Below are 57,671 nucleotides of genomic sequence, written 5' to 3'. Positions count from 1 at the left end.
GTTCAATAACCTGACCGTGAAGGCTTCATACGTGCAGTACAAGGTGGCGGGTTCGTTCAACGATCGCGTCTATTCAGGCGGCGCCAGTTATCGCATCACACCGGCGCTGAACGTCGACGCCGGCGTATGGGTGACGCGCGATGGGAACAACTCGTCGAACAATTCGATACTGGCGTCCACCGGGCTTGAGTATTCGCTGTCGAAAGCCACCGTGGTGTATGGGCAAGCCGGGTTCGTGACCAACCACGGTGCGATGCACACCGGACTGTCCGTCAACAACGCACTGAACGAAGCGACCGGCACAACGGCGGGCGTGAACGTCGGTATCCGGCACATGTTCTAGCCGGTGCAGAACGCATGATCGAGCGTGCCGCGCGGGTGGCACGCCGGATCGATCCAGAATGCGCATCAACTAAGTGACTTCCCTAATAATCTGCAATGCAGAACAATCAAATTGAAAATCCTATTGACGCAAAGTGAACGCTCGTGCCAAATTTCTCTCGCGCCGCTGCACATCACTTTTCCAGTTCGCGCCAATGCATGCGTGTTTTAAACCGTCGACAATCGTCGATGACGGTCGCCGGATTCGAGCAGCGACTGTTGTCCCGTCCGTAGTCAGGCGAGCGGCGATGCGTCCCCTGAGGCGAGGGTGACAATCGCATAGCCCGCCTCCGCTGGAGGGTGTAAAAGCGTGGATATGTTTTTGCAGCAGGTTCTCAACGGGTTGACGCTGGGCGGCATCTACAGCCTCGTCGCACTCGGACTCACGCTGGTCTACGGCATTCTCGCGGTGCCGAATTTCGCCCACGGCGCGTTCTACATGGTCGGCGCGTTCGTCTCGTTCTACCTGATGAGCCGGCTCGGCTGGAACTACTGGCTCGCCATGATCGGCTCTGGCCTCGCCGTCGCGGTACTCGCGATCCTTGCCGAGCGACTGGTGTTCCACCCGTTGCGCAAATCTTCCGAATTGCATCCGATGATCGCCGCGATCGGCCTTCTGCTGTTTCTCGAAGCCGGTGCGCAAGCGATCTGGGGCGCGGACTTTCATCGCATGGCCACGCCCTACGCCGGGATCATCGATCTGGGCGGCGTGACCGCGCCGTTGCAGCGCTTGCTGATCATCGGCGCCGCGTTCACGTTGGTGGTGCTGCTGCAACTCTTCCTCAAATACACGGTGATCGGCTCGAGCATCATCGCGATGGCGCAGGACCGCGACGGCGCCTCGCTAATGGGCATCGACGCCAATAAGGTGACGATGCTGACCTTCGGCATCTCGGGCCTTCTCGCCGCCGTGGCGGCCACGCTGTACGCGCCTATCAACCTCGTCTATCCGGCGATGGGTCAACTGGTGATCCTGAAGGCCTTCGTGATCATCATTCTCGGCGGCATGGGCAGCGTGCCGGGCGCGATCGTAGGCGGGCTGATCATCGGCATGGCGGAGAGCTTCGGCGCCTTCTACATTTCGACCGACTACAAGGACATCATCGCCTTCGTGCTGCTGGTGGTGATTCTGTCGGTTCGTCCTCAGGGGCTGTTCACCAGGGAACTGCGCGCATCGTGAGATCAGTCATGAAATTATTCGAGGGCAAGCTGGGGTGGACGCTGTTGTTCGTGCTCGGTCTCCTGTTCCCGTTTCTGGCCACCAACGACTACATGCTCACCGTGATGTCCACTGCATACATCTTCGCGCTGGCCACTGTCGGGCTGAATCTGATTACCGGTTATACGGGGCAGTTCAATCTCGCACACGGCAGCTTCATGGCGGTGGGTGCATACACGGTGGGCATTCTCACGGTCGATCATCAGGTGCCGTTCTGGCTTGCGTTCATCGCGTCAGGCGTCGTCGTCGCGATACTGGGCGCGTTGGTCGGGCTTGTGTCGCTGCGTCTGCGCGGCCATTACTTTTCTATTTTCACGTTGTGCGTCGGCTACATCATGTTTCTCGTGATCGAGAAATGGGACAGCCTCACGCACGGTGTCTCGGACATCGTCGGCATTCCGGCGCCTGCGGGCTTCGGCATCGTTTCGTTTGAAAATCCGCGGCCACTCTATTACCTGGTGTTCGCGTTTCTGGTGCTCGGTGTGTGGCTGATGCATCGCATTGTCAACTCGCTGCTCGGCCGGACCTTCATGGCGATCCGCAATAGCGACGGTCTCGCGCAGTCGCTCGGCATCAACCTGATGCGCAACAAAGTGCTGGCCTTCGTGCTGTCGGTCGTCTATGCGGGGTTCGCTGGCGGCCTCTATGCGGGTGCCGTGCGCTTTCTCGGACCGGATCTCGCCGGCGTCGAGCACACCTTCGACATGACCATGTACATGCTGGTAGGCGGCATCGGCACCCTCGCCGGCCCGCTGCTCGGCGCGCTCGCCATACCATGGCTCACGCAGTATCTGCAGTTTTTGCAGGAGTACCGCTTCGTCGTGTTCGGCCCGATCCTGATTCTGCTGGTGATCTTTCTGCCGAACGGTATCGTCGGTTTGTATATGGCGAGAAAAAACCGGCGCGCGAAACTTGCAACGCCGAAAAGCGACATGGTCAAGCGTCAGTCGCAGCCCACGCGCGGAGACCGTCATGCTTGAAATCGACTCGCTCAGCAAACGCTTCGGCGGTCTCGTCGCGGTGGACGACGTGAGCACGCATATCGAAGCCGGCAAGATCAACGCCATCATCGGGCCCAACGGTGCGGGTAAAACCACCTTCTTCAATCTGATCAGCGGCACCCATCTGCCGAGCTCAGGGCGCATCCTCTTCAAAGGCCAGGACGTGACAAAGCTGGGCGCCGATCAGATGGCGCGGCTCGGCGTCGCGCGCACATTTCAATCCACCGCGCTGTTCGACCGGGCCAGCGTGCTCGATAACCTGATCGTCGGCCACCGGCTGCGCACACACTCAGGACTGTGGGACGTGCTGACACATTCAGCGCGGCTCAAGCACGAAGAACGCATTTGCCGCGAAAAGGCGCGTGAGGCTTTGGACTTCGTCGGCTTGTCGGCGATCGCGGAACGGATGGCCGGCGATATCTCGCAGGAGGAGCGCAAACGCGCAGCTGTGGCACTCGCGCTTTCTACCGAACCGAGCCTGATGCTGCTCGACGAACCGGCGGGTGGCGTGAATCCCGAAGAGACCGAAGGCCTCGCCGAACTGATCCGCAAGCTGGTGAAACACGGCGTGACCGTGTGTCTCGTGGAACACAAGATGAACATGATCATGAAGCTGGCGGATCGCATCATGGTGTTGAACTACGGCAAGAAAATTGCCGAAGGCACGCCTGCCGAGATTCGCGCGAATCCGGCCGTGATCGACGCTTACCTTGGGAGCGAGCATGCTGAAGTTTGAGAACGTCGCACTCGACTACGGCAGTTTCCGCGCGCTGGACGGCATCAATCTGCACGCGGACGACGGCGAACTGGTGGTACTGCTCGGCGCCAATGGCGCAGGCAAGAGCTCGATCTTCCTCGCGACGAGCGGCCTGCGACGCGCCGCGAGCGGCAGCCTGCGGCTGGGAACGCGCGAACTGCTCGGCATGACGCCTGCGCAAATTGTGCGCAGCGGTGTGATTCAGTGTCCCGAGGGCCGCAAGCTGTTCCCGGGCATGTCCGTGCTGAAAAACCTCACGCTCGGCGCCTATGTGCATCGCGGCGACAAGGCCGGTAATCAACGCAATCTCGACCAGGTGTTCTCGCTGTTCCCGCTTCTTGCCGAACGCAAAGACCATCCGGCTGGCTCGCTGTCCGGCGGGCAGCAGCAGATGGTGGCGATCGGCCGCGCGATGATGGCCCGGCCCAAGGTGCTGCTGCTCGACGAACCGTCGCTCGGTCTCGCGCCGCTGGTGGTCAAGCAGGTGTTCGAGGTGATCCAGCAGATCAATCGCGCGGGCACGACGGTGTTGCTCGCCGAACAGAACGCGTTCGCGGCACTGAAGATCGCGCACCGCGCCTACGTGATCGAGAACGGCCGCATCGTGCTCGAAGGCGATCACGCGAGTCTGATGAACAACGAAGCGATCCGGCGCGCTTACGTCGGCGGCTGAACGAATTTGACGCACGGCCTGACGCATGACCCTATGCGTCGGCCCATTCGAACAATCCCAAAGGAGACACGTATGACGATCAAACGCTTGTGCGGACGCGCTGGCCTGTACACGGCTGTCGCCACGACGGCGCTGCTGGGCGCGGGCGCCGCGATGGCACAGCAGGTGGTGCATATCGGCTACTCCGGGCCGTTGAGCGGCGGCGCGGCAAAGTACGGCCAGGAGGTGCTCGACGGTATGCAGATGGCGGCCGCCGACGTCAATCAGGCCGGCATCGAAGTGGCCGGCAAGAAGATCAAGCTCGAGATCGTGCCGCTCGACGACAAGTACAACCCCGCCGAAACCGCGATCAACGCACGGCGTCTCGCGCAGGAACAGCAGGCGGCCGTGGTGCTCGTACCGCATTCGGGCGGCGGCTTCGCGGTGCAGACCAGCAACGAGCAGCAGAAATTACTATTGCTCTCGTACACCAGCGTGCCGCAGATCAGCGAGCGCGGCAACAAGCTCACAGTGCGCATCCCGCCCGCGTTCACGTCGTATCTGAACTCGTTCATCAAGTACGAAATGGCGACGTACGGCAAGAAGGTCGCGCTCGCCGCCACCGATACCGACTACGGCAAGGTCTGGGTCGCCGCGTTCAAACCCGCGTGGGAAGCGGCCGGCGGCACGATCGTCGCGGACAATTCGATGTCGTATAACCGCGCCACCGATTTCTATAGCGGCGTGAGCCGCGTGCTGGCGGCCAAACCCGATGTAATGTTTATCGGCGGCCCGTCCGAGCCGACCGGTCTGATTGCACAGCAGGCGCGCGAGTTGGGCTTCAAGGGCGGCTTTATCGTGATGGACCAGGCCAAGCTCGACGAAGTGGCCAAGGTCACCGGCGGCTATGCAGCGCTGAACGGCGCGATCGGGGTATTGCCGTTGGCCGACGATGACACGCCGAACGCCAAAGCGTTTGTGGAACGCTTCCGCAAGAGCCACGGCGGGCGGGACCCGAGCCAGGAGGTATCGCTGAACTACACCGCGGTCTACGCGACGGCACTCGCGATGAAGCTGGCCGGCAGCGTCAGCGACGCGACCGCGATCCGCAATCAGTTCGATAAGGCCGTGAAAGCGCTGCCGCCGCAGGCCAATCCGCAAAGCGTGACCGGCGTCGACGACCATGGTGGCTTCGTGATCGGCAATCCGCTGGCGGCGGTGGTTCAGGGTGGACAGTTGAAGTCGGCGGGGTTGAGTTCGCTGGCTGCGGCGAAGTGACGGCGCGATAGGGAAAGGCTTAAAAAGGGCGCCGTGATTTTCACGGCGCCTTGTGCTTTTGAGGCCTTGTGTATTCGAGGCCTTGCGCATTTCAAGTCTTGCGTATTTCAAGTCCACGTATTTGAAGCCTCATGTTTTTGACGCCTCGTGTTTTTGAAGCCGGCGCTTCCGCCGGCTCCCCGATTACCCCTTCAACGCCTCGATAATCTGCACACGCACTTCAGGCCGCTCGGCAAAGGGATCGGTCGGATTTCTCGGCGTGACGATATCCTCGGCGCGCGTTTTCACGGCGCCTAGCGCGTGCGGATGCGAAAAGATATAGAACTGCTCTTCGCGGATCGCATCGAACACCATCCCCGCGACCTCTTGCGCGCTGACCTTCCCCGAACTCACCGCCTTCTCGCTCAGCGCACGCGACACGCGTTGCGATAAGGTCGGCGGCGTGTCGTTGGCCAGTTCGGACGGCCGGTTGCGATGCGCCTTCGCAATCCCCGTCGGCACGAAGTACGGGCACAGCACCGAGCACGCCACCTGTTGCGTGACCAGCGAAAGATCCTGGTACAGCGATTCGGTCAGCGACACCACCGCATGTTTCGACACGTTGTACGGACCCATCATCGGCGGATTGAGCATGCCGGCCATCGATGCCGTGTTGACGATGTGCCCGCGATATCCCGGATCGCGCTTGGCGGCCTCGAGCATCAGCGGTGTGAAAACGCGCACGCCGTGAATCACGCCCCACAGATTGACGCCGAGCAGCCATTGCCAGTCGCGCTCGGTGTTCTCCCACACGAGGCCGCCGCTGCCGCCCACGCCCGCGTTGTTGAACACCAGATGCACGCTGCCGTAGGCGTCGAGCGTGGCGCGCGCCAGTGCGTCGATTTCCTCGCCCTTCGCGACATCGACGCGGCGCGCGATTGCCTGCGCGCCTGCTGCGCTCACCTCGGCGAACGTTTCGTCGAGTGCGTCCTGTTGCACGTCGGCGAGTACGAGGCGCATGCCCAGCTTCGCGCCGAGCCGTGCGAACTCACGGCCGAATCCGGAGCCGGCGCCGGTGATCACCGCGACCTTGCCTTCAAAATTGTCCATGCCTTGTCCCATTGCCCGTTGGTGTATTCAGTCAGGTGTCGTGGCGCGTTGTTTCACCGCGACGTTCACCGCGCGATGTTCACCGCGCTAACGCGCGGCGGGATAGTACTGCTCGCGCAATTCCCGTTTCAGCACCTTGCCGATCGGACTGCGCGGCAAGGTCTCGATGAAAGTCAGCGCGGAGAGCCGCTGCATTTTTCCCAGCCGCGCGTTGACCCACGCAAGCAGCGTGTCGGCATCGATCGGCGCATATGCCCGGCGCACCACGAACGCAACCGGTGTCTCGCCCCATTGCTCCGACTGCGCACCTACCACGGCCACATCCGCGACATCCGGATGCGAGCGCAGTTCAGCCTCGAGGTCGCTCGGATAGACGTTGAAGCCGCCCGAAATGATCATGTCCTTCTTACGATCGAGCAGCGTCAAAAACCCGTCTGCATCGAAGCGGCCCATATCGCCCGTGCGGATGAAGCGCTTGCCGCTCGGGTCGTACCATTCCGCCTCGGCAGTCTTGTCCGGTTGACGGTAGTAGCCGGTCATCATCGCCGGCGAATGGCCCACGATTTCGCCCACCTCGCCTGCTGCCACCTCGTTGCCGAGTTCATCGATCAGACGAATGTCGTGACCTTCCATCGGTTTGCCGACCGTATGCAGCTTGGTGGGAAATTCGTCGGCCTCCAGCTGGCACGAACCGCCGCCTTCGGTCATGCCGTAGTACTCAGTGAGCTTGCCCGGCCAGCGGCGCACCACGTCCGCCTTCACGCTCGCCGCGAACGGCGCGCTGGTGCAGAACTTGGCCTGGAAGCTGGAGAGGTCGTAACGATCGAAATCAGGATGCGCCATCAAGCGCTGATACTGGACCGGCACCAGCATCGTGTGCGTGACACGGTACTGTTGCGCCAGCTCGATATAGCGTGCGGCGTCGAATTTCGGCATCAACACAACTGTGCCGCCGAATGTCAGCGTCGGCATGAAACTCACGAGCGTCGTGTTCGAATACAACGGTGTCGAGATCAGCGTCGTGGCATCAGGGCCATAGCCACGCTGAATGCTGCGCACCGCGTAGGCCCAGCGCATGCCGTGCGACTGCACGATGCCTTTCGGCGTACCTGTGGTGCCTGACGAATAGATGATGTTGAACGGCCACGCCGGATCGATCGTCACGGCTTCGGGCCTGGCTCCCCCGTGCTCGAGCCACACTTCCAGCGCGGTGCTGCCTGCGTGCACATCGAGCGCGACGGGGATTGCACTGATCTCCGCGGCCACCGGTTCGAGCAGACGCTTGACGTCGGCATCGAGGAACAGCAGCCGCGCGCCCGAGTTGCCGATCATGCTGACAAGACTCGTCGCGCTCGACGACGGCGCGAGCGGCGCAACCACCGCCCCTGCACGCAGGCCGCCGAGAAACGCCACGGTGTATTCCACCGAGGCGGTCGCGCACAACGCAATCGCATCGCAAGGCTTGATGCCGTCTCGCTGCAATGCCGCGGCAAAGCGATCGACTCGTGCGTTTAGCGCAGCGTAGGTCACAATCTCGCCGTCGCAGATCAACGCCGCGTGCGCGCCGCGTTCTTTAGCGAAGCGGTGGAGCATGTCGGTGATGCAGACGAACGGTTCATCCAGTAACGCTTCGAGCCATGTCATGACGAGGCGCCTCCTGTGCTGCCGTTGCTGCCGTTGCTGCCATTGCTCTCACTGGCTGCGGCCGTGCGTGCCGCATCCTCTTCCTGCAACTTGCGCCACAAAATCTTGCCGCTGCCCGACTTCGGCAGCGACTTCACGAACTCGATAATGCGCGGCGCCTTGTAAGACGCCATCTGCTCGTGCGACCAGTCGATGATCTCCTGCTCGCTGATCGTGCCGGCATGCGCCGCAGCCGGCACCACCAGCGCCTTCACGGTTTCGCCGCGCCTGGCGTCCTTCACGCCGATCACGCACACCTCGTGGATCGCGGGATGCCGGTACATGAGCGCCTCGACTTCCGCGGGCCAGACCTTGTAGCCTGATGCGTTGATCATGCGTTTGAGGCGGTCCGTCATGAAAAAATACCCGTCCTCGTCGATATGACCGAGGTCGCCGGTACGCAGAAAACGCTTGCCGTCGAGTTGGATAAACGCTTCTTCAGTCGCTTTGGGATTGCGCCAGTAACCTTGCATCACTTGCGGCGCGTTCACGATGATTTCACCGGTTTCGCCTTGCGGGAGTTCCTGCAGCGTGACCGAATCGATCACGCGAGAGTCCACGTCGAACACCGGAATACCCAGGCACTGCGGCTTCGGCCGATGAGGCGGATTGATGTGCGTGCCGGCAATCGTCTCAGACATGCCGTAGCCTTCGACGTAATCGAGCCCTGTCAGCGACTTGAGCTTTCTGGCAATGGCGTCCGGCATCGCCGCGCCGCCGCCGCGTGCGCCTGACAGGCTCGACAGATCGTATTCGCCGAGCTTCGGGTTAGACAGAAAATCGACCATCATCGCCGTGATCGACTGCCACGCGGTCACGCGATATTTCTGCATGCATAGCGCCGCCGCTTCCCGATCCCAGCGCGGCAACACGACAATCGTTGCAGCGGAGAAGACCGCGCTGTTCATGCCGCCTTGCATGCCGGTCACGTGAAAGAACGGCAATACCGATAGGTAAACGCCGTCCGACGGCGCCGAAAACCAGACGCAGCCGCCGAGCAGCGTGCTCATCACGCTGCGGTGCGTATGCATGCAACCCTTCGGCTTGCCGGTGGTGCCGGACGTGTACGGCATCACACACAGATCGTCTGGTCCGGTGGTGAGCGGGCCCGGCGCGATACGCCGTTCGAGTACCTCGCGCCAGGGCGTGACGCCGGGAATACCGAAGGTCTTGCGCGGCGCCGCCACGAATTCCGGCACATTGATTGGCGATGGCCGCTTCAGGTAATCGCTATACGTCGCAACGATTGCGTGCTCGATACCCCGCCCCGGCCCCTTGCCGATCAGCGGCTCGACGTTCGCGAACAGGCATTGCGGCGCGAAGATCGTGGTCGCCCCGCTGTCTTCGACGTAATGAGCCAGCTCACCGCTCATGTTCATCGGATTGACCGGCACCACGACAGCGTTCGCACGCAGGATGCCGTAGTAAGCGATGATCCATTGCGGGCTGTTCTGCATGTAAAGCAGCACGCGGTCGCCCGCCTTGACGTGGCATTCCTGCTGAAGAAATCCGGCGATGCGCTCAGCTTCGTCCTTGAACTCACCGAACGTGACCGGCGTGTCGTAGAAGACGATGAACGGTTTGTCGGGAAAGCGCGCCGCCGACACCTCGGCGTTATAGAAAATGTTGGTCTCGGGCAGCGTCAGATGCTTTGGCACTTGCGGCGGCCAATTCGGGTGATGGCGTTCGTTCATAGGCGTCTCCTGCCTTAATGGCTGTGCGCGTTTCACACGAAGGTGCGCGCTTCGTTTACATCCGCCGCGTGACGGACGCGGCTCGCTAATGATTCATCGGAATCAGCAGAATCAGGGGAGCCAAGGGCTTCATGAACGCCCGAGGTAGCGCCCAAGTTCCATCTTCGCGATGGCGTTACGGTGCACTTCGTCGGGCCCATCGGCAAAACGCAGCGTGCGCGAACTTGCATACGCGCGCGCGAGGCCGAAGTCGTCGCTGACCGCGCCGCCGCCATGCACCTGCATGGCCCAGTCGATCACCTGGCACGCCATGCTGGGCGCGGCCACCTTGATCATGGCGATCTCCTGACGCGCGTCCTTGTTGCCGACCGTATCCATTTTGTGCGCTGCATTCAGCACCAGAAAACGCGTCTGGTCGATCATGATGCGTGCATTCGCGATCCGTTCACGCGTGACGCCCTGATCGGCGATCGACCGGCCAAACGCTACACGGTCCAGCGAGCGGCGGCACATCGCCTCAAGCGCGCGTTCAGCACGCCCGATCAGGCGCATGCAGTGATGGATGCGGCCCGGTCCGAGCCGCCCTTGCGCGATCTCGAAGCCGCGCCCCTCGCCCAGCAGCATGTTGCTGGCCGGCACACGTACGTTTTCAAAGGAGATTTCGGCGTGGCCGTGCGGGGCGTCGTCATAGCCGAATACCGGCAGATGACGCAGCACTTTCACACCCGGCGTGTCGATCGGCACCAGAATCATCGACTGCTGCTGATGTCGGTTCGTATGATCCGGATTGGACTTGCCCATGAAGATGAGGATCTTGCAGCGCGGATCGTTCGCACCCGAGGTCCACCATTTACGGCCGTTCAGAATGTAGTCGTCGCCGTCGCGTTCAATGCGCGCTTCGATGTTGGTCGCATCCGACGAGGCCACTTCCGGCTCCGTCATCGCAAAGGCCGAGCGGATCGTACCGTCGAGCAGCGGCAGCAGCCATTGCTGTTGCTGCTCGGGCGTGGCGTAGCGCACCAGCGTTTCCATGTTGCCGGTGTCGGGCGCCGAGCAGTTGAACGGCTCCGCGCCGATATGCGAGCGCCCCATGATTTCGCACAGCGGCGCGTATTCCAGGTTGGTGAGTCCCGCACCGTATTTCGACTCAGGCAGGAACAGGTTCCACAAACCCGCGGCCTTCGCCTTCTCTTTCAATTCCTCGATCACCGGCGCGGGCTGCCACCGGTTGCCGGATTCACGCGCCGCGTCCATCTGTGCTTCGAAAACCGCCTCGGCCGGATACACGTACTCGTCCATGAAAGCGTTCAGGCGTTGCTGCAAACTCTTGACCTTGTCCGAGTGCTGAAAATCCATGCGGTGTCTCCCAAGCAAAGCTGTTTTATACGTGAGCGCAGCGCGCCTCGTCCCTCGCGCTGCGCCTCGAAACCGCTCAGTTAGACGACGGGTCAGACGATGATCGAGCCGCCGTCCACCGCGAAATACTGCCCTGTGATGTGACGCGACGCTTCGCTCGCGAGGAACACGACCGGGCCTTTGAGATCCTCGTCGCCGCCAAGACGCTGCAACGGCGTGCGCGAGACAATGGTGTCTTCGAGTTTGTCGAGCAACCCTGCCGACATCTTCGAGGGAAAAAAGCCTGGGCAGATCGCGTTGACGTTGATGTTGTACTTGCCCCATTCCGCCGCGAGCGCCCGCGTGAAGTTGATCGCCGCGGCCTTGGAGGTGTTGTACGCAATCGTGTTCATGCCGGGCGGCGAACCCTTCAGGCCCGCCACCGACGCGATGTTGATGATCTTGCCCGCACGGCGCGGGATCATGCTGCGCTTGCCAACTTCGCGAGCGACGAAAAACGGTGCGTGGACATTCAGGTTCATCACCTTGTGCCATGCTTCGTCGGGATAGTCCTCGGCGGGTGCGCCCCATGTCGCGCCCGCGTTGTTCACGAGAATGTCGACACAGCCATGCAGGCCGAGCACTTCCTCCACGAGACCGGGAATACCCTCGAAGCGCTGCAGATCGTTGACCACCGTCTGCACCTCGATACCCCGGCTTTGCAGATGCGTTTTCGCTTCGGCGAGTTCGTCGGCCTTGCGCGCGGTGATCGCCACGCGACAACCCATTTCTCCCAGCGCCTCGGCCATTTGCAGGCCTAGCCCGCGAGAGCCTCCAGTGATGAGTGCAACCTTGCCGTCCAGTTGAAACAGGTCTTTCACGGACATTACGACGCTCCTCCAAGTTGTTCTGCAATGCAGACTTTCATTCCAGATTTTCTGACCATCATACGTGCCGAAATTCGGCGTGTAAATAAAAGCACGCTCATTCACTTTCGATATAAACTAGCATCCATCGTGGATGGGCGGATCATTGGGGCTTACCCGCGTACCGCACTTTTCAATCGAGCCGCGTCTATGCGATTTCGTGGGTTTCCGCGCTTTCCGCGTAGTTGTTCTGCATAGCGGCCTACCTTTAGACAGGTCTTCTCCCATGCAAGAAGCGCTGATCATCAACTCGCGTGATCTGGAATTCCAGCTGTTCGAAGTGCTCGAGGCCGAGACGCTCACGCAGCGCGCGCGCCACGCCGACCACAGCCGTGAGACCTTTAACGCGGCGCTCGAAACGGCTCATGCGGTTGCTGCCGAAAAATTCGCGACGCACAACCGCCTCTCGGACGAACACGAACCGCAATTCGACGGTCAACGCGTCACGATTCCCGCCGAGGTGAAGGAAGCGCTCGACGCGTTCCGCTCCGCCGGCTTTCTCGCAGCCGGCAAAGACTACGAATGGGGCGGCATGCAGTTGCCTTCGGTGATTTCCTTTGCGTGCCTGTCGCTCTTCAAGAGTGCCAACATCGCCACCTCGTCTTACGCGATGTTGACCACGGCGAATGCGAACGTGATCGAACGTTTCGGCAGTGCCGAGCAGAAGCGCAAGTATCTGCAGGCGTTATTCGAAGGGCGCGCGTTCGGCACGATGGCGCTGACCGAGCCGCAAGCGGGCTCGAGCCTCTCGGATCTCGTCACCAGTGCAACGCCCAACCAAGACGGCACCTATTCGATCCGCGGCAACAAGATTTTTATTTCGGGCGGCGATCACGAACTGAGCGAGAACATCGTCCACCTCGTATTGGCGCGCATTCCCGGCGGGCCGCCGGGCGTTAAAGGCATCTCGCTCTTCACCGTGCCGAAATTCCACGTGAATGACGACGGCAGCCTCGGCGCGCGCAACGACGTCGCGCTCGCGGGGCTGATTCACAAGATGGGCTGGCGCGGCACCACGTCCACGATGCTGTCGTTCGGCGAGCGCGGCGAATGCATCGGCGAACTGGTTGGCGAACCGCATCAGGGTCTCGCCTACATGTTCCACATGATGAACGAGGCGCGCATCGGCGTCGGCCTCGGCGCGGTCATGCTCGGCTACCGCGGCTACCTGGCGTCGCTCGATTACGCACGCGAACGGCCGCAAGGGCGCCGCCCGGATAACAAGAACCCGCTCGATCCGCAATTGGCGCTGATCGAACATGCCGACGTGCGCCGCATGCTACTCGCACAAAAGGCCTATGTAGAAGGCGCCTACGCGCTGTGCCTGTACGCGGCACGCCTCGTCGACGAACAGCACACCGGCGAGAGCGACACCGCTCGCGCCGAAGCGGGCCTGCTGCTCGATCTGCTGACGCCGGTGGTGAAATCGTGGCCGTCGCAGTGGTGCCTCGAAGCGAATAGCCTGGCGATCCAGATTCACGGCGGTTACGGCTATACGCGTGAATATCCGGTCGAGCAGTTCTACCGCGACAACCGCCTGAACATGATTCACGAAGGCACGCACGGTATTCAGGCGCTGGATTTGCTGGGCCGCAAGGTGGTCATGAAACAGGGCGCGGCGCTCAAGCTGTTGGGGCGTGAAATACAGCGCAGCGTTGAATCGGCTCGAATTCATCCGGCGCTGCAAGCGCATGCCGATTCGCTCAGCAAGGCATGGAGCGAATTGACCGGCACGGTCGAAGCGTTATTGCCCACGCTGGCTAGCGAAAGCGAACGCGCGCTTGCCAACGCGAATGCTTTTCTCGAAGCGTTCGGCCATATCGTGCTTGGATGGACGTGGTTGCGGCAGGCGATCGTTGCCAGCGCTGCGCTACCTGAGGCGAAAAGCGAAGCTGACAGTGATTTCTATCGCGGCAAGCTGCACGCGTGTCAGTGGTTCTTCCGGTGGGAATTGCCGCGCGTCTCACTGATGCTTTCGACACTGCGCGGCCTGGACGATACGACGCTCACGATGGCGCTTCAGTGGTTCTGAACGCCCTCGCTCGCGCAATGCCTCAATGCCTCAATGCCTCAATGCGATAGTGCGATTTCCAGCTGCGTCACCACGTCGATCAGGCGTGGCCGCACTTCCTCCAGAAGGAATTCCTTCGAGAGCTTGAATGAGGGGCCGCCGACATTGATCGCCATGATCGGCAGCTCACCGCCCGGCCGGAAAGCGCGCGCGATGCCGTTCACCTCTTTCTGCCAGTCCCCGAATGAAGTCGTCACGCCGAGCGTGCGGTAATCTTCGAGCGCATTCTCAATGCCGCGGCGGGTTTTCGGCCACGTCACGTGATCGAGCTCACGCACCTGCTCCATGAAGCTGAGACGATCGTGTTCAGGAATCGCCGCGAGCCACGCGCGACCAATCGCCGACGTAGCAACCGGAATACGCGAACCGACTTCCAACGTCAGCGTGAGCGCAACCGAGGCCCGGCAATTTTCCACGTAGATCATTGAGAGCCGGTCGCGCGTACCCAACGACACGGTTGCGCCGACGACGTCGGCCAATTCCTGCATTACCGGCCGCGCAATCTTGCGCACATCGAGCCGCGCCAGCATCGCGCTGCCTAGCGCAAGCGAAGCCGTGCCAAGCCGGTATTTGCCGCTCTCTTTCAGGTGAATCAGATAGCCGAGCAGCGTGAGCGTATGAGTCAGGCGCGATACCGTCGATTTCGGCAGCTTGCAACGCGATGCGAGTTCCTGATTGCTCAGCGATTTGTCGCCCGAGCGAAAACACGCCAGCACCTCGAGCCCGCGCGCGAGTGCGGTGACGAAATGGCGGTCGTCCTTGTGCGCCTCGTGCGCCGTCCGGCTCGCGAGGACTGTACTGGCTCTCGCGGATGCAACGGGGGTTTGCGCAGCTTCGCCAGCGCTCGGAGCGTCGGCCGGATTATCGATCGGGCTGTGATTGGTTTTGCTCAAAATGAAACGCGCTCCTGCGAAACGGCACCATCTGAAGGACAAACCGCGCCCCGGATCGAGGGTGATCCAGGCTGCGGAATTATAGACAAACGCAAACAGTCGCTCAGACTTCTTCTTTCGGCGCAGCCACCACCGGGCTGAAAAAATAAACGATCGCGCCGATCGCAAGTGGCACGGCGGTTACGGCGAACAGCGCCGAGTAGATTCCCGCGTTCGATAGATGCACCTGTTTTGCGGCACAGCGATCCAGCCGAAACAACTGCTGGTCAGCGCCACGCCGAGAAAAACCAGGCTGTTGAGCAGGCCCAAACCGAGCCCAAGCCGGCGCGGCGAAATGATGGCGCGCGCTTGCGACATCACGAGCGGATGAATCGAGCCGGCCGAGAACAACACGCATATCAACGCGACACTGACCATCCAGTTGCCGCCGGGACTGATGGCGAGCACGAGTGCCGCCAGCACGCCGGCAATCAGCCACAGCAACGAGATCAGCTTGGGCGCGCAGAACCGCACGGCCACCGGAATACAGAACGACGCGGCGATCCCGATCACGCTGGTGACGGTCATTGCATTGCCACGCGCGATGACGTCGAAACCGTAGACGTCGGCAAGATACGGGCCGCCCCATGACGTACGAAACGTGCCGCCGACTGAGAGCGCGAGGCAGGCCGGCATCAAGGTCCAGAAACCGGTGCGCCGTTTCACTGCGCCTGCCGCGTGTTGCGGCGCAGCGAGGCTCTGCTCATGCGCGGCGGCATCGCGCCGGCGCACGAAGCATACGACGCCAAGCGTCGCGCATAGCATGGCAAGTGCAGCGGTGACCATGACCGGACGCCAGCCGAAGCTGGCTGTCGCCCGGCTCAACGGAAACGCGGCCAGCAATGCGCCCGCCATGCCGATCGCGCTCGCCGTCGTGACGGCGCGCACATTGCGCGTGCCGTGGCCGGTGCGCAATACGTAATTGAGCAGCCCCATGAAGATGGGGGCGCAACCTAATCCGATGCCGGCTTGCGCGACGAGCGCAATGGTTGCGCTCGTCGTCATCGAAAGGATGCCGGCGCATGCGGCGCCGATGCCCATCAGAAGCGCGGTAGGTCCGCGCACGCCGTAGCGGTCGAACATGATGCCGACCGGCAGTTGTGCGATAGCGAATACGAGAAAGAACGAGCCCGCGAACCAGCCGAACATTTGCGGTGAGAAATGGAAATCGCCGATCAGCTGGGTGGAGATCACAGCGATATAGCTGCGGAAAAACTGGCTGAGCACGTAGCTGAAGGTCAGCGCCCACAAGCCGTAATCGATCGACGATGCAGCGGTATCCGTGCATGGTTCATCGAGTTGTTGCTGTACGCCATCAGACATCTGCGGTGCGCCTTTGATGATCGAAGCCGCCATGATAGGCGATCCAGGCGACGGGCGGCCGGGTCAGTTTTTTCAACACGAGCGCGTTTGCTGGAGTATTGTTTAAGCGCGCTGGGAGCTTCACAACGTCACTCTTCTACAAGACCGGGGGTCCATGCTGGCGGCAAAGTGCTTGCAGGCGCGTGGTTTTTTGCATGCAACGATGCGAAATCAACTTTTCGAGGAATGGAGAAAACGTGAAAACAGTCAATCTTTTGAAGGCGCTCGGCATCGCATTGTGTGTGGCGACGGTGTCCAGTGCCTATGCCCAGTCGAGCGACGCAATGGCGTCGGGCAGCATGGCGGCGCCGGCTGCCAATCCTAAAGCCGTCAAGAAGGTGGACCGCAAGTTGGGTCTGGACGTGCGCAAGGCTTTGTCGAAAGCGCAGGGTTTCGATGTATCGAACGTGTTTGTCCGGGCCCGCGGCGGCGCGGTGACCTTGACTGGAACGGTGCCCGATGGCGCGCAGATCCCGCAAGCGGAGGAAGTGGCCAAGGGCGTTGCAGGCGTGAAATCGGTGAACAACAAGCTGACGCTCGGCACGCAGGGCGGCGGCGGAGGTTGATCGCGCCTGGCGCTTGATAATCGATGACAGGTTGCGATGGGTAGCGCCGCGAGAGCCAATCTGCGGCGGTGCCTGTCGTCCTGAACTTGTCCTTCAGGTTAGGCGCGCACGAGCCCCGTCATCGGCCGCATTCCCCCGGTTTGACCGAACAGCGTGCCGGCCGTACGCTGCGGATCGAGTCCGAGGCTTTCGCTCGCGGCGCCGGCGATCAACGCATCCAGTGACAGGGTCGGCTTGAGATCGCGCGCTTCGTAGAGGTCGCCCGGTTTCAGACCGGGCCAGTCGGCAAGCACGCGTCCGCCCGCCACCGATCCGCCCAGCACCATCGCCACCGAGCCGGTGCCATGATCAGTGCCTCCCGTGCCATTGGCGGCGGCGGTCCTGCCGAATTCGGTTGCCACTACCACGGTGGTCTTGTTCCACAACGGACCCATGCCGTCGCGTAACGCCGCGAGCATCGTGTCGAGCGCTTTCAACTGATTGGCAAGGCGCGCGTTCTGCGCGGTATGCGTGTCCCAGCCACCGGTTTCGATCATCGCGATGCGCGGACCGTCGTCGCGCGACAGAAAACCGGCGGCGAGCTTGCCGAGGCTCGCCGGGTCCTGACGCGCACCGGCGTCGCCCGCGAGCCCGCGCGCGGTCATTGCCGATTCCCATAGCGGCCGCAATTGCGCATCCTGGTCGTACAGTTGCGAGACCCGCATGAGCAGATCGTCAGGTGCCTGCGGCAACCCCGAGGGGGCGTACGACGTCACCGCCGCGTTGCCGCGCAGCGCCATCGGTACGGTCGGCGCGAAGGCGATCGCGTTCTCGCGCGCGGTAGGCATCGACGCGACGAGCCGGTTCAGCCAGCCGTCCTTCATCTGATACGGCGACGTGCCGCCGGTCTCCAGCACGTTCTGCCCGTCGAAGTGCGAGCGGTCGCGGTACGGCGACGCCACCGCGTGTACGAATAGCGCCTGCTGATTCGCATACATCGCGGCGGTCTGCACAAGTGATGGATGCAGCGCGAAGGTGCCATCGAGCCTGGTCGCGCTGGAGGCATCGATCGCGAGCGCGCCGCGCAGTGTCGCGTAGGCGGGTTCGGCATACGGCACGACGATGTTCAGGCCGTCGGCCGCGCCGCGCTGGATCACGAACACGAAACGGCGATCGGTTGCGACGCTTGCAAAAGCGATCTGCGGCGACACGAGAATCGCGCCCGCGCCTGCAGCGGCAACGCTCAGAAACTTGCGGCGTGAAAGCATGGCATTCATCTCCGTTGAAAATCCGGCGAGACCAGCAGCAGCGCAATCGCCGTCGACGCGCTTTCGGCCCGCGACACAGCCGTGGCGGTCGGCGCGCTGAGCGAGCCGGCCAGCAAAGTCTGGCCGAGTTCGCGCGCATCGAGCCGGTCGCCGACACGCGACGCAAAGCGTTGCGCCACTTCGACCCGGCGCACGAGCGCATCGGGCGCCGCCCAGCTCGCGGCAATGTCGTCGTAGCCAGCGGGCGAGCCCGGACGCCATACTGGCTGACCGAGTTGCGTAAGGATGGGCGCGGCCTGCAGGTTGCCGATGTCCTGCCAGCCGAGCCCGCGCATCGAAGAAATGGTCCATTCCCACGGCGTCTTGAACTTCACGGCGACAGGCGACCATGCCTGCGGCATGTCGATCAGCGTCCGGTACACGGTCGGCAGATCCCCGCCGCTGCGCTCGAACGCGCTCGCCAGCCGCTCGCTTACTTCAGGCGGCGGATTGTCCGCGACGAAGTGCCGGGCAAGCTTGCCGCCGATGTGCTGCGCCGTTGCGGGCGCGCTCGCGAGGTCGTGCAGGATCGCCAGCGCCTGCTCTTCTCCCGGCTGGTCGTAGCGGCGACCCATGATGGTTCTCGAGCCCGGCTCGTGCAGCGCGACACGAAACACGAAGGTGCCTGGGGCGGCGTTCGGCTGCATACCGAGCCGGCCCGCATTGCCAGGATTCCCGGGATTGCCAGGATTCCCAGGATTGGCGGCGAGACTCCATCCGGTCAGCGCGCGTGCAAATTCGGTGACGTCGTCCTGGTTATAGCCGCTGCGCACGCCGAGCGTGTGCAGCTCCATAATTTCGCGCGCCAGATTCTCATTCAGCCCGCGCTTGACGTTGGGGTTGCGCTCTGCGGCACGGATGGCCGCCATGCTGTCCGGTCCGACCGAGCGCGTCTGATCGAGAAACAACTGCATGGCCGGATGACGTTCGACCGCGACCAGCATGTCTTCGAAACGGCCGAGCACGTGCGGACGGATCGCTTCCGCTTCGAATGAGCCGGCCAATGCCGCGACGCCGGGTTTTTCCGTGGATACCGCGAAATGGTTCGCCCAGAAATGGACCAGCCTCTCGACGAAAGGCGTCTGCGTGGTCAGCGCGCTTGCGACCCGCGCGTTCACCGAGGAACGGTATATATCGAGGATTTCGACGCGCAGCGCTTTTCGTTCGGCTTGCTTAGCAGTTTGGGCGGTGCTTTCTGTTGCACGTTGCCCGGCGGCTTGCGTGTTGGTTTGTCCGTTGGTTTGCGTGTTGGCCTGCGCATTTGCCTGATTGGCGCTCGCGCCTTCGCTGGCGTTCTGCTGACCCTGCTGACCCCGCCGGTTCAGCTGGTTGATCTGCATGCGCTGCTGTGCCAGCTCGGTGGACAGCGCCACCGAATCGGGCTGGCTCGCCCATGCGGCAGGCCGCGGCTGATACTGCTCGAACTGCGCAAGCAGCCACCCCTTCGGGTCAGCGGGCGGCGTGTCGTCGACACGAGCGCCAAGGCCGAAGCGGTTCAGCGCAATCGCCGCGGCATTCAGGTTCGGTGAGGTAGCCATACCGTCCTCTTCGGCGTTGGATATTTCTTTAAACGAGCGCCGCGATGAAATCCGTCGCGCCCGCCCAGAAATTTTTCACTCGCCCGAAGCTTCACTCGACGCTTCACTCGCGGCCGGCTTCGGTGCGGCCTGCTGCGGCAGCTTGTTCGCATTGGCGGCTGGCTGCGGTTCACGCCACTGGCCGCGCAGTTTCAGGCTGTCGGCGAATTCGACGCGCTCCTCGGGCGACAGCGTCGCCGCAAAATCCGCCACGCTGCCTTCCACTTGCGCGCGCAAGCTGCTGTCGGCTTCACGCGTGCGGGCCAGCGCGGCATCCAGCGCCGCGCGATCGAACTGCGGCGCGGCAAGCAGACGCAATACTTCGTGACGTCCGTCGCGGCCCTCGCGAGCAAACTGCTTGCCCTCGCGGCGCGCATTCTTCAAGCCGTCGATGAAAGCCTTCTGACGCTCGGCCGGCAGCGTTTCAGCGGCGAAGCGCAGCGCCGTGCGCTGCTGCGCCAGCACCGGGGTCATCGCGCCATACGCCGCGAACCATTGATAAGCACCACCGACAATCGCGCCCAGCAAAAACACGTTGAGCACCAGCGAAGCCACCAGCACGATTTTCCACGACCGGCCGTTCATTCGCCGCTCCAATCGGCGTTTGAACCACCGAAGCTCGAAGTTATATAAGAGGACTCGTGCACTTGCGGAACGGCCCCCGTCAAAACAAAGAACGACACCGCAAAAGCGCCGGCCACGCCACCCAGCAGTCCGACGCCTGCCACCGCCGCGCCCGACCACCACAACCGCCGGCGCGGCACTATGGGCCGCCGCACCGGCGCGCTGCCGATGATGCGCTGCTGCAACGCCGCGCCCGGCGGATCGACCGTATCGGCTGCCAGCCATGCATCGATGCCGGCTGCGTCGGCCAGCACCGCCTCGGCCTCGGCACGATGCGCCGCGGCCCAGGCCTCTCCCGCTGCGCGTTCCTGTTGCGGCCAGCGGCGCGGATCGGCGCCGTAGGCTTCGACGATCTGATGGAATCTTTCGGGCGTCATGACTTGTCCTTGCTAAAGCCGCTGCCGGCCAGTTGGGCGCGCAGATTGCGGCGCGCACGTGCCAGCAGACTTTCCAACGCATCGACCGTGATGCCCATCAGGGCGGCAGCGTCGATGTTCGACATCTCCTGGTAGTAATTGAGCACCAGTGCCTCGCGCTGTCGTGTCGGTAAGGCGGCGAGCGCCTCGCGCACGCGCTCGTCCTGGGCGCGCGCTTCGAGGGCGGCGTCGGGCAATGCGGCAGGGTCGATCTCGTCGGGCATGTCGTCGTGCGGGACTTCGCGGCGGCCGCGCAAGCGGTCATAGCAAAGATTGAGCGCGACGCGATGCACCCACGTATCGACCTTCGCCTCGCCTTCCCGCCAGCGCGCAGCCTGTTTCCAGATCCGCACGAAGACCTCCTGCGCCACGTCTTCCGCTTCCATGCGATCTCCCAGCATGCGCGTGGCGAGCGCGAGCAGACGCGGCAACTTGCGCGCGACAAGCGAGCGGACGGCGGCCGGATCTTGCCGGGCAACCCCTGCCAGCAGTTCCGCATCAGGATCGCGTTCGCTCAAGGCAGGCGGCTCCGCGGCGCTGGACGTTCAGGCCCAATGTCCTTCGATCCAGCGCCAGTTCGGGCCGCGCTGCACCCAATGACCCGGCACCCAGCGATGGCCGACGCGAACCGGCTGCCAGTGGCCGGGCACCCACACATAGCGGCCATGGTCCCAACGCCAGCGACCCTGATCCCAGACATAGCCCGCACGCGGCGCCGGCATCACTTCGACGCGCGGCGGCGGCGGCGCCATGGGCGCGACGATCACCGCCTGCGCGAAGGCGGGCGCGGCCGTCAGCGCGGCGGCGCACGTGATCGCAGCAGCGAGCACGGAAGTCAGAAGGCGGGTTGGTTTGGTCGATGTCATGGTGATTTCTCCGATAAGAGCCGAAGCCATAGGCGGCTCCGTTTCTTCTTGAACGCAACAGCCTGAAAAAACCGTCGCTTTGATTTGCAGTGAAAGAAACGCGCTGAAACACGCGAGTCGCGCCAGCTAGAACGGCCTTTACATTGCCGCCAAACGAAAGCGTAACGACAGCAAACATTATCAAAATGAATGGCAATCGATAGGCAACGTAATGTTCGCGCCCTCAAATCTTAATCAGCGGATGTTTCAATGCGCGCTGTTTCTAGCGGTAAGACACCTTAGCTGTATTTCTAACAATATCCCCAGCGAACCTCCACACGTGCATCACTGGAAACGCTGAACGGCGAAGTCGAATCTGGAGCCAGTCACATGTTCCGTAGAACCCTCTTACCCATCCCGTTTGCCGCGATGCTTGCGCTCGCAGCATGCGGCAGCAATAACGTGAACACGCCGGCGTCTGCGCCGGTTGCTGCATCGACGCCGGTAGCAACGGTGTCGGCGCAGGATGCCGTCACGACAACCACGCCGATCAAACACGTGGTGGTGATCTTCGGCGAGAACGTCTCGTTCGACCACTACTTCGCGACCTACCCGCAAGCCAATAACCCGGTCGGCGAGCCGCAGTTCACGGCGGCCGCAGGCACGCCGGCGGTCAACAACCTCAGCAGCAACAACCTGATCACCGCGAACCCGAACGCGCTGTCGACCTCGCCGAACACGGCAGGCCGCACGGTCGGCGCTGTGACGATCGCGGGCCTCGGCCTACCGGCTGCCGATCTGCTGCCGTTCCGTCTCGATCGTTCGCAAGCCAATACGTCGAGCCAGAACCACGCCTATGCCGCGGAACAGCTCGCCTATAACAACGGCGCGATGGACTCGTTCCCGCTGTTCACCGCAGCAGGTTCGACGATTGCCGGCAGCACCGGCGCGTTCGCCACGAAGGGCCAGGTGCTCGGTTACTTCGACGGCAACACGGTCACTGCAATGTGGAACTACGCGCAGAACTTCGCGATGAACCAGAACGCGTACACGGACACGTACGGTCCGTCGACGCCTGGCGCACTCGAAGTCATCTCGGGCCAGAACAACGGTGTCGTGGTGACGGGCGGAACCTCGGCCAACGCGATTCCGGATTCGACTGGCGGCTTCACGATGATCGGCGACCTGGACCCGACCGGTGACGTCTGCACGATCGCGGCAGGCAGCACGGTGACGGGCGCGATGTCGTCGAACAACAAGAACATCGGCGACCTGCTCAACGCGAAGGGTCTGACGTGGGGCGGCTTCATGGGCGGCTTCAATCTGACGACCACCAATGCCAACGGCACGACCGGTTGCGCACGCTCGACGTTCTCGCAAGTGCTGAACGCGACCAAGGCCGACTACGTGCAGCATCACGCATGGTTCCAGTACTACCCGACCACGGCCAACCTCGCGCACACGCGTCCGTCGTCGGCGGCAGTGATCGGCATGACCGATCCGCTCGACAACACGGCAACGCCGGTTCACCACCAGTACGACACCGACGACTTCTTCGCTGCGGTGAAGGCAGGCAACTACCCGTCGGTGAGCTTCCTGAAGGCGCCGGCAGTCAGCGACGGTCACCCGGGTAACTCGGACCCGATCGACGAGCAGGCTTTCGTCACGAAGGTGATCAACTTCCTGCAGCAACAGCCTGACTGGAAGAACACCGCCGTGATCATCGCCTACGACGATTCGGACGGTTGGTACGACCACCGCTACAAGGCGCCGACGAGCTCGTCGTTCGATTCGACCACGGCGCAATCAGCGGGCGGCAAGACGGTGGCCGGCAGCGACAACCTGAGCGCCGCGGGTCAGTGCACGGCAACGGGCGCGGTTCAACCGCAGGGCGTGAATGGCGGCGCAGTGAACGGCCGTTGCGGCCCGGGTACGCGCACGCCGTTTATCGTGGTGTCGCCGTGGGCGAAGGTCAACTTCGTCGACGATACGCCGATCACGCAAGCCTCCGTGGTCAAGTTCATCGAGGACAACTGGCTCGGCGGTCAACGCCTTGGCAAAGGTTCGTTCGATGCAACGGCGGGCAGCATCATGAACATGTTCAACTTCTCGGGCTCGGGCAACAATCCGACGGTGTATCTGGATGAGAACCTGGGTACGAAGTTGTCGGCGCCGCCGGCCAGCTGAGCGGCACGCGTGCCGACTGCCCTTCTGGTGCGCCTGCCTTCACGTCATGCACGAGCACTGTTCGTGCATGACGACACGAAGCGCGGCGCTGGAAAGAGCATGAAATACATCAAGCTGTAGTTGGGCGTCGAGCCAGTGCAAACGTGCTGGCTCGATTTGCTTTTTTGATCGCACCCGATCGAATTACTTGTCACCACCGCCATGAATCATCCTTCAGACGCCGTCCTGCCCTCGCATCTGCCTGCCGGCGGTGAGCCGGGCCCCGTCATTACCCGTCGCTCGTGGCTCGGGCTGCTTGCGTGGAGCGCCGCCGGCGTCGTGCTCGCGCTCGTCGTGGTTTGCGCGTACGCGCTCGTCTACCCGGAACGGATGCCGCCCGCAGTCGGCTCGATCGTCGAAGAAATCACCGGCGCGAATCCTCATCCGGTTCATTTGATGCGTCCGCAAGACGCGCCGCTGAGCGCGGTTGCGCTGCTGGGCAAACAGATTTTCTTCGACCAGACGCTATCGGCGTCAGGTACGCAGTCGTGTGCGTCGTGCCACTCGGCACAGCATTCGTATGCACCGGACAACGCGTTCCCGGTTCAACTCGGGGGTGCGCATATGAATCAGGCCGGCTACCGGCCGCCGCCGTCGCTGACGTATCTGTACCGCCAGGCGCCGTTTAGCATTGGGCCGGATCAGGGCGATACCGATGTGCCTGTGGATATGACGCAACTGGCGTCACAAGCGGCCGGCGTGCAGCGCGCGCAGAAGACGGCGCTCGCCGCGCCTGCCGCCCCGGCGATGGTGCCGCAAGGCGGACTGTTCTGGGACGGCCGCGCCGATACGCTGCAAATCCAGGCGATCGGTCCGCTGATGAATCCGGTGGAGATGGGCAATGCGACGGAAGCAGATGTCGCGCACAAGCTGCTGCAAACGAAGTATCTGGATCAGTTCAAACAGATCTTCGGGCCGGCGATCATCAACAATCCGAGCCTGCTGATTTCGGAAGCCATGTTCGCAGTGGGACGGTATCAGATCGAGGATCAGTCGTTTCATGCCTTTACCAGCAAGTACGATTACTGGCTCGAAGGTAAAGCGCGGCTCACGCATGCTGAATTGCATGGCTTGCAATTGTTCAACGATAAGGACAAGGCTAACTGTGCGGGTTGCCATTTGAGTCAGCCTAGCAAGGATGGCTTGCCGCCGGTGTTTACCGATACGCAGTACGAGGCGCTTGGGGTGCCGCGCAATCCGGCTATTCCGGCCAATAAGGATCCTAAGTTCTTCGATATGGGCGTGTGCGGGCCGTTCCGCGATGACATGAAGAAGGAGACGCAGTACTGCGGGATGTTCCTGACGCCGACCCTGCGCAATGTTGCCGAGCGCAAGGTGTTCTTCCATAACGGTGTCTATCACGACCTCAAGCACGTTATGGACTTCTACAACCTGCGCAATACGGCGCCTGAGAAGATCTATCCGCGCGATGCGTCCGGGAAGGTACAGAAGTACAACGATCTGCCGGCTCAGTATCACGCCAATGTCGACGTTGCCGATGCGCCGTTCGATCGCAAGTTCGGCGATCAGCCGGCCATGACGGATCAGGATATTCAGGACATCATTGCGTTTATGAAAACGCTGAGTGACGGGTACAAGGCCGCAGGGTCCTGACCTTCCACAGGGGCGGTCACATAGCCTTTGCGCGCCGTCGCGCGAGCCGGTGAGGTATCCTTGCCGGTTCCGCGACCTCTATCCGTACCCTGCCCAATGGCCGATTTCCCTTTCGACGCCGTACTCTTTGACTGCGACGGCGTGCTCGTCGACTCCGAACCCATTACCAACCGCGTGCTCACCGAGATGCTCGGCGAGTTGGGCTGGCATTTGAGCGTCGAAGAGACGATGCAAATTTTCGTCGGCAAGGCCGTCAGGGATGAAGCGGCACTCATCGAAGCGCGCACCGGCTTCGCGATTACGCCGGACTGGCTGATGCGGTTTCGCGCGCGCCGCAATGAGGCGCTCGACCGGGAACTGGTGGCGATTGATGGCGCGGCGTCAGCAGTGCGCGCGCTTTACGCGACACTCGAAGGGCGCATCGCTGTCGCGTCGGGCGCCGATCGCATCAAGGTGGAATTGCAACTGGTGAAGGCCGGTATTCTCGACTGTTTCGAAGGGCGCATCTTCAGCGGCCACGAAACACCACGCAACAAGCCCTATCCCGATGTCTACCTCGCCGCAGCCGCGGGGGTGGGCGCGGAACCGCAACGTTGCGCTGTGGTTGACGATACCGTTACGGGCGTGACGGCAGGCGTGGCCGCCGGTGCCACTGTGTTCGGCTATTGTCCGAAAGAACTGAGCCACAGCAGCGCGACTGCCTTGCATGGCGCGGGCGCGGCTCACGTCTTTCGGGACATGGCCGAATTGCCCGCCCTGCTCGCCGGATGGCGTGGCGTGCAGGGTTGAGGGCACGCGCCGTTACTCGAACGCAGGATCGATAGGTACGCGATATCCCGCCGCGAGGCGGTTAGTTTGGTTCGCTACAACGACCGTAACTGTTGGCAGCGCACCGACATCCTGGCGTCGGCAAGTCGGTCTATCTCAGCCACCTTGCGCCCGCCAGATCAGCGGATGTGGACGGCATACGGCTTTGCGGCGCATGGCATGGTGTGTGCAATTGGAACACATGAGCGCGGCGATACCCGGGCTCACTGTCAATCCAACCTTGTCGGAGATCCACCATGAAAGCGCTAGTCCTCAAAGACCTGCCCCGCGTCGACGAACTCGACCGCGTGGCTTCGCAATCCGTACGCGGCGGCATCGCCTGCCTCACCCGAGAAGCACCTCCTGCTTGCCCCGGCGGGATGATGCCGCCAGTTGTCATTTCGCGCGGCTGGGAGTGTCCACCGATTCATTGGGGTTGTGGGCCGGTCTATTCGCCATACGGCAAGCCGCCTTCGCACTCCGAACCGGTGGTAGTGCCGCTTTAAGCAGCGCGAGAAACGGCGTGCAAATAGACGGGCCAGCATGGCGGCTCGTCTATCTTCATTGCCCCTTGTTTCACACACCGACCGACGTTCAAATCGGTGCACGGCAACTACGTCGCCGCCGCGTGCACTGCGAACAGTCGTGATGCCTGTTAAACCTTCGCTACACGTCCATAAGTATCTTCGAAGCGTACGATATCGTCCTCGCCGAGATAGGCGCCGGACTGCACTTCGATCAACTCTAGCGGAATCTTGCCCGGATTCAGCAACCGGTGCGTAACCCCAAGCGGAATGTACGTCGATTGATTTTCGGTCAGGATGATCTCTTTATCGCCGTTGGTGACGAGCGCGGTGCCCTTGACGACGATCCAATGCTCCGCACGATGATGGTGCATCTGCAAGCTCAGTTGCGCGCCAGGGCTGACGACGATGCGCTTGACCTGGAAGCGGTCGCCGCTATCGATGCCTTCGTATGACCCCCACGGCCGCACCACGCGACGGTGCGTGACCGACTCGTGACGTCCCATGGCATTCAACTGCGCAACGATCTTTTTGACGTCCTGCGCCTGGTCGCGATGCGCCACGAGCACAGCATCAGCGGTCTCGACGATCACGACGTTCTCCAGGCCGATCGCGGCCACCAACCGGTGTTCTGCGCGGATGTACGAATTGGTCACGGCATCCGTCAGCACGTCGCCGATCAGCGCATTGCCCTGCGCATCGCACTCCGCAATGTCAGCAAGCGCCGTCCACGAGCCGATGTCGTTCCAGCCGAGATCCGCGACCGCGACCACGGCGGCGCGCTTCGTTTTTTCCATGACGGCATGGTCGACCGAGATGTTCGGACAGGCCGAGAAGCTTTGTGCTTCGAGACGGATGAAATCGTTGTCGCGTTGCGCACCTTCCAGCGAAAGCTCCGCCTGCTTCGCAATTTCAGGCTCGTAGCGATGCAGCTCCTCCATGTAGGTGGAAGCTTTCAGCATGAACATGCCGCTATTCCAGTAGTAGCTGCCATCCTCGAGAAAACGCTGCGCTGTCGCTGCGTCCGGCTTCTCGACGAAGGAATCGACCGCAAAGGTCGGCTCGCCTTCAACAAGGCTCGCCCCCGAACGGATGTAGCCATAGCCGGTGTGCGGTTCGGTTGGCGTAATGCCGAAAGTGACCAGATAGCCGTCTTTAGCAATCTGCGCGGCGGCTTCGGCCGCGTTGACGAAAGCCGCTTCGCCTTTAATCACGTGATCGGACGGCAGAACGAGCAGCAACGCGTCCGGACTTTCGCGCAGGGCCAGCAACGCCGCCACCGCGATAGCCGGCGCCGTGTTGCGGCTGGCCGGTTCGAGTACGATCGCCGACGACAGGACATCGACCTGGCGCAACTGCTCGGCCACCAGAAAGCGCTGTTCATTATTTGTGACGACGATCGGCGAAGCGATGTCGGCGATCCCGCGCAGGCGCAGTGCGGTTTGCTGAACCAGCGTATTTTCGCCCGTCACCTTGAGATATTGCTTCGGATACCCGACGCGCGATATCGGCCACAGGCGCGTGCCGCTCCCGCCGCAAAGAATCACTGGATGAATATGCATGGTCTTTTTCTCTCTAGATGTTGTTTGAATTTGCACGCCCCGACTCCCCGCACCCAATTCAAGCCCGGCGCATAAGCTGCATTCGTACCGATTCTAGTTCATGCGGCAAGCGGCGCGAGATCGGCGCGCGGCGTGGCAGTTCGACAAAGCCCAGGCGTTGATACAAATCGTACGCACGCCGATTGCTGACCAGTACGTCCAATACGACCTGCCGATCGGGTTCGTCCTGCATCGGGCCCGCGCGCAATAAGTCGGCAAATAACGCGCTGAACACGCCCGTACCCCGCATCTGTTCATCCGTCGCGCAATGCGCAATCAGCGTCTGCGACGACTTCGGCGCCGGCAATTCACTCTCCAGCACCAGCCCACGCAATAGCATACCCACCGTGCGGCGCACGCCAAAAAACACCAGCAGGATCAGGGCGACATGAGGATCGTCAAGCCAGATGTTCCGGCCGTCATGCGTGGCAAGCACCGCTACTACCTTATCGTCGCCCGTCACCGCGACGCGGTGGCGCCGATAGGAGAAACGGCCGTGTTTCGACGTGAACGCGAATGCCAGAAACTCGATACACCGGTCGTCGGGTTCACCGAGAAAGAACCCGAACTCACGTACCCCAGAGGCGAAGATCAACGGCGCACACGCCTCAGCATCCTCTGCCCGCGCGGGGCGGAACTGCAAAGCGCCCGCTTCCCGGGCCTGATGCGACGCGCGAGCGCGCTCTGATTGAACGGCGTACATGGCGAGCGTCTCTCTTTAACGAGGCAGGCGCTTGAGCGCCGCAATGGTTCGGCTGATCTGTTCCGGCTCATGCGTCGAACAGATAAAAAACCGCAAACGCGCCGCCTTCTCTTCGACGGCGGGATAGAAAATCGGCTGCACGTTGATGCCTTCCGCAAACATCGCGTTGGCCCACTGCGCGGCCTTCAAGGTGCTGCCGGTAATGATCGGCACGACCGCATAACCCGCGCTTTTACCCGTATCGAGACCGGCGGCGCGCGCTTCGTCGAGAAACTGTTTGCCACGCGCGCGCAGCAGCGCCACCCGTTTCGGTTCGGCAATCAGCCGTTCGAGCGCCGCCAGCGATGCCGCCGCCAGTGCAGGCGCGAGGCCGACGCTATACAGAAAACCGGGCGCGAGATGCCGCAAGATATCAATCAGTGCCTGCGAGCCGGCGATAAACCCGCCGCATCCCGCCAGTGTTTTACTGAGCGTACCCATCCAGATATCGACGTCGCCGCTCGCCACGCCGCAATGCTCGCGAACGCCCTTGCCCTGCTCGCCCAGCACGCCGAGCGAGTGCGCCTCGTCAACCATCAGAAACGCGGCATGCCGGCGCTTGATGTCGACGAATTGCGCCAGATCGGGAATATCCCCGTCCATGCTGTACAGGCCTTCGATCGCGATCAATACACGCCGGTAATCGTGCCTCACGCGTGCGAGCAGCGCGTCAAGCGCCTGCCAGTCGTTGTGCGGAAAGCTCAGCCGTTTCGCGCCGCTCAGTTGCGCGCCTTGCACGATACTGTTGTGCGCGAGCGAATCATGCACGATCAGATCGCCGGGACCGAACAGTGAGCCGATCACCGTCACGTTGGTGGCATGGCCGCTCACGAACACGACGCAATCATCCACCTCGTACAACGAGGCGAGCGCCGCTTCTAGCTCACGCTGCACGGGCCGCTCACCCGCCACCATCCGGCTCGCCGATGCCGATGTGCCATAGCGATCGATCGCCTCTTTCGCGCGCGCGGACACGAGCGGATCGCCGGCAAGACCGAGATAGTTGTAGTTCGCGTAGTTCAGATACTGCGCGCCGCCGATCTGCGTGGTCGCGCCGGCAATCCCTTCGTGCACGCGAAAAAACGGCGACTGCACCTGCAGCTTCTCGCCCATTTGCCGCAATATTTCGACCTGCTGATAACCCGGCATGGTCTCGAAGCTGCACAGCGCAGCGCGCGAAGCGTCTTGCGCCGCGCGTGTACCACCGGCGGGCAACGGCGCGCCCGGCGTCTGCGCCTCTTCGGAGACGCGTTCCAGTTGCCGCATCAACGCCTTCGCGGCGAGCTGCTGGCGGAGGTGATCACCCAATCCCATGCTGTTCAGATAACCCTGTGAGGTGCTGGCCTGATGTCGATATCAAGCCGGAAATTCGGCCCATTCCCACGCATCGCGCGTGGCGAGCAGTTCGGCAACCAGCCGGTAGTTCATTTCATGACTCGGCCGCAATGCGGTGACGCGGCCGAGCAACGGCGCGCCGGCCATCGCCATGTCGCCGACCAGATCCAGCACGCGGTGCCGCACGAACTCATCGGGCACACGCATCCCGCCCAACACGCGGTTGCCGACGATTGCGGCCGTGCACGATAAACGGGCGCCACGCAGAATCGGCATGCCGCGCACATAGCCGGCGAGAATCGCGGGGATCGCCCATTTGACGCGTCCATATGAACGCGACGGTGCGATCTCTTCGGCAAAACTCGCGGGCGTTACTGCACCGTCCCAGCGCAATGCGCCGAACCCTTTCAGGTCGTTATGCACGGCCATTTCATACGCGGACGACGGTTCGATCGAGATGCTGCGTTCGTCACGCGTGCCTTCGCCATCGGCAATCTTCACCGGACGCAGCACGCGAATGAAGCGCTTGGCATGCGGTAATTCGATCCGCCCGCACGCCCGGATCGCCTCGATCCACGGCTGCGCGCTGCCGTCCAGAATCGGCACTTCTTCGGCATCCAGTTCGACGGTCGCGCGATCGATTTCGCAGGTCAGCAACGACGCCAGCAGATGCTCGACGGTGCGCACACGGATGCCATTGGCGCTTTCGAGCATCGTGCAAAGCGGCTGGCCGCGCCGCAACGCCGGACTCACCGCGAGCTCGGCCAGCACATCGGCGCCCTGCTTCCGGCGAAAGACGATGCCACGTGGGCCATCGGCATCGGCCGGGAGAATCCGCACGTTTACGCGCCGTCCGGTATGCAGCCCGTGACCGCTTAACGCCAGCGGCCGCGCGAGCGTCCCTTCACGGCGACTCCAGCCTGCAGGTGCGTTCATCAGACGAGCTCCGTTGCAGCGGGTGTCGAGACAGGCGTTGCCGTGTCCGGTTGCCCCGACAACGCAACGGCAACATCGGCCAGCGCATGCGCGCCGACATCGAGCGCATGTTGTGCGGCGACCGCTGCCACCTGTGCCGCGACACCGTTTGGCTCCGCCGCCTCGTCCTGCGTTTGAATCGATTCGACGATCCGCTGCGCCAGCGAATGCACCGTTGCGCCTTCGGCCATCGTCATGATCGACAGCTTGACCTGGAAGCTCTCTTCGACAGCCATACCAAGCTCCATGCCCATCAGCGAATCCATGCCCATATCGAGGATCGAGCGGCCGGTTTCGATTTTTTCCGGCGACATGTGCAGAATGCGTGCGATCTGCGCCTGCAAGGTTTCTTCGACCAGCCGCAACGCATCCGCGAACGGCAGGCCGAGAATCTGGTCGCGCATCTGCGCGCCGCCCTGACGTGCCGGTTCGTGACTGCCGCGTGCATGCAGCTCCGTGTAGCGGCGCGCGCGCGCGGCCGGCATGCCGAGCGAAAGCGCCTGCCAGTCGAGCCGTACCACCGCTTCGCCGACGTTCATGTCGACGATCGCACGCTCCAGCGCCGCGAGCGCTTCGGCCGATGTAATCGACAAGCCGCCAATGCGCGCCTGCAGCGCTTCGCGGGTCTCTGCGTTGCGCGCGAGGAAACCGACGTCGTCCAACGGACCCCATGCCATGTAGGTGCCCGGCAAACCGGCCGCACGACGTTGACCAACCAACGCCTCAAGGAAGGTATTGGCGGCCACGTAGCTCGACTGCCCCGGATTGCCGAGGAAAGTCGTCGCCGATGAATACACCACGAAGAAATCGAGTTTCGCGTCGCGCGTGGCGCGGTGCAGGTTCCATGCGCCGGCCAGCTTCGGTGCGAGCACCGCGGCGAAACGTGCGTCGTCGAGATTACGCACGAGGCCGTCGTCGATCACCATCGCCGAATGGAGCACACCCTTGAGCGGCGTGCCGCGCGCGGCAATCTCGGAGAGCAGTGCGTCGAGCGCGGCTGCGTCCGTGACGTCGCAGGCTGCCGTGTGTACCTGCGTGCCGTTTTCTCGGCGCCAACGCGCAGCCTCGGCGGCGAGCGCCGGTGCGAGCGCGCCTGAACGGCTCGCCAGCGTCAGGTTTCGTGCGCCGCGCGACATCATCCAGCGCGCGGTGGCAAAACCGAGCCCGCCCGTGCCGCCGACGATCAGATACGCCGCTGCCGGATCGAGTTGCAGCGCTTCAGCGACGGCCGTCGCGCGCGACGGACTCGGCGTGCCTGCCGGATACGTCACGAGGATCTTGCCGATCTGACGCGCCTGCTGCATGTGACGGAACGCTTCCTCGACCCGTTCGGCCGGGAACGCACGATACGGCAGCGGATGCAGCACGCCGCCCGCGAACAGCTGCATGACCTCTTCGAACAGACGCGCGGTCAGGTCCGGCAATGCGCTCATCAACTGATCGGCATCGATGCCGAAATAGCTGATGTTGTTGCGGAACGGCCGCAAGCCGATGCGGCTGTTCTCGTAGAAGTCGCGCTTGCCGAGTTCGAGGAAACGACCGAACGGACGCAGCGTGTCGATGCTGCGCACCATCGCTTCACCGGCAAGCGAATTGAGCACGATATCGACGCCCGCACCTTGCGTGCGCTCACGGATTTCATCGGCAAACGCAAGGCTACGCGAATCGAATACGTGATCGGCGCCGAGCAGACGCACGAATTCGCGCTTCTCGCGGCTGCCCGCCGTTGCAAACACCTCCGCACCCAAATGGCGCGCAAGCTGGATCGCCGCGATCCCCACCCCGCCGGCCGCACCGTGCACCAGCACGCGCTCGCCGCGGCGCAGTCGCGCCAACTCGCACAGCGCGTAGTACGCCGTGAAGAAGGTGGTCGGCACCGTGGCCGCTTCTTCGAAAGTGAGACGTTCCGGCTTGTGGGCGATGGCCTCGGCCTTCGTGCGCACGTGGCTCGCGAAGGACGCCGGCGCGAAACCGAGTACCGCGTCACCCGGCGCGAAACGCCGCACGTCCCGGCCGACGCGCGCGACGCGCCCCGACAGTTCCATGCCGATCGTCGCGCCGGCGAAGCCGTTTTCGACGGCTTCGTCGGACAGCAGACCCATTGCGTACATTACGTCGCGGAAATTCAGGCCCGTTGCAACCGGTTCGATTTCGACTTCATCCGCTGCGAGTTCGCGTTGCGGCAGCGCGAACCATTCGAGGTTGCGCAACGAGCCAGGCGATGCAAAACCGAGCACCGCTGCTTCGTTCTGCGGACGTACCGGGGCGGCCGATTCGCTGCGCAGCGCGGCGCTCGCCGCAGACTGCATGCGCGGCACGTAGCGGCCGTGTGAGGTAAGCAGTACTTCTTCTTCGCCGTCGGACGCGAGCAGTTCACGCGCCAATTCGGCGCCTGCATCGCGGCACGCCGGTGATACGTCGATCAACCCGCACGACAGTTCCGGATGCTCGTTGGCCAGCACACGGCCGAGACCCCACATCGCCGCTTGCTCAGGACGCAGCGTCTCGGCATCGGCAAACGGCGTGGCGACCGGCGCACCGCCGCGCGTCACGATCCACAATTGCGGCTGCATCACGCCGGAAACCGCGGCGAGATCTCGCACGAGTTGCGCCAGCGCGAGCGTGGTCTGCTGCTGGACGTGCATCACCTCCGCGCCGTCCGCCTCGGCGGACAGAGCGTGATCCGGCGCGACGAAGACGACGTGATGCGGACGCCCTGCCGGCGCGGCCAGCTTGCTCATGTCGTGACGCAACGCCTTGAGCGTGCTGCTCGACGTCGTGTGACCGCCGGCCCGCAAGGCAGCAGCCAGGGTCTCGTCGACGCCGGATTCCGCTGCGTACAGCAAGGACCAATGCGCTGACGGCGCCTGCGCTTCGATCCCATTGCCAACAGAAGCGCTCATATGCGGCTCGCGTGCGACGATCAGCGTCGGTGCGCCTTCGAGATCCAGACCCTGCTCCGTGTGCCGTGTGATCTTTTCGAAGCCCGCTTCTTCAAGGTGTTTCGTCAAAGCGACCGGCGATAGCCATGCCGCGCGGCGCGCGTTGGCGTGCGCGGCATCCGCGTCGAGATCGAACACGATATCGGCGAAGCGGCTATTGCGCGGCTCCGCAATCACGACCAGCGCGCCCGGCGCAAGCCAGCCGCGCAGCGCGGCGAGCAGCGCACGCGGCTCGGTCTGCCCGGCCAGCACGTGGCTCGCCACGACGATGTCGTAACGCTCGCCGGCATCGATGCCGGACAGGCGCGGCATATCACCGAACTCGATATTCGCGATCCGGATCGACGGATGCTCGCTCGCGTCGAATCCGCTCAACTGCTCGTGCGTGCCTGCAATCGTGTAGTCGCAGCGCGACACCGGCACGTGAATCGCGAGCGGCTGAAGCACGTCGCTCGACGGCGAATCGAGTTCGAGCACGCGCAACCGGCGCGGTTCGCTCCACCCTTCGATCACGCGATGCAGGCAGGCGCCGGTCAACGCATTGACGTGCGCCCAGGTCGGCGAAGCTTCGAAGAAGTGCTCGACCAGACTGCTGCGCGACGGCGGCAGGATCTGCTCGCCGCTCACTTCGCCGCGCAACACGGCAGGCAGCGCTGCGCCACAATGCGCGAGCAGTGTTAGTTCAGCCACGTGCGCGGGCGACTGCGCAAGCAGGTCGCGCCAGAGTTCGTCGATGCCCGGCAGGTTTTCGCAGGCTGCAGCGTCGCGCACCAGACGCGTACCGTCGCGCTGCGCCAGACCGTCTTCGACGACGATCTGCACAAGACGCGCCAGCAGTGCCGGATGCGCACAGTCCGGCAGCGACGGTTGTGCAAAAACGTTCATCGCATCGAGCGCGTTCAATGCGTAGGCGCTTGCGAGCACGTCGAGCAGCGGCAGCATTTCAGTCAGATGCGCCTGTCTGCGCGGCTGATCTTCTTGAGCAGCCAATGCCGCGGCGGCATCTTCCAGCAACGCGACCGGCTCGGGCAACATGCGTGCGTCGAGGTCGGCGGCAAGCGGCTTGGCCTCGACGATATAGGCGTAACGTGCAGGCGCATGCTGACGGCGCCCCATCAGATCGACGCGGCGGAAACGGCATGCGCCGAGCCGCGCGACGATCGCGCCGTGCGCGTCGGCGAATTCGAACGATGCCACCACCGAATGCGGACTGCGCCGTTCGATCCGGGCGACTACGTAGCGAATCGCGTCGCCGCGCAGATAGTCGATACGTCCGATTTGCACCGGCACATAGGCCGCGTGTTCGATCTCAGCTTGATCCGCTGAAGCGAGCAAGGCGAACAGCGGATGGAAACCGCTGTCCATCAAGGACGGATGAAGCGCATAGGCGCTCGGTTCGGTTTCGGTTTGCGCGAGTACGGCGGGGACTTCCAGTTCCGCAAGCGCGATGTCGGCGTTCGCGTCGACGTGTACCGTGCGCACCCATTGGAATGCTGGGCCGTAGCTCAAACCGATCGCAGTGGTGTTCGCGTACAACGTTGTGCCGGACATGGCGGGTTGCGCGAACAACTCAGTGAGCGTGGTGGCCGGCAGTGTGCTCGCCTCGCCTTCCGTGCTTAGCGCGCAGCCGCTCGCCAGCAAGCGGCCGGTAACGTTGAGCGACCACGCTTCTTCTGACATACGATCGCGCGTTTCGATCGTGAAACTCGCGGTACGCACGTCGACGGTGAAGCGGAACAGCTTCGAATGCTGCGGCTGGAACACCACCGGCAGACGGATTTCGAGGTTCTCGACGGCGCAGCTTTGCGTGCCGAAATGCACGCGCGCGGCGGCGAGCGCCATTTCGACGTAGCCCGCTCCGGGGAACGCCACGCCGCAATCGACCACGTGATCGGCCAGCATCGGCAGGCCGGCCGGATCGAGCTGATTTTCCCAGGCGAGCGCATGTTCGCGCAGACGGTAACCGAGCAGCGGGTGTTCGCGGCGGCGATTGACCAGGTTGTAGGCCTCGGCGGTCGGGCCGAGCCAATGGCGTTCGTGTTGCCACGGATAGGACGGTAGCGCCACGCGTGCGCTGATCGGCGCGAAGCATTCGACGTCGACGCAAGCGCCATTCGCGAGCATCGCGTAGATTGCGTGGTGCAGCATCTGTGCGCTGTCGTGGTTGCGCTTGAGCGTCGGCAGCGAGCGGCCGGTGATGTGGGCATCGTCGAGCGTCTGCGTCACATAGGTGCGCAGAATCGAATGCGGGCCGACTTCGAGGAACAGGCGCACGCCCGTCTGGGCGACCTGCGCGACGGCATCGCCGAAACGCACCGGCTCGCGGATATTGCGCCACCAGTAGTGCGCATCGAGCTCGGTGCCCGTTAGTTCAGCGCCTGTGACCGTCGAAACGAAGCGACACGTTGCAGCATTCGGCGCGAGATCCGCGAGGCCCTGCAACACGCTCGACTCGATCGGATCCATCTGACGGCTGTGGAACGCGTAGTCCAGTTCCAGCATCTGGAAGAAGCGGCCGCTTTCCTTCACCGCGGCTTCGAGCACCTGCAATGCGCCAAGCGGGCCGGCCAGCGTGACCGCTTGCGGGCTGTTGACACCCGCGATTTCCACTGCGGTGTCCACGCCGAGTTGCGTCATCAGCGTACGCACGGCGGCTTCGCCGAGCCCGGCGGCAGCCATCCTGCCTGTGCCGCGCGTGCTTGCCTGAGCGCGGCTGCGAATCTTGATGACGTGGACGGCCTGCTGAAGCGTCAATGCGCCCGACGCCCACGCCGCGGCGACTTCGCCGACGCTGTGGCCGAGGCACACGTCATAGCCGACGCCACGCGCTTCGATGACGCGCACTACGCCCACCTGAATCGCGAACAGCAGCGGTTGCGCGTGCTCGGTTGCTTCCAGCGTGGTGGCGGTGACGCCTTCGCGTAACACCTCGACCAGTGAGGCACTGCCGTCGGCGCGCCACAGCGCGTCGAGTTCGTCGAGCGCGGCACGGAACACCGGCTCCTGTTCGAGCAATTGCTTGCCCATGCCGGCCCACTGCGAGCCGTTGCCGGAGAACACCAGCGCGAGACGCGTATCGTCGCTCGGGGTTTCGCCCTGCACAAGTGCCGGTTCTGTGTGGTCCGGCGTCGGCGCGGCTAGCGCGGCGAGCGCCGCGCGCGCTTCTTCTTGCGCTGACGGTGCGATGATTGCGCGATGCTTGAGCCACTCGCGGCGATGCGCCGCGTTCGATGCAAGCGTCGCCCACGGCGTGCCGTTGTCGAGCATCGACAGATAGCGTGCGGCCAGCGCGGGCAGCGCGGCTGCAGTGCGGGTCGAGAGGATCAGCGGCGGCAGTGCGCTTGCGTCGTTTTCGGCTCGTGCGGTCGCACCTGCTACCGGTGCTTCCCGCAAAACGATGTGTGCATTCGTGCCGCCGAACCCGAACGAATTGACGCCGATCACCAGTGGTTCCGCACCGCTGTCGAGCGGTGTCAGACGATCCACGACACGCAACCGGCCGCCGATGAAATCGATCGCCGGATTCGGCGTTTCGAAATGCAGCGTCTTCGGCACCGCGCGGTGCTTCAGGCAGAGAATCGCCTTCATCAAACCGGCCATACCCGAAGCCGTTTCGAGGTGGCCGACGTTGGTCTTCACCGAGCCGATCAACAAGGGCTGATCGACCGGCCGCCCCGCCGACGCGACGTCCATCAAGGCGCGTGCTTCGATCGGATCGCCGACCGCCGTGCCCGTACCGTGTGCCTCGACATAAGCGAGCGAGCGCGGATCGACGCCCGCGCGTTCGTAGACCGTGCGCAGCAATGCCGCTTGCGTCGCCGCGCCCGGCACGCTGATACCGCCTTGCGAGTAGCCGTCCGAGTTGACGCCCGAGCCGGCGATCACTGCGTGGATGGTGTCGCCGTCGGCCAGTGCACGCTCGAGCGTCTTCAGCATCACCAGCGCACCGCCTTCCGAACGCACGTAACCGTCGCCGGTCGCGTCGAACGCGCGGCAGCGTCCGCGAGGCGACAGCATGGATGCCTTCGAGAACGTCACGAAGCCGAACGGATGCAGCAGCAGATTGACGCCACCGGCGAGCGCCACCTCGGCATCACCCGATTGCAGCGCCTGACAAGCCTGATGCAAGGCGACCAGCGACGACGAACACGCCGTGTCGACCGATACGCTCGGCCCGCGCAAGTCGAACAGATAGGACAGGCGGTTGGACGCGATGCTGAGCGTGTTGCCCGTCGCCGAGTATGGATCGACTGCGTTCAGGTCGTCGACGAAGCGATTGCCGTAGTCTGGGCTCGCCACGCCAATATAGACTGCGCAATTGCTGCCTTCCATGTCGCGCGGACGCACGCCGGCATCCTCGAAGGTTTCCCATGCGAGTTCGAGCAACAGGCGCTGCTGCGGATCCATCTGCTGCGCTTCGCGCGGCGAAATGCCGAAGAAGGCTGCGTCGAAACCGGCGACGTCGTCGAGCACGCCGGCTGAGAACGTGTAGCTCTTGCCTGCTTCGCGCTTGGACGGGTGCTGATAGAACTCCGTGCCGAAACGGTCCGCCGGAATTTGCGTGACAGCGTCTTTTTCGTCGCGCAGCAGTGTCCAGAAATCGTCAGGGCTCTCGACATGGCCGGGGAAGCGGCAGGCCATCCCCACAATTGCAATCTGTTTGGTCATCGTTCTGTTGTTGGGTGCAACGTGCGCGCTGGTGCCCTGCTTGGCAGGCCCGATTCGAGTGCCCGAATCAGGGCCAGGCCGAGTTGTTCGGCGCGCAAAGCTTCATTCGTGGCGGGCGCGTCGCCGTAATTGCGCCAGATAAAGTAGTCGCTGCGAGCGGGTTCGCAACCGAGCTCGCGGAATACGTGCGGTAGCGCGGGTACGTGATCGCCGTAAAAACACAGCACCGTATCGCGACGCCGTGCGCGTAAGGCCGAAAGCAAGCGGCCGAGCATCGCGTCGGCGTTGGCGAGGTGGCGCAGATAGGCTGTCAGATCGCGCCAGCGCGCGTCGTCGCCGAGCGTGTGGAAGGCTGCACCCTCGCCTGCCTGTACCGGTTCAAGGTGCAGGGGACCGTGGTTTTCCATCGTCATCGCGAAGATGAAGGTGGGCTTGTCGCGCGGTTCTTCTAGTGCCTGGATGATCGACTCGGCTACCGCCATATCGGCGATGTACGGACCGGCGCGCTGAGCGTCGGCGAACGATTTGATGTCGAGGAAGCGGTCGATCTGGAGATGTTTGAAGGCGCGTTCGCGACCGAAGAAATCCGCGTAGTACGGGTGAATCGCCTTGGTCTGATAGCCGCCCTGCTTGAACCACGAAGCGAGCGACACGCAGGCCCGGCGCACGAACGCGTACGGATAGAAGCGCGCATAGCCGAGTTGCGTTTGATCGATGCCGGTCAGCACCGCGAACTCAGTGCGCATTGTATTGGCGCCCCAGGCGGGGACCGCCAGTTCGCCGTGCTGGACGGACTCACGGCGCGCAGTGTCGAAGTGATTCAGGATGGCCGGATCGATCGATTCAGTGAGGCGCCGAGCGTCGAAGAACGATTCGCTCTGGATCAGGATCATGTCAGGGGTGGATTGCGGCGCGCCGTTGGCAAACGGCCCCGTGGCCAGCGCGTCGTGCAACCGGCGCGGCGTGGCCGGCTTCATGCCGTTCAATAGATAGGCGATGAAGACGGCGAAGAAACCGTGACGCTTTTGGTCGTCGGAAGGATTCAGTGTGAGCGGCAGGCGTGCGGCGAGCAGATAGGCTGTGGCGAGGCAGACGGCGGCAGCGATGGCGATAGCGCCGAATGGCCTGCTGGCCATTGGCGTGTCCGCGATGAAACCGCCGATCACCCCTGCGATGCCAACGACGATCGCTGCAACCGTTCCTGCGCTGAGAAACGGTAGGTATAACCGCGGATGCGCGAACAGCTGGCTGAAGAGGCTGAGATCGGTGAAGACAAACGGCTCGCGCAGCGAGGCATATTTTGCGTTGCTCACACCGGCAAGCAATGCGACGAGTGCGATTGCGACAAATACGGAAAACCTAACGCGCCCAGTGACGAGCAACAGGCACAGACAGACGAAAACGATTGCGGCGACATGCAACGCATAGGCGATCGGCGAGCGGCGCAACGACGCGCGCGGCACCGCAATCGCTTCAGGCAGAAGCGCGAGGCCGGCCGCGGCCGCGAAGCTGAGCGCGAGTGTCGTTTCCACTCAGCGCTCCTCGCGGGGCAGGTAGGACAGCCCGCCAAGAATCGCGTCCGCCAATACTGCAGGCATTAATGTCAGAAGGCGCATGCCGAAAGCGAGCAGACTGGGGAAGGCGATTTCGGCGCGCCCTGCTTTCAGTTTGCGCTGGATGTGCTGCGCAGCTTTGTCCGCCGACCAGAGGAACGGCTTGTCGCCGGGGAATACGTCGCTCATTGCGGTCTTGACGAAGCCAGGCAAGACGATCGATATGCGAACGCCGTCGCGCGACAGGATCGGACGGACTGAATCGCCGTAGGCTTTGATGGCCGCTTTGCTCGCGCAGTAAGCCGGCGAGATGGCCATGCCGCGCAATGCGGCAATCGAACTGATCAGTGCGATCTGGCCACTGCGGCGCGAGCGCATGCGGGCGATGACAGGAAGCACCGCGTGCATCGCGCCATAGAAGTTTGTGTCGACGATCGCAGCCGTGCGTTCGAGTTCTTCCCAGTCTTGCGCGGACGCGAGCGTGCTGGCCGCGCCGGCGTTGGCGATCAGAAGGTCGATGGGGTGGGCGTCGTCGAATTGGTGCAGCCAGGATTGCATGGCGGCGGAGTCGCGGACGTCGATCTGGCCGGTTTCTACCTTTGCGCCTTTTGCGCGGCAGGCACTGGCTGAATCTTTGAGTCTTTTCTCGTCGCGGCCGATGAGGCCGAGGACCACGCCGGGGGCGGCATACGCGAGCGCGAGCGCGCGGCCGATGCCTGCGCTCGCGCCGGTGATGACGATGTGGCGCGGGGTGGCGTTAGGCATGTGCTGCCGCCTCGAGACGCTGTACCGCGCCGGCGGTTGCCATTGCGATACCGGTGCGGGTATAGAAGTCGCCGTTGATCTGCGTGTGGTGGACGACGTAGTCGAGGAACGCCTGGTACAGAGGCATGTCTGGCTCTTCGCCGTGCAGCCAGAAGTCGTCCAGCGAGCCTTGCCAGGTGAGACCCGGCATGCTGTAGATCGCCGTGCCGAGGGCGATTAGCGGACGCCGGTGATGCAAAGCGGACAAACCGACCGTGCTGTTGACCACGACCGCGCCGCGTGCGTGGTCGAGAAGCGTCGGCAGGTGGCCGGCGTCGATGAAACGCAGGCGATCGGCGATGCCGAGTTCGCGTGCGAGCTTATGCGAAAAGCGTCGATAATTGATCAATCCGGTGTCAAGAGGATGATTCTTTATCACGAGCAATGCATCCGGCGGCGCATGGATAGCGAACGACCGAACGACCCCATCTATGGCCTCACAGACGCCACTGAAGGGTGAATGAACCTGAATTTGCGAGTCCGAATTTAGCTGTAGTGGAAAAAGATAATACGGCCGGTTCCCGAGCAACAACTTCGAAATCGCCTCTGTCGCCTCGCGATTATATTGACGCTCGCACATGAAGCGCATTGCGAGCGCCTTGTATTCCGTATACCCGTTATGTGGCCGGTGACTTTTATAGTGTGGGAACCGAGCAGAATAGATCGCATTTGCAGCACGATAACGAATGTCGTGCCACGCGCGCTCATAGAGGTTGTATCCAGTCGCTCTACCGGCAGGGCTCGCGGGGGTTCTTCTTCGCTGCTCCAAGTACCAAGCGGGGTCGCGCGCGAGCATTGAACGGCCGTTGACACCGTGACGCTCCAGCGTTAGCCAGTGCGGCCGGACGTAGCCCTCCTCGAAAACGTGAACCCGCAGTCCGTACTGCGGCGCAATCGCATGAATTGGCCTATGAACAGCACGACAGTCACCAAACAGCAAAATATCCGTAAAACTGTTTTTCGACAGTATGTTCGCGTACCAGGACGAGAGATCCGTCACCTCTCCCGTGTAGTTCCATGCGCGTTCGTGGCCTGTAAATAAAAAATCACCGCCGCAGAAGTTAACGCGGCGAACCTCATGGCCACGCTTGGCCAACTCGGACTCCAACCGCAAAAAAAACGGGGAAGCTGTGCCTTGCAAGGCGAGAAAGGAACGTCGCATCGGGAGGCAGGAAATCGCAAATCTTGTAGTTGACAACAGAACCTGAGCAATGCCCTCGCCTCTTCCGCGTGAAGATCCACGCTTAGGCCTGCAGCAATGGGCTGACGCTGCGAGGACGTGGAAGAATACAGGAATTACAAGGATGCATAAATAGCGACGCAGACATCTCGTTGCGAAAATGAGGTGTGCTGAGTCCGAGATGGGTCCGCGCGCCGTAACCCGCAGCCAGCGAAATGGAAATCTGCTAGCGATTTCGTGCAAAGTGACTCGATCAACTTCGCGCCGCAGCGAAACGCACAAAGGCCGCAGGCGAGGTAAGTTGCCTGATTTTGCGACCAGCCCGCTGTAGGGCTGTCCGCTTTACCAGACAAGAAGATCAATTGACACTACAATTTCAACGCAAAAAAATAGATCGATAACAGATGTCGAATTTAGTCAATCAAAAAATAAAGTCAGTCGCAAATCGGCAACCAATAGTTATACCGCTGGATTTTCTTTGGGGACTTGCGCGCACAGAATGAAACGCCTGTTTCTGCCACGTCCCAAACCGATGCAATCGGTCGCAAACGTTTGGCAGCTTGCCCAAATGCACAGCTTCGGCGTCTGCGCCAACACCAGACGCGTCGACGCGAGCGCAAATCACTTGCTACCGACGCGCGCAGCCTACTAAAATTGCCAGCCCATGCGTGGGTAGGCGATAAGATCCCGACGAGCACGAGCCCTCGCTCTTCGTGTCTCAGTAACTGATCCTTGGAATCTTTCAACTGAGGCGCAAGCGGGCCTGCCTCGCTGATTGTATGTGTGATATTCTCCGGCGAAATTAATCGTAAGCCGCCACGTCTGCAACACCGAATGCTTTCTCCCTCTTTCGGCGCGCCGCCTCTCCTGTTCGCATGCCAAGTACGGCGGATTTTTCTCGCTAGCACTCGCCCCCCGCGAACGAATAGTCCAAGCACATGCCTCAAAAAATGGCAGCGCAGGTTATGCCGGCGGATGTTCGCAGTTGACAAGCAAATATTAACGGATACCGCTAATGTCAACTGGCACATCCGCGAGACGATCGCTACCCAAGCGAATGCTTGTAGCTGCCCATCGCAGAGCGGCGCTCGGCCTTATGAAAGTGATTGCGAGAAGCCGTTTGAGATAAAAGGTTCGACCAACACGGGCGCTGGGAGACATGCCTGCCAGCAAATGAAAAATCCGCTGCGAGCCAACACTCGACACTACGCGACGTCACAATTGGGCCATGCTTATGTTCGCGCTAAAGCCATGTCGCTCAAAGGCATGTTCTTCAAGGACGTCATTCAATGCAGCGCCCTCACAATGGATTGCGTCGCCGGAATCAATCCACCGACCCAGCCGAAGAACGAAGCAAGCCAGTTGTCAAGCAGAAAATTTAGTTAGAACCCCGGGCTCTTCATGAGAGTCGATGCTGGAAAAAATTCACCGAACACAGTCGGCAGTCAAGAATTAACTCATCTGGAATAACCGTGGAAAATCAAGTTTTTGCTGGCCCCGTCAGACGAAGCAATTTTAAGGCGAAAGGATTAATAGCAAAATTTAGAAGACTTAGCCCCATATTTTTATGCACCGTCGTACTGCCGACCGCGATTTCAATCTCATATTTCGGGATAATTTCGTCTGACGTTTACGTTTCCGAGTCTCGATTCGTGGTTCGAAGTCCTGATCGGCAGACTTCCACCCCACTTGGGATGATTTTAGGTAGTGCAGGGTTTTCGCGCTCCCAAGACGATAGCTACACTGTTCAGGACTTCATTCTTTCCCGGGACGCACTAAAAAACCTGGAAAAGAACGATGATATTGAAAATGCTTACTCAAGTAGCCGCGTAGACGTTTTCAGTCGGTTTTCGGGAATTCTGCCTGACAGAAGTTTCGAAGCCCTGTTTCGCTATTATCAGAATAAAGTTAGCGTTCAAATTGATTCAACCTCGTCGATCACAACTCTTTCCACTCGAGCGTTCACAGCAACAGATGCATATCGAATTAACGAGAAATTACTGGAAATGAGCGAAAGCTTGGTGAATCAGCTTAATTCGCGCGCCAGGCAAGACATGATTCAATTCGCATCGGCGGAAGTCGAGGTTGCAGAAGCCAAGGCGAAGACGGCTGCGCTCGCCCTCTCAACCTATCGAAACGAAAAAGGTGTTATTGATCCTGAACGTCAATCGACAATTCAATTGCAACAGATAGCCAGACTTCAAGATGAACTCGTGGAATCGAAGACATCTTTAAATCAAATAAAATTATTGACCAAGGACAACCCGCAAATTTCTGCGCTAGAAAACCGGATATCTACGCTTCAAAGCGAAATTACCGCTCAAAGCGCCACGGTGGCCGGGGGGGACCGTTCTCTCGCACAGAAAGCCGCTGAATACCAGCGTTTGTCGCTCGAACGCGATTTCGCCGACAAGCAATTGGCTGTTGCCTTAGCCTCGCTAGAACAGGCTCACAATGACGCGCAGCGTAAGCAACTTTACCTCGAACGCGTTGTTCAGCCATCAAAACCCGATATTGCCGTTGAACCACGCCGCATGCGTGGCATTCTTGCCACCCTGATAGTTGGACTTGTTGCCTGGGGTGTTCTCACGATTTTGATCGCCGGTATTAAAGAGCATCGAGACTAGTCAGATGAACCAGACCTCAACAACAATTTGGAGATCGCTCCAAATACAGAAACGCGTCATTTTCGCGCTGCTTATGCGCGAAATCATTACGCGTTATGGCCGACACAACATCGGCTTTATGTGGTTGTTCGTTGAACCAATGATGTTTACGTTGGGAGTTACTACCGTTTGGTCGCTCGGGCATTTTACACATGGTTCAAACCTTCCTATTGCAGCATTCGCAGTTACTGGATACTCGTCACTGCTCGTTTGGCGCAACTCGGGGAACAGATGTTCAAAGGCTATCGAACCCAACCTAAGCTTAATGTATCACCGGAATGTGCGGGTTATCGACGTGTTCCTGTCCCGCCTCATCCTTGAATTGGCCGGAGCAACTGCGTCACTGACCATACTTGTCCTAGTCTTTATGGCAGTCGGCCTAGTGGCGGCTCCCGTTGATCTGCTGACGATGTCCATTGGGTGGATTCTGCAATGCTGGTTTGCCATGTCGCTCGGCCTTACAGTCGGAGCCGTATCGGAGCGCTCTGAAGTTGTGGAAAGAATCTGGCACACCATCACCTATTTGATGTTTCCATTTTCAGGCGCCGTTTTTATGGTGGATTGGTTGCCGAAATCGGTCCAGAACATCGTGCTATGGCTCCCGATGGTCCACGGCGCCGAAATGATCCGCCACGGCTTCTTTGGCAATGCGGTCCGCACTCACGAAAACCCAGCGTATTTCATTTTTGCAAATAGCATACTCATGCTCATTGGCCTGTCACTCGCAAGAGAAACCCAGCGTCGCGTGGAGCCAGAATGATAGCCATAAATGATGTAACAAAAATTTATAGCACGCGAAAAGGTCATCGAACGGTTCTGGACAAGATTAGCCTAACTATTCCGCGCGGCGAAAAAATCGGAATCCTTGGCAGAAATGGCGCCGGGAAATCGACTCTTATCCGCCTTATCAGCGGCGCGGAGTTGCCGACAAAAGGACAGATCACGCGGAAGATGAGCATTTCGTGGCCACTAGCGTTCGGTGGTGCGTTCCAAGGAAGCTTGACCGGTTTGGACAACCTGCGTTTTATCTGCCGGGTGTACGGGGCCGATTTTGAGCAAGCGACTCCCTATGTACAAGAGTTTTCTGAACTCGGTAATTATCTTCGAGAACCCGTAAAAAAGTATTCCTCTGGCATGCGAGCAAGGTTGGCTTTTGCGATATCTCTAGCGGTAGATTTTGATTGTTTTTTAATCGATGAAATCGTTGCCGTTGGAGACAGTAGATTTCATGAAAAGTGCCGCCATGAACTTTTTGAGAAGCGGATGGATCGTGCGATGATCATTGTTTCCCACGATGCAGGCTATATACGCGAGTATTGCGACCGCGCGGCTGTACTGGATTCAGGTAAATTGCATGAATTTTCCGAAGTGAGCGCGGCACTAAATTTTTACCACGGAACCTTGTAATGGGAAAGTTCCTATAACGTTAATATTGAACAGATTCGCTTGTCTGTACGACACGTTTTTACGCACCAAAGAATGCTAAATTCTCCCAAGAGCGCCTTCGGCCCGGTACCGGATAATATGGCGCACTCGGGCTATTGCTTCACGAATTTTTTTCGCAGGCTTCTGCAGTCATCGCTCATGAAAAATCTCTTAATGAAGAGGAAAGTCAACACTCTACTGGAAAATACATGCCCAGCGGAACTTGACCTCTCTTTCTATCGGCATTGGTACAAGGACCTCGGCGCGCTCAGCGACGCGAGATTGATCCGTCATTGGCAAAATGAAGGAAAACAAGAGGAAAGGAGTCCGAATTTCGACGTACTCCTGTCGCGAGACGGCCTCATCGCGTCGATGTTACCCGACGACTTCGCGTCTGAGATGTATGTAAAGCTCAATCCAGATGTCGCCACCGAGTGCTCGACCCACTTTCACGCAACGTACCATTTTCTCAAGACTGGCTCCGGACAAGGACGTCAGTATAGATTCGACCGCGCTTTTTACTTATCCTTGTACGATGAGTTTGGGCTACTTACCAAAGCCGACGATGCAATGTTGCATTGGTTGCACCATGGGAAGCACCAGGGCTTTTTCCCAACGCTAGATCAACTGCTAGCAAGTTACGGCATCGAGTTTCGCAACCTACCATTCGATTTTGAATTGGAAAATCTTGCGCGCCTCAATCCCGATGAGAATTTCAGCAATCTGTTCCTAGCAATTTTCCAAATAGTTCAGCAGTCACCGGCCAGGAAATTGCGACCGCATGATGCGGACCATCTGTGTGCCGATTTTTATGTCCAGCTAGCACTGCATCAAGAGCGCACTGGTCACATCAACAAAGCGATCGAGCTCTATGGACTCTCCCTCCTGTTCTTTGACAATCCAACCGCACACGAGCACTTAGGCAACATCGCCCTAAATTATGGCAATCAGTATCAAGCTATCGCCCACTACGAGGTTGCGCTTGAGGTTGGAACTCGCTCCCAGTGGGTACCACTTAATTTGGCGAAGGCGTTGACAAGTGTCGGTCAATTCGGCGAAGCAGTCGAAGTGCTCATTCGCGCGACAGAACTTCAGCCAAATATCGAGATGCTGACGCTGAAACTACAGGAGGTTTTGACGGAATTTTGGCGAGTTAAGGAGCAAAGTTTCAATTCCCTGGCAACAGCCCAGCGTCGAGCGTCTTTAATGAAGAAAACAGAGGATGCTGTTTCGTTTGTTGCAGACTCTTTCTCCCGTCTTTTCACCAAATTTTCACCGGCTCCGTACCGAGGGAGTATTAATAAAAGTCGCGTTCTGATTATCGGATCATTCGGTCTTGCGCAGTGTTATAGGTATCGCATCGCTCAAAAACAGGAACAACTCCGTCTGGCAAGCTACGACGTAGAGACAGTGAATTATCTTGATAGCAAAGAAGCGATTAATCTTATAAATTATAATGATCTAATTATATTTTATAGGATTCCAGCTGCTATCGAGACGATCCATATGATCGAATATGCGCGCGCACTCGGGAAAATTACTTTCTACGACATAGACGATTTGTTGATCGATGCCTGCAATCCCCCTCCGATTGAGAGCTATGGTGGACAGGTCTCCCCGCATGCATACGTGAATTTGGTAAAAGATACAGCGCTCTTCCGTGCCGCAGCGACGCGTTGCGATTATGCAATCTCGTCGACTGAACCGCTACTGCAGAGGTTGACGGCCTTGGTTAGGACAAAGCGCGGCTTCCTTCACAGGAATGCTTTAGATGATCATATTTTGCCGATCGCCAAGGACTCCAGGGAAAAAAAATACGTCAGTATTTTTTACGGTACGGGCACGCTTGCACATAATAGCGATTTTACGCAAATAGCATTGCCGGCCATTGATCGCCTGCTGGAAAAACATCGAAACGTTAAATTTGTAGCGGTAGGCCATTTAAAACTACCTGAAACTTTCCTTGCCAGGCACAAGCAGCAAGTGGTTCAACTTGCCATCATGCAACACCCCCAGGTCTACCTCAACTGCCTGTCCGCCGCAGATATAAACATTGCAGTCTTGCATGACGATATAATTAATGACTGCAAAAGCGAAATAAAGTGGATGGAAGCAGGTTTTTTTGGCATTCCGTCTGTTGTTTCCGCGACGAAGAATTATTGCGAGGTAATTGAAAATGGCGCGGATGGCTATCTAGCTTCGAACGAACAGGAATGGTTTTCCTGTCTGGAGAGGCTTGTTGTGGATCCTGCTCTTAGAGAGCGGGTCGGCTTAGCTGCAGAAAAGAAAGTGAAAGATCGATATACCCCAGCTTCCCTTGCAAAAAATATCGATGGCATCATGAATTCATCAATTGCACACCAGTCACTCCCATTTCCAGTACCGGCGCTCGTGAGATAACGGCTTTAAATAAAATGAACCCATCAAGAAAAAAAATTGCGGTAGTGAACGTGTTTTATCCGCCACAGGCAATCGGCGGAGCGACGCGTATTGTTGCCGACGAGGTCAGTCTTTTAATACGCAACTACGGCGAAGAGTTCGATGTCGTTGTTTTTTCTACTGACGGCTACCGGCAGCCAGCTCATATTATGAACGTGTATCCACACGACGGGATCCGCGTGTACAGCCCTTCAAGCCTATGGCGCGAAAACATGGATTGGTACATCAACGACCCAGAGATGGAGCGGCTCTTCGGCGAATTCATCAAACACGAAAAACCCGATCTGATTCATTTTCATTGTCTCCAACGACTCACTGCCAGCGTTGTCGACGCCGCACGAAAAATGGCAATACCTTATTACGTGACTGCACACGATGCCTGGTGGATTTCAGACTATCAGTTCCTCACCGATGCGTCTGGTAAGGTGTACCCGGATGGCCACCCCGATCCGTTTATTGAGTCACCGCTGCCTGACGGAGTGACGCGGCGGCAATCACTCGAACGGCGCAATCACCTCAAATCCTTGCTTGCAGCAGCCGAAAGCGTCTTGTGCGTGTCGGACGCATACACTCGCATATACAAGAATAATGGTATCTTTAAAAGTCGAACAAATAAAAATGGTATTTCAAATTTAACAAACTGGAGCGCAAAGCAAACGTCCCTGTCAGCTAAGGTTATTTGCGCTCACATCGGCGGAATGGCTACACATAAGGGATTTTTCATTTTCAAAGATGCAGTAAAATCGGTATCCACACAAAATATAGAATTGCTGGTGGTCGATGACTCTAAATCAGAAGATTACCTACACAAAACTACATGGGGAAATACACCAGTCACAATAATTGGTCGAGTGGCCCAGCAGCGCGTGGTGGAACTGTATCAGCGCATCGATGTCCTTTTTGCCCCCTCCATTTGCCCAGAGAGTTTTGGCCTCGTGACCCGTGAAGCTGCGGCCTGTGGATGCTGGCTGGTGGGTTCCGATGTGGGTGCGATTGGAGAAGACATCTCGCCCGAAAACGGTTTCAAAATAACCCCAACGGTCCGATCATTGCAAGGCGTCGTGCGTGAAATTGACGCTGCACCGCTAAAATATAAAGGATCCCCCATTACGCGTGCCCCTCGCTATTCTTCAGATCAGGTTAAAGAGCTGGTGCATATGTTTCGGGAAACACTAACGGAGAAAAAAAATGATTAACAACCTTTTTATGTCTGTCGGTGCAATGAGATCGTCGACGACGTGGCTTTATTCAAAACTTCAGAATCATCCGGACATCTACTTTCCGCCGGTGAAGGAAATCCATTACTTCACTCACGCCCGAAACATATACGACTTCGAATCGAAAGAGAATAGAACGAAATGGTTAAATGTTGTATTTTCAGAACAGGGTGATCAAGGCCCTGAATATTTTTCCGAAAATGCAGATAGATTGGACTGGTTCGCTCGTTACGTAGGCGCCAACGAAGTAAGCGATGAATGGTATCAGTCGTTATATAAAGATAGTGAAGGTCGAAAATATTGTGCAGACTTCTCAAATTTGAATAGTATTCTGGACGACACTGGATGGCAGCTTGTTAGAAAAAATTGCACAAAAATCAAAGCCATCTACGTTCTAAGAGATCCTTTCGAGCGTGTTTGGTCGCACTATAAGCACGAGATGAATTGGAATGGGTTAGCCCATGAGGTTCAGGGGAAGAATTTTGATTTGTTTGTTGCAACGTTAAACAAGGAATGGTTTTGGGAACAAGCCAGGTATGACCTTGCTATAAAGAGATTAAAACAATCACTTTCCGACGACGAGTTCAAGGTTTTTTATTTTGAAGATTTTCATTCGAATCCGGACAAGACGCTATCTGAGCTTTGCAATTTTCTTGAAATTGATGAAAGCGGTCTGCTGTCTTCCAAAACTGAAGACAAGGTCAATTCATCGACGCCAATGGCGATCCCGCATACATTCGCGATTCACTTGCACGACAAACTGTCTTCGGTCTATGACGAACTAGCATTAATGGGATTTAGCCATCCCCAATGGAAAAGCTACAAAAATAATATTGCGACATCCGCTGAACTACTGCGTCTTGAACTCGAAAAATCCGGACTACTCCTAGTTGAGAAAGAGAGAGTCATTTCTTCGTTGACGGATGAACTCTCGCTTCGCGGTGCAGAGATCGCAAGTTTGCAGGAGTCCGACGCGGCCCACAACCAGCAATCTCTCCGTCTCGAGCGCCTGCTCACGGAGAGAGATGAGCGCATGATCACCATGACGGATGAACTCTTGCTTCGTGACGCACGGATCGCAAGCTTGCAGCAATCCAATGTTGATTACTGTCAGCAATCTCTCCGCTCCGAACAATTGCTCGCGGAAAGAGATGAGCAGATCATCGCCATCAATAGGGCACGAGAGAATGAATTGGAAAATCTCAATGCCGTCGTGCGTGAGCATGAAACTCAAGCTGCCGTTTTTGATGAGGCTTTGATTGACCTTAAAAAACAGCTTGCCGAAAGGCAAATGTTTTCGGCCTTCCTCGAGACGGAAGTAACAACCTTAACTGGTGCGGTCAACGAGCGAGAGATACAAATTGCGAAATTGGCCGAAGTGATTGCCGAGCATGAAAGGCTCGTTGAGCGATCTACAACCATTTTTCAGAAACAAACTGCGGAAATAGAAAACCTGTCAAAACTCGCTGCGATACATAAGCGAGAGGCCGAAGAGGCACTTCAACAACTGCGTGAAAAAGAAGTGCTGTTACGCGAAATCCATCGTTCGCCTAGTTGGCGGCTAACTCGACCTTTCAGAAGAATCAGAGAGATTTAAATCCAATTATGCATTACGACAGTCGAGCGGAATTTTTTCAAAAAAATCCACTTGATGAGGCATCTGAGCGCTGGCCGCCGAAACGGTAGGCCAGGCAAATTTCCAAGGCTTCCTCGTGAGTTACATAGAAGAATTTTTTTCCACCGCGAAACGGTGCCTCTTGCGAATTTTCACATTTGACTTAGTCCCAGTCGGCGACTTGGAGCAGACGTCAGAAATCAACCGATGGACATCCACCGGCATGCAGCCCCTCTTTCGGTTGGAATGCAGGCAGGGAAGAAATCCCTCGGGCTGGGTCTACGTGAAATCATCGTTGATTCGCAAAGGCACGCAATTGTTCGCACATATGTATGCCGATACCGGCTCGGGTTTCGTCAATGCAACGAGCTTTTCTATCCCGACGACCCGCCCTGGGAAAATTAAGCATATTATTAAGCTTCCGCCAAATGCGAAAGCGCTTTATTGGTCGCCGATGCAGAGCAAAGGCAGCCTTTTGCAAGCCCCTATTCAGCTTCGCAAACTTACTCACATTGAAAGATTGATTCGGATGTTTGAGTGGGTGCTGTCTGACATTGCGAAATTTCGGAAAACGGAGCAAGCCCGGCAATATGGAATCACTGTCAAAAGACTTTTTTTTGATTTGCGGCGCGTTTACGATGATTGTGCAAAATTACGCATTCATTCCGTGCCTCCAACTTACGCGACACTGATAGATGATTTTGAGTCTCTTGGACCACGTGATCGAGAAGCTATTAATTATCACTTGGCCAATATGGCTTCACTGCCTCTGATTTCAATTGTTATGCCGGTCTACAATCCCAATCCAAAACACTTGCGAGAGGCGATAGAATCGGTACGCAACCAGATTTATCCCAACTGGGAACTATGCGCTGCCGATGACTGCTCACCGAATCCTGAGATTCGGCGAATTTTAACAGGGTATCAAGAACTGGATCGGCGGATAAAGGTAGTTTTCCGAGAGGAAAATGGGCATATTTCCGAGGCATCAAATTCTGCGATTGAAATCGCTACGGGTGAGTTCATCGCGCTCCTCGATCATGACGACATTCTTCCTTCTCACGCGTTGTATTATGTGGCAACAGAAATCGATAATCATAGCGAAGTCAATGTAATTTATTCCGATGAAGACAAAATCGATGCAATTGGCAATCGAAGTGACCCCTATTTTAAAAGTGACTGGAATCCAGATTTATTCCTGTCACACAACATGATTTCACACCTGGGTGTCTATCGGACATCGCTGGTTAGGAAGGTTGGCGGTTTTAGATCCGGCTATGAAGGCAGTCAGGATTATGACTTAGCGTTACGCTGCATTAAATTAAGCGAAACGAGTCAGATCAGGCATGTGCCACACGTTCTTTATCATTGGCGCATTCATGATGAATCTACGGCCGGCGATCCACACGCGAAATCATACGCCTATGATGCCGCAGTGAGGGCACTTCGCGATTTTTTTGGCAACAACCCCTCGATCCGCATCGAGCATGGGAAGTTTATTGGGACGTATCGCGTTCATTATCCATTGCCCCTCGACCTTCCGAAGGTTAGTCTGCTTATACCCAGCAGAGACGCCTATGCTAAACTCAGGAAATGCATTGAAAGCATAAAATACAAAACCGCATATCCGAATTGGGAAATAATTATCATCAACAATCGGACCCAGGAGAAATCCGCACGCGCCTATTTAAAAATCGTCTCCCGAGATCCAAGAATACGTGTCGTCGATTACGATTCAGACTTTAACTATTCTGCTATCAATAATTTTGGAGAACGTTTTGCAACAGGTGAAATTATCGGCTTGCTCAACAACGACGTCGAGGTTATAAACAAGGAATGGTTGTCTGAGATGGTCTCACATGTGCTGCGACCCGAAATTGGTGTAGTCGGTGCCAAACTATTATATAGCGATGGGTTTGTACAACACGCGGGTGTTGTTATTGGTATTGGCGGATTTGCTGCTCACGCTCATCGCCTTTTCCCTGGCGATCATCCAGGATACGCAGGCCGTGCAGTGCTAACACAGAATTTTTCTGCCGTTACAGCTGCTTGCATGCTGGTTCGAAGGGACGTATTTCGTAAATTAAATGGATTAAATGAAACAGAACTCCCCGTTTCATTTAACGACATTGATTTTTGCTTGCGAGCCGGTGAGGCTGGTTATCGAATTTTATGGACACCGCATGCGCAACTATATCACTACGAGTCATACTCGCGCGGAGACGATCAAGCGTCCGCATCCAAACGAGCAAGGTTTAATCGTGAAAAGAATTTTATGATTAAGCGATGGCGGACGAATACAACGAACGATAAGTATTACAACCCGAATTTGACTGTCGACAAGGAAGATTTTTCGCTTGCTCATCGACCACGATTAACTCGTCCGTGGGAGCAATATCTTGATCTATCCACGGGCCTTAAATAACCAGTGTGCGCCGCTCCGAATTGAATTATTGAACAGCTTTTGGCGAGCAAGCGCTGGCGTCGATGTGACACCGACCAGCCAATGCGGGAACGCAGGATAAAAGTCCGGACATCAGTCCCAGACGGACGAACGCGCCCTGCAGTTAGCGCAGGTTATAACCGGCTGCACATAGTGTCGCGCTCAGTGCTTCGCCGGTTTGCCAGTTGAGTTAGTTTGAGTACACGATCCACGCGCTTGAACTGCTTCGCATGCGCATAGCCACCCACAAGCGACGCAACCGCTTGCCTTCACGCTCTTAGGTTTGCTTAGCACCAAGCCGACGCGTTGCTCCATCTGGACGCGTCGGGCTCGCGCTGCTTCAAGGAGACGGCTGTCGGTCGGATACGCAGCCGCCTTCTCCTGGCCCGTCGTACCAACCTGCGCCGACAAGCTACTACCAATGCCGTGCCTCATGTGTGCCCGGTGCCGGTGCGGTTCACGGTAAAAAATACTCGCCCAGCGGCAAAGCGAGACGTGACTCAGATTACCTGAACGTAGTGATGGTAGACATCACTGGATATGCAACCGAGAAGACTACGTTAAGGAATTTCTGCAACTCCGCGATCGGTGCATTCGATACGTACAGCACATCCTTGTTGTTCATCATGAAAGTCTGAGCAATGAAAAAGCTACGCGGATCTTTCAAGTCGATCCGATAGACTACGGGCACCTTTCCATTCGGCGTCGTGCGTACAGGCTGTTGCGGCCACGTGAGCGCACTCGCATCTTCGAACCGGAAAATGAACACACCCCTTGCATCTGACCGCGAATCAGTCAAACCACCGACGCGCGCAAGCGCTTGCGCAAGCGTAATACCTTGCGCTTCAAAGTTCACTTCATCATTCTTTCCCGTTGCCCCAAGTGCAGTGAAGCTGAACGGCTGGTAGAGCGCTGTGACCACGTCTCCGGATCGCAACGGCACGTTTTGCCGAGGGTCGCGAATGATGGTTTCGAGTGGCAGCGATTGCACTTGATCGCCCCGGGTAACCTGCACGGTCGTCTTATCGACTGGCTGTCGAACTCCTCCTGCGCTTGCCAGGGCGTCGAGCAGTCGCTCACCACTCGGCGTGAGCGGCATCCGTTTGCTGGAAGTCACGTCGCCAACGATGGTCACGTACGACGTCGAATTCTGAACCAACCGCACAAGTGTCTGCGGTTGATTTGCCTTACCGCGCAACCGATCCGTAATCGCGCGCCCCACCTCGTCCAGCGTCTGACCTGTGACTTTGATCTCGCCGGCGAAAGGCACATTGATGTCACCGGCAGCATCGATCATTTGATCGGGCAACACGGTTACACGCGCATTGGACGCACCGCCTGACCGCGTGTCCGTTGGAGAAGCACCGAATAGCATCGCCGGAGGCGCTTCCCATATCGACACCTCGACAACATCCCCGGCGCCCAGCCGCTGTTGCCGCATCGGGAGCTCGCCGAGTGTCTTGGCAAAGTCGCCCGCGCTACGATCGGCCAATAGGCGCCGGGCAACAGCGTCATTCACGTCGACGATTTGAATTCCTAATTCGTCAGTCGAGGCAGAGGACTGAGCAACCTCTGATTTGCTTGGACCGGAAGTCGGAACAGAGGAGCATGCAGTGGCGATGGCCGCGCAAACGAGCGACAGCGCGAGCGTTAAGGAGGACAGGCTACGCATTGTTACGGGTGTTAATCCTTAGCAAGTGGGTTTCGCACTAATGATTCAAGGCGTAAAAGCTAGGCGCAGCCAATTTAATGGCGCGGCACAAGCTCCAATCATGCCTCGACCAAGTCAGCACGGCGGAACAGAATTCGCAGTAGTTGGAAAGAAGTCTGTTGACAAAAAGATTTGCTCCAAGCATCGCGAGGAGCAAGCTCGGCTGCGCTCAACCGCAACGCAGGATTGACTGCAAACTCGCAAAGTGAATCGTGACGAGGCTTCTTGCTGAGTCATTTTGCGAGGCCTCTTAAAAACTCTGGCCTCGACTGTCGCGCACGAAGCGTTGACGTCGACTTTAAGAATTTGATCGTCGGCGACAATTGACGTCGCGGCATTTTTATCCGCTCTGAACGGAAAAATAATTGGGGCGACGCCTATGTGCCCCTCTTCAAACAGCACCAGCACGACTTCGGCGGAGCGCCGAATGTTCTTGTGCTGAATGATGTCCGAAAAGTCCAGGTCGCTATTTAAATCGCGGCGGCAATTCTTGCCTTGGGGATGGCGAGCGCGGAGCTCCCGCGCGTAATGCTCCCTGCCACGCAGACATGCAAGAGTAGGCTTTCCCGCACCGGACATTCCAGTGAACCGGATCGCAAGCGGACACTGCTGCCTCATGTAAGCCCGGCTATCCCTAACAATCAGGGTAGCAGATGAAACCCTGGGCCTAGCATAACTTGTTTCCATCACTCCCAGCTTTCTTGCAATTTTAGTTCGACGCGCAATTCGCCCTCAATCGCATCAGCTCCGGCTAGAGCAGTTTAGATCTGCCGGTGCTACGCGCCAAAGCACCTAGAGACACCAGCATATCGATTAGTCTGCGACACGAGCTGCAGCGAGGAGTTGCAGCACCTAAGGGTCGATGGTGTTGCAATGCCGAAATTAACTTTACTCCGCCCCTGACTCGCATTGCTGGGCATGCGTTCCCGGCCATTCATTCACACCGGAAAACCGGAGCATTGATAAAAGACCACTGGCATTAGGTGCAGGCAACCCAAGCCGCGCTAGACCGCAGTACCTTAGCCTCGAAGCACTGTGCTGCGCGACAGATCTATTCATGAGTTAGAAACTGAATTTCCGCGCGGATTGTCTCATGTTGTCGGGTACATTGGTACGCCGCGAAAAAATTTCGACGTCAAAGACCGCGAAAAAGAAATCTGCGCAGCCGCTGACAAACCGCACCGAATTATGTGTTAGGGAAGGTCTGAACAACCCGTTTCTGCTTTGGATTTCCAGCTCGCACAATGGAGCGAAGATCACATCGTCACCTGCGACTGCGGTGGAGCGCTACCGGTCGCATCCTGGCGGTCCGAGCCTCGCCTTTACCGCACGCCTTCGGCCTTCGTTGCGCTTCACAGCATCTTGCGCGCCATCCACAGATTAGCCAGCGCGAACTGCGTTTCGATCTGAGCCGTGTTCTTCGCCAATCCTCGATACCGCGCCTTCAGATAGCCAAACTGACACTTCAGCACCCGAAACGGATGTTCCAC

The 57,671-nt window shown here is 59.4% G+C and carries 44 protein-coding genes and 1 pseudogene (1 of these 45 running past the window's edge); 20 read left to right on the top strand and 25 right to left on the bottom strand.

The window, feature by feature from the left end; genetic code table 11:
• The 6 genes from HHL24_RS29160 to HHL24_RS29135 form a co-directional block, all read left to right on the top strand.
• Positions 1 to 343: the end of a porin gene (locus tag HHL24_RS29160; protein WP_169488807.1), read on the top strand. 749 nt of this gene lie to the left of the window's left edge; the window shows 343 of its 1,092 coding nt (coding positions 750-1,092); the start codon falls outside the window, past its left edge; its stop codon occupies positions 341 to 343.
• A 354-nt stretch (positions 344 to 697) separates the two neighbouring features.
• The gene (locus HHL24_RS29155; RefSeq protein ID WP_206003072.1) at positions 698 to 1,561 is read left to right on the top strand and encodes a branched-chain amino acid ABC transporter permease; all 864 of its coding nucleotides are present in this window, start codon (positions 698 to 700) and stop codon (positions 1,559 to 1,561) included.
• 8 nt (positions 1,562 to 1,569) lie between these two features.
• On the top strand, positions 1,570 to 2,580 hold the full coding sequence (locus HHL24_RS29150) for a branched-chain amino acid ABC transporter permease (protein WP_169488805.1): 1,011 nt from the start codon (positions 1,570 to 1,572) through the stop codon (positions 2,578 to 2,580).
• Positions 2,573 to 3,337: an ABC transporter ATP-binding protein gene (locus HHL24_RS29145; protein ID WP_169488804.1), complete on the top strand. Its 765-nt coding sequence runs from the start codon at positions 2,573 to 2,575 to the stop codon at positions 3,335 to 3,337. The genes HHL24_RS29150 and HHL24_RS29145 overlap by 8 nt, the downstream gene beginning before the upstream one ends.
• The gene (locus HHL24_RS29140) at positions 3,324 to 4,031 is read left to right on the top strand and encodes an ABC transporter ATP-binding protein (RefSeq protein ID WP_169488803.1); all 708 of its coding nucleotides are present in this window, start codon (positions 3,324 to 3,326) and stop codon (positions 4,029 to 4,031) included. Before HHL24_RS29145 ends, HHL24_RS29140 begins: the two co-directional genes overlap by 14 nt.
• Before the next feature lie 72 nt (positions 4,032 to 4,103).
• Positions 4,104 to 5,288: an ABC transporter substrate-binding protein gene (locus tag HHL24_RS29135; protein ID WP_169488802.1), complete on the top strand. Its 1,185-nt coding sequence runs from the start codon at positions 4,104 to 4,106 to the stop codon at positions 5,286 to 5,288.
• Between the two features lie 183 nt (positions 5,289 to 5,471).
• Here the strand turns inward: HHL24_RS29135 and HHL24_RS29130 are convergent, their stop codons facing one another.
• From HHL24_RS29130 to HHL24_RS29110, 5 genes are all read right to left on the bottom strand, one after another.
• Positions 5,472 to 6,377: an SDR family oxidoreductase gene (locus HHL24_RS29130; protein WP_169488801.1), complete on the bottom strand. Its 906-nt coding sequence runs from the start codon at positions 6,375 to 6,377 to the stop codon at positions 5,472 to 5,474.
• An 87-nt stretch (positions 6,378 to 6,464) separates the two neighbouring features.
• Positions 6,465 to 8,021, bottom strand: a complete 1,557-nt coding sequence (locus HHL24_RS29125) for a class I adenylate-forming enzyme family protein (protein ID WP_169488800.1) — start codon at positions 8,019 to 8,021, stop codon at positions 6,465 to 6,467.
• Positions 8,018 to 9,754, bottom strand: a complete 1,737-nt coding sequence (locus HHL24_RS29120; RefSeq protein ID WP_169488799.1) for a long-chain fatty acid--CoA ligase — start codon at positions 9,752 to 9,754, stop codon at positions 8,018 to 8,020. The genes HHL24_RS29125 and HHL24_RS29120 overlap by 4 nt, the downstream gene beginning before the upstream one ends.
• Before the next feature lie 129 nt (positions 9,755 to 9,883).
• The gene (locus HHL24_RS29115) at positions 9,884 to 11,110 is read right to left on the bottom strand and encodes an acyl-CoA dehydrogenase family protein (RefSeq protein WP_169488798.1); all 1,227 of its coding nucleotides are present in this window, start codon (positions 11,108 to 11,110) and stop codon (positions 9,884 to 9,886) included.
• Between the two features lie 92 nt (positions 11,111 to 11,202).
• Positions 11,203 to 11,976 carry an SDR family oxidoreductase gene (locus HHL24_RS29110; RefSeq protein ID WP_169488797.1) on the bottom strand — a complete coding sequence of 258 codons (774 nt, stop codon included), beginning with the start codon at positions 11,974 to 11,976 and terminating at the stop codon, positions 11,203 to 11,205.
• Positions 11,977 to 12,241: 265 nt separating this feature from the next.
• Between HHL24_RS29110 and HHL24_RS29105 the strand changes: the two genes are divergently transcribed.
• Positions 12,242 to 14,047: an acyl-CoA dehydrogenase gene (locus HHL24_RS29105; RefSeq protein WP_169488796.1), complete on the top strand. Its 1,806-nt coding sequence runs from the start codon at positions 12,242 to 12,244 to the stop codon at positions 14,045 to 14,047.
• 38 nt (positions 14,048 to 14,085) lie between these two features.
• Here HHL24_RS29105 and HHL24_RS29100 read toward each other — a convergent pair whose 3' ends face one another.
• Complete coding sequence (locus HHL24_RS29100) at positions 14,086 to 14,979, bottom strand: IclR family transcriptional regulator (RefSeq protein WP_206003068.1); 894 nt, start codon at positions 14,977 to 14,979, stop codon at positions 14,086 to 14,088.
• A gap of 180 nt (positions 14,980 to 15,159) precedes the next feature.
• Positions 15,160 to 16,374 carry an MFS transporter gene (locus HHL24_RS29095; protein ID WP_169488795.1) on the bottom strand — a complete coding sequence of 405 codons (1,215 nt, stop codon included), beginning with the start codon at positions 16,372 to 16,374 and terminating at the stop codon, positions 15,160 to 15,162.
• 203 nt (positions 16,375 to 16,577) lie between these two features.
• Between HHL24_RS29095 and HHL24_RS29090 the strand changes: the two genes are divergently transcribed.
• Complete coding sequence (locus tag HHL24_RS29090; protein ID WP_169488794.1) at positions 16,578 to 16,946, top strand: BON domain-containing protein; 369 nt, start codon at positions 16,578 to 16,580, stop codon at positions 16,944 to 16,946.
• Positions 16,947 to 17,044: 98 nt separating this feature from the next.
• Here the strand turns inward: HHL24_RS29090 and HHL24_RS29085 are convergent, their stop codons facing one another.
• From HHL24_RS29085 to HHL24_RS29060, 6 genes are all read right to left on the bottom strand, one after another.
• Positions 17,045 to 18,193 carry a DUF1501 domain-containing protein gene (locus HHL24_RS29085; protein WP_169488793.1) on the bottom strand — a complete coding sequence of 383 codons (1,149 nt, stop codon included), beginning with the start codon at positions 18,191 to 18,193 and terminating at the stop codon, positions 17,045 to 17,047.
• Between the two features lie 5 nt (positions 18,194 to 18,198).
• Entirely contained in the window at positions 18,199 to 19,770 is a 1,572-nt protein-coding gene (locus HHL24_RS29080) for a DUF1800 domain-containing protein (protein ID WP_169488792.1), read from the bottom strand.
• 75 nt (positions 19,771 to 19,845) lie between these two features.
• On the bottom strand, positions 19,846 to 20,394 hold the full coding sequence (locus HHL24_RS29075; protein WP_169488791.1) for a periplasmic heavy metal sensor: 549 nt from the start codon (positions 20,392 to 20,394) through the stop codon (positions 19,846 to 19,848).
• Positions 20,391 to 20,810: a hypothetical protein gene (locus tag HHL24_RS29070; RefSeq protein WP_169488790.1), complete on the bottom strand. Its 420-nt coding sequence runs from the start codon at positions 20,808 to 20,810 to the stop codon at positions 20,391 to 20,393. Before HHL24_RS29070 ends, HHL24_RS29075 begins: the two co-directional genes overlap by 4 nt.
• Positions 20,807 to 21,367 (bottom strand): RNA polymerase sigma factor, encoded by a 561-nt coding sequence (locus HHL24_RS29065; RefSeq protein ID WP_169488789.1) that lies wholly within the window; start codon positions 21,365 to 21,367, stop codon positions 20,807 to 20,809. Before HHL24_RS29065 ends, HHL24_RS29070 begins: the two co-directional genes overlap by 4 nt.
• A 27-nt stretch (positions 21,368 to 21,394) precedes the next feature.
• On the bottom strand, positions 21,395 to 21,715 hold the full coding sequence (locus HHL24_RS29060; protein WP_169488857.1) for a YXWGXW repeat-containing protein: 321 nt from the start codon (positions 21,713 to 21,715) through the stop codon (positions 21,395 to 21,397).
• 369 nt (positions 21,716 to 22,084) lie between these two features.
• Between HHL24_RS29060 and HHL24_RS29055 the strand changes: the two genes are divergently transcribed.
• From HHL24_RS29055 to HHL24_RS29040, 4 genes are all read left to right on the top strand, one after another.
• Positions 22,085 to 23,881, top strand: coding sequence for a phospholipase C (locus tag HHL24_RS29055; RefSeq protein WP_169488788.1), 1,797 nt, complete (start codon positions 22,085 to 22,087; stop codon positions 23,879 to 23,881).
• A 201-nt stretch (positions 23,882 to 24,082) separates the two neighbouring features.
• A complete protein-coding gene (locus HHL24_RS29050) occupies positions 24,083 to 25,534 on the top strand; it encodes a cytochrome-c peroxidase (RefSeq protein WP_169488787.1) in 1,452 nt (483 codons plus the stop codon).
• A gap of 96 nt (positions 25,535 to 25,630) precedes the next feature.
• Positions 25,631 to 26,323: an HAD family hydrolase gene (locus HHL24_RS29045; RefSeq protein ID WP_169488786.1), complete on the top strand. Its 693-nt coding sequence runs from the start codon at positions 25,631 to 25,633 to the stop codon at positions 26,321 to 26,323.
• Positions 26,324 to 26,598: 275 nt separating this feature from the next.
• Positions 26,599 to 26,847, top strand: coding sequence for a hypothetical protein (locus HHL24_RS29040; RefSeq protein ID WP_169488785.1), 249 nt, complete (start codon positions 26,599 to 26,601; stop codon positions 26,845 to 26,847).
• Between the two features lie 149 nt (positions 26,848 to 26,996).
• Here the strand turns inward: HHL24_RS29040 and HHL24_RS29035 are convergent, their stop codons facing one another.
• Genes HHL24_RS29035 through HHL24_RS29000 form a run of 8 tightly spaced genes read right to left on the bottom strand, consistent with a single transcriptional unit; the run spans position 26,997 to position 42,647 of the window.
• Complete coding sequence (locus tag HHL24_RS29035; RefSeq protein WP_169488856.1) at positions 26,997 to 28,427, bottom strand: mannose-1-phosphate guanylyltransferase/mannose-6-phosphate isomerase; 1,431 nt, start codon at positions 28,425 to 28,427, stop codon at positions 26,997 to 26,999.
• A gap of 58 nt (positions 28,428 to 28,485) precedes the next feature.
• Positions 28,486 to 29,169 (bottom strand): GNAT family N-acetyltransferase, encoded by a 684-nt coding sequence (locus tag HHL24_RS29030; RefSeq protein WP_169488784.1) that lies wholly within the window; start codon positions 29,167 to 29,169, stop codon positions 28,486 to 28,488.
• A gap of 15 nt (positions 29,170 to 29,184) precedes the next feature.
• Positions 29,185 to 30,522: an aminotransferase class I/II-fold pyridoxal phosphate-dependent enzyme gene (locus HHL24_RS29025; RefSeq protein WP_169488783.1), complete on the bottom strand. Its 1,338-nt coding sequence runs from the start codon at positions 30,520 to 30,522 to the stop codon at positions 29,185 to 29,187.
• A 42-nt stretch (positions 30,523 to 30,564) separates the two neighbouring features.
• On the bottom strand, positions 30,565 to 31,479 hold the full coding sequence (locus HHL24_RS29020) for a UDP-3-O-acyl N-acetylglycosamine deacetylase (RefSeq protein ID WP_169488782.1): 915 nt from the start codon (positions 31,477 to 31,479) through the stop codon (positions 30,565 to 30,567).
• Positions 31,479 to 39,128 (bottom strand): type I polyketide synthase, encoded by a 7,650-nt coding sequence (locus tag HHL24_RS29015; RefSeq protein WP_169488781.1) that lies wholly within the window; start codon positions 39,126 to 39,128, stop codon positions 31,479 to 31,481. The genes HHL24_RS29020 and HHL24_RS29015 overlap by 1 nt, the downstream gene beginning before the upstream one ends.
• Positions 39,125 to 40,660, bottom strand: a complete 1,536-nt coding sequence (locus tag HHL24_RS29010) for an LTA synthase family protein (RefSeq protein WP_169488780.1) — start codon at positions 40,658 to 40,660, stop codon at positions 39,125 to 39,127. Before HHL24_RS29010 ends, HHL24_RS29015 begins: the two co-directional genes overlap by 4 nt.
• Positions 40,661 to 41,446, bottom strand: a complete 786-nt coding sequence (locus tag HHL24_RS29005; protein ID WP_169488779.1) for an SDR family NAD(P)-dependent oxidoreductase — start codon at positions 41,444 to 41,446, stop codon at positions 40,661 to 40,663. It abuts the gene before it with no gap.
• Positions 41,439 to 42,647 carry a capsule biosynthesis protein gene (locus tag HHL24_RS29000; RefSeq protein WP_169488778.1) on the bottom strand — a complete coding sequence of 403 codons (1,209 nt, stop codon included), beginning with the start codon at positions 42,645 to 42,647 and terminating at the stop codon, positions 41,439 to 41,441. Before HHL24_RS29000 ends, HHL24_RS29005 begins: the two co-directional genes overlap by 8 nt.
• A gap of 993 nt (positions 42,648 to 43,640) precedes the next feature.
• Between HHL24_RS29000 and HHL24_RS28995 the strand changes: the two genes are divergently transcribed.
• The 8 genes from HHL24_RS28995 to HHL24_RS28960 all read left to right on the top strand — a co-directional run bounded on the left by HHL24_RS28995 (position 43,641) and on the right by HHL24_RS28960 (position 54,452).
• A complete protein-coding gene (locus HHL24_RS28995; RefSeq protein WP_169488777.1) occupies positions 43,641 to 44,051 on the top strand; it encodes a hypothetical protein in 411 nt (136 codons plus the stop codon).
• A gap of 86 nt (positions 44,052 to 44,137) precedes the next feature.
• Positions 44,138 to 45,292 carry a hypothetical protein gene (locus tag HHL24_RS28990; RefSeq protein WP_206003066.1) on the top strand — a complete coding sequence of 385 codons (1,155 nt, stop codon included), beginning with the start codon at positions 44,138 to 44,140 and terminating at the stop codon, positions 45,290 to 45,292.
• A 4-nt stretch (positions 45,293 to 45,296) separates the two neighbouring features.
• Positions 45,297 to 46,091 (top strand): ABC transporter permease, encoded by a 795-nt coding sequence (locus tag HHL24_RS28985; protein WP_169488776.1) that lies wholly within the window; start codon positions 45,297 to 45,299, stop codon positions 46,089 to 46,091.
• Complete coding sequence (locus HHL24_RS28980; RefSeq protein ID WP_169488775.1) at positions 46,088 to 46,738, top strand: ABC transporter ATP-binding protein; 651 nt, start codon at positions 46,088 to 46,090, stop codon at positions 46,736 to 46,738. Before HHL24_RS28985 ends, HHL24_RS28980 begins: the two co-directional genes overlap by 4 nt.
• A gap of 177 nt (positions 46,739 to 46,915) precedes the next feature.
• Entirely contained in the window at positions 46,916 to 49,156 is a 2,241-nt protein-coding gene (locus HHL24_RS28975) for a glycosyltransferase (RefSeq protein ID WP_169488774.1), read from the top strand.
• Positions 49,157 to 49,170: 14 nt separating this feature from the next.
• Entirely contained in the window at positions 49,171 to 50,391 is a 1,221-nt protein-coding gene (locus HHL24_RS28970) for a glycosyltransferase family 4 protein (RefSeq protein WP_169488773.1), read from the top strand.
• A complete protein-coding gene (locus HHL24_RS28965; RefSeq protein WP_169488772.1) occupies positions 50,384 to 52,009 on the top strand; it encodes a sulfotransferase in 1,626 nt (541 codons plus the stop codon). Before HHL24_RS28970 ends, HHL24_RS28965 begins: the two co-directional genes overlap by 8 nt.
• 115 nt (positions 52,010 to 52,124) lie before the next feature.
• Entirely contained in the window at positions 52,125 to 54,452 is a 2,328-nt protein-coding gene (locus HHL24_RS28960; RefSeq protein WP_329606757.1) for a glycosyltransferase, read from the top strand.
• A 212-nt stretch (positions 54,453 to 54,664) separates the two neighbouring features.
• Here HHL24_RS28960 and HHL24_RS44180 read toward each other — a convergent pair.
• From HHL24_RS44180 to HHL24_RS28945, 4 genes and pseudogenes are all read right to left on the bottom strand, one after another.
• Positions 54,665 to 54,869 (bottom strand): annotated as a pseudogene (locus tag HHL24_RS44180) (IS5/IS1182 family transposase); the annotation flags it as partial.
• 106 nt (positions 54,870 to 54,975) lie between these two features.
• The gene (locus tag HHL24_RS28955; protein WP_169488771.1) at positions 54,976 to 56,142 is read right to left on the bottom strand and encodes a polysaccharide biosynthesis/export family protein; all 1,167 of its coding nucleotides are present in this window, start codon (positions 56,140 to 56,142) and stop codon (positions 54,976 to 54,978) included.
• Positions 56,143 to 56,256: 114 nt separating this feature from the next.
• Positions 56,257 to 56,799: an adenylyl-sulfate kinase gene (locus tag HHL24_RS45140; protein ID WP_407947535.1), complete on the bottom strand. Its 543-nt coding sequence runs from the start codon at positions 56,797 to 56,799 to the stop codon at positions 56,257 to 56,259.
• Positions 56,800 to 57,533: 734 nt separating this feature from the next.
• Positions 57,534 to 57,671 (bottom strand): transposase (locus tag HHL24_RS28945; RefSeq protein WP_169488769.1); only part of this gene is annotated, 138 nt, incomplete at its 5' end.

It is taken from the genome of Paraburkholderia polaris (genome assembly GCF_012927345.1).
GTDB classification, from domain to species: Bacteria; Pseudomonadota; Gammaproteobacteria; order Burkholderiales; family Burkholderiaceae; genus Paraburkholderia; species Paraburkholderia polaris.
The sequence above is the reverse complement of the archived record's forward strand: the minus strand, read 5'-3'. Positions and strand labels throughout refer to the sequence as shown.

Coding starts and splice junctions, on each gene's coding strand:
- HHL24_RS29105 (WP_169488796.1), top strand. CDS start 12,242: ATGCAAGAAGCGCTGATCATCAACTCGCGTGATCTGGAATTCCAGCTG.
- HHL24_RS28980 (WP_169488775.1), top strand. CDS start 46,088: ATGATAGCCATAAATGATGTAACAAAAATTTATAGCACGCGAAAAGGT.
- HHL24_RS29150 (WP_169488805.1), top strand. CDS start 1,570: ATGAAATTATTCGAGGGCAAGCTGGGGTGGACGCTGTTGTTCGTGCTC.
- HHL24_RS29060 (WP_169488857.1), bottom strand. CDS start 21,715: ATGACATCGACCAAACCAACCCGCCTTCTGACTTCCGTGCTCGCTGCT.
- HHL24_RS29030 (WP_169488784.1), bottom strand. CDS start 29,169: ATGTACGCCGTTCAATCAGAGCGCGCTCGCGCGTCGCATCAGGCCCGG.
- HHL24_RS29070 (WP_169488790.1), bottom strand. CDS start 20,810: ATGACGCCCGAAAGATTCCATCAGATCGTCGAAGCCTACGGCGCCGAT.
- HHL24_RS28955 (WP_169488771.1), bottom strand. CDS start 56,142: ATGCGTAGCCTGTCCTCCTTAACGCTCGCGCTGTCGCTCGTTTGCGCG.
- HHL24_RS28970 (WP_169488773.1), top strand. CDS start 49,171: ATGAACCCATCAAGAAAAAAAATTGCGGTAGTGAACGTGTTTTATCCG.
- HHL24_RS45140 (WP_407947535.1), bottom strand. CDS start 56,799: ATGAGGCAGCAGTGTCCGCTTGCGATCCGGTTCACTGGAATGTCCGGT.
- HHL24_RS29015 (WP_169488781.1), bottom strand. CDS start 39,128: ATGACCAAACAGATTGCAATTGTGGGGATGGCCTGCCGCTTCCCCGGC.
- HHL24_RS29000 (WP_169488778.1), bottom strand. CDS start 42,647: ATGCGACGTTCCTTTCTCGCCTTGCAAGGCACAGCTTCCCCGTTTTTT.
- HHL24_RS29110 (WP_169488797.1), bottom strand. CDS start 11,976: ATGTCCGTGAAAGACCTGTTTCAACTGGACGGCAAGGTTGCACTCATC.
- HHL24_RS29005 (WP_169488779.1), bottom strand. CDS start 41,446: ATGCCTAACGCCACCCCGCGCCACATCGTCATCACCGGCGCGAGCGCA.
- HHL24_RS29145 (WP_169488804.1), top strand. CDS start 2,573: ATGCTTGAAATCGACTCGCTCAGCAAACGCTTCGGCGGTCTCGTCGCG.
- HHL24_RS29095 (WP_169488795.1), bottom strand. CDS start 16,374: ATGGCGGCTTCGATCATCAAAGGCGCACCGCAGATGTCTGATGGCGTA.
- HHL24_RS29050 (WP_169488787.1), top strand. CDS start 24,083: ATGAATCATCCTTCAGACGCCGTCCTGCCCTCGCATCTGCCTGCCGGC.
- HHL24_RS29040 (WP_169488785.1), top strand. CDS start 26,599: ATGAAAGCGCTAGTCCTCAAAGACCTGCCCCGCGTCGACGAACTCGAC.
- HHL24_RS29115 (WP_169488798.1), bottom strand. CDS start 11,110: ATGGATTTTCAGCACTCGGACAAGGTCAAGAGTTTGCAGCAACGCCTG.
- HHL24_RS29140 (WP_169488803.1), top strand. CDS start 3,324: ATGCTGAAGTTTGAGAACGTCGCACTCGACTACGGCAGTTTCCGCGCG.
- HHL24_RS29125 (WP_169488800.1), bottom strand. CDS start 8,021: ATGACATGGCTCGAAGCGTTACTGGATGAACCGTTCGTCTGCATCACC.
- HHL24_RS29085 (WP_169488793.1), bottom strand. CDS start 18,193: ATGCTTTCACGCCGCAAGTTTCTGAGCGTTGCCGCTGCAGGCGCGGGC.
- HHL24_RS28985 (WP_169488776.1), top strand. CDS start 45,297: ATGAACCAGACCTCAACAACAATTTGGAGATCGCTCCAAATACAGAAA.
- HHL24_RS29120 (WP_169488799.1), bottom strand. CDS start 9,754: ATGAACGAACGCCATCACCCGAATTGGCCGCCGCAAGTGCCAAAGCAT.
- HHL24_RS28965 (WP_169488772.1), top strand. CDS start 50,384: ATGATTAACAACCTTTTTATGTCTGTCGGTGCAATGAGATCGTCGACG.
- HHL24_RS29055 (WP_169488788.1), top strand. CDS start 22,085: ATGTTCCGTAGAACCCTCTTACCCATCCCGTTTGCCGCGATGCTTGCG.
- HHL24_RS29035 (WP_169488856.1), bottom strand. CDS start 28,427: ATGCATATTCATCCAGTGATTCTTTGCGGCGGGAGCGGCACGCGCCTG.
- HHL24_RS29130 (WP_169488801.1), bottom strand. CDS start 6,377: ATGGACAATTTTGAAGGCAAGGTCGCGGTGATCACCGGCGCCGGCTCC.
- HHL24_RS29080 (WP_169488792.1), bottom strand. CDS start 19,770: ATGGCTACCTCACCGAACCTGAATGCCGCGGCGATTGCGCTGAACCGC.
- HHL24_RS29155 (WP_206003072.1), top strand. CDS start 698: ATGTTTTTGCAGCAGGTTCTCAACGGGTTGACGCTGGGCGGCATCTAC.
- HHL24_RS28975 (WP_169488774.1), top strand. CDS start 46,916: ATGAAAAATCTCTTAATGAAGAGGAAAGTCAACACTCTACTGGAAAAT.
- HHL24_RS28995 (WP_169488777.1), top strand. CDS start 43,641: ATGTTCGCAGTTGACAAGCAAATATTAACGGATACCGCTAATGTCAAC.
- HHL24_RS29025 (WP_169488783.1), bottom strand. CDS start 30,522: ATGGGATTGGGTGATCACCTCCGCCAGCAGCTCGCCGCGAAGGCGTTG.
- HHL24_RS29020 (WP_169488782.1), bottom strand. CDS start 31,479: ATGAACGCACCTGCAGGCTGGAGTCGCCGTGAAGGGACGCTCGCGCGG.
- HHL24_RS29045 (WP_169488786.1), top strand. CDS start 25,631: ATGGCCGATTTCCCTTTCGACGCCGTACTCTTTGACTGCGACGGCGTG.
- HHL24_RS29135 (WP_169488802.1), top strand. CDS start 4,104: ATGACGATCAAACGCTTGTGCGGACGCGCTGGCCTGTACACGGCTGTC.
- HHL24_RS29075 (WP_169488791.1), bottom strand. CDS start 20,394: ATGAACGGCCGGTCGTGGAAAATCGTGCTGGTGGCTTCGCTGGTGCTC.